Raw genomic sequence first — 56724 nt, forward strand, 5'->3', positions numbered from 1 at the left:
TGAGCGACACGCTGCCCAGCAGCAGCGGGACTTGGCAGAGATTGAGCTGGCGCGAATCAGCAGGCTTAAACAGCAATCCAGCGAGTTGTATCAGCGGGCCTGGGAGGCACACGACACCCCGGCCAGGGTCAATTACGGATAGGGAATCAGGGCGGAGTCTTCTCCGCCCTTTTTTTGTCTTTAATTCAGGTCTGAATCCTGCCAGTAGCGGCTACCGGTGACATTGGCATCGAGCAGGATGCCCTTGTCATTCAGCACGAAGATGGCCATGCCGCCGTTGTACTTGGCACTGACTTCGGCGGATTCATCCCAGGCCACCAGGCCGGCCTCACTGCTGGCTTCCCAGCCATCGTGAACAAATTTATCGAAGTGGGTCTGGTCTTCGAACAGCATCACCTGTTGATAGAATTTGCCCCCCAGCCCCAGAGCCAGGCCAGCCCCAAACATATTCATGTAGGTACGCTTATGGCTGTGGCGGTTGACCGCAACCCCGGAGCCACCGTTGGTGTGCAGCATCAGCGAAAACTTCCTCGAATCGAACACCGCATAGCCGTAGGCTTCATCAAACAGCGGTTTGACCTCGGGATGTTCACTGAACAGCCGAACCAGGGTGACTTCTGACATGGTGTTCAATGCATCCCTGGCTTGTTGCGGGCTGTCCGGTTCCAGCATCTGCTCCAGTTTCGCCTCTCCCTGCTTGGCCCAGACCTTGCCTTTTTCGAGGGCGTCGTCACTCCACTCGCCGGCGTGATCCAGGGCGCCATCGGCCCACTCTGAGGAGGCATCCCAGGTGTCGCTGCTCCACTCCGAGGTGGCATCCCAGGCCTCTTTGCTGGCATCGGCGGTGGTCTCCCAGGCTTCCTTGCTAACGTCGGCGGCTTGCTCGCCCAACTCTTTGGCTTTGGCTTTCAGTTCGTCCCAGCCTGCCTGGGCCGGTGCGCTGAGGGCCAATATGCCAGCCAGAGCCAGCATCTGCGGGTGTTTCATGGTGCTCTCCTCAATCATTGCTGGCGCCAGTATACCAGCGCCCGGTGAAAAAGAGGTGCAGGGTGCCGCTTGCGGTTGCAGTGCTCAGCTGCGGGCCGATTTTGGCAACGCCTTGGCGGCAGGCTGCAGCATCAGGTGCAGGCTGAAGACGGCGACCGCCACCATCGCCAACGGCGTCAACCACTGAACGACCAAGAACAACCAAGGATTGCCAAAGTACTCGTAGGCATAGCACAGCCCCTGCAGTGCGCTGAAGGCGACAAACAGCGGCAATGCCTTCAGCAGCCAGAACTTGGGTTGCCAGCCGAGATTGCGCAGCCGTTGCATCAACAGCACAAACGACAGCACATAGGCGATAACGGTCGCCCCTCGAGCGAGCATCTGGGCGGTGTCGGCCAACTCATAGTCAGCGGTCATTGCCACCGCCATCAGTAGGGCGATGATCAGGCTGCTGGCCAGTCCCAACTGCAGGCAGCGCCACAAGTAGTGGATGGGGGAGAGTTGTTCCTTGTGGCAATCCGGGTTGTGCTTGAGCAGCGGGTGTCCGGGGTTTTGGCGGCTGAGCGCGGGCTTGCGCCACAGGATGGGCAGTTGCAGCAGGGCCCAAACCGCCATCAATGCCCCCTGGCCGGTGATCAGGAAGCTGGGTGGCTGGCTGGGAAAGGAGAACATTCGCAGCATCAGGCTCAGGCCGATGGTGGCTTGGAAGGTCAGCAGCCCCATGGGCAGCGCCCACCATTTGCCGAAGGCACGATTGGCCAGCATGAGGCTGGCGATCATAAACAAGGGATCCAGCCAGATGCCGCCAAACAGGCCGGCCCAGGAGACCACCACCGCCTCAATGGCGCCGCCGCCAAGGCCGCTCCAAAGTTGCTGGCTATGCAGGGGGGCGTTCAGGGTCAGCAGCAGCGGCACGGTGACCAGCAGCATCACTCCCAACAGGTAGCGATCCCGATCCAGGGGCGCATCGTCGCGGGAGAACTGGTTTTTATAGAACAGGTCTTTTATCAGGGTAATCATGGGGTTCTCTGGTGTGGTTACGAGGGCGCCGCCACCGGCGCCCCGTTGTGCTAAGGGGACTCAGTCGTCCTCACCCCAGTCGTCATAGGGGTCGCGTTCGGGTTTGGTAAAGGTGTTGTCGTTGTAGGGCCAGGGTACCGCGGCCAGGAAGGTGGCCAGCTCCGGCGTGTCGGCATGGTGTTCGCGAATTGCCGCCAGGGTGTGATTGATGTGAAACGGGGACACCGCTTCACCTCCACCCATGGCACAAAAATAGGCGGCCAATTGCGGCAGGTACGCCTTGTTCAGGCACAGGCTGTAGGCGGCATGGGCAAGCAGCGGCTCACCGCCATGGCCTTCCAGGGTTGCGGCACAGGGCCAGCGGCTGACGCTGTCAATCAGCTGGGCGATCAGGGGCGCACAAGCCTGGTGGTGCACTGCCTCATGGAAAAACTGTTTTTCACTCTGGGTGCGGCCCAGGCCATCGCTGAAGGCCAGGTAAAGGGGGCGTACGGTGGCGTCGGGTTTGGGGTTTAGCCTGCCCACCAGTCGCCCCAGCCATCCTGACTGGCTCTCCTGGGGGCCACCTAGCTGCTGTTGCAACGCGGGCAGCAGCGCCAGCAATTGCTCCAGGGCCTGTTGGCGCCCTTCGGCGCAATGGAGATCGCCACTGGTAATATGAACGCAGCCACTGGGGCCCGGTTGGGCCTGCAGTGATGCTGGAATCCTCAGTGGTAAGCCGGCGCGGCGTTGGCAGGGCAGCCATTGTGGGTCTCGTTGGTCGAGAGGTGCGGCCTCCATGGTTTTTGGAAGGCGGGCTTCTAGGTGTTCATCGCACTCGAAACCGTAGCTCAGGGTTAACCGGTCTTGTTGGCGGCCGCTGGGGGCGAGTGGGTCATGATCGAACGGCATCGGCGAGTGGCAGTTGCCCTGCGAATCCTCAATTCCCACCCGGTAAAGGGGGGAGCGGCGTTCACCGTCGAGACCGATTTTCTGTACCGTCCCGTCCTGCCAGCCCAGCCAGATCTCCGGCTGAGTCGGGTCAAACCAGGCACCGGTCAGGCAACTGAGCAGTGTCTGCCAAGCGTCGTTGTCGGTATGGGCATATTGGCCAGAGGCGATGCGAGATAAGGACTGTCGCAACTCCGGATGGTAATGGTCACTCTCCACCTGATCCAGGTGCAGATGACGGACTTCCCGGGTCCACAGCACTTCGCCTTGGTTCAAATCCAGCAACTGCAGCTCAAACGCGAACCGGTCTTCATCCACTTGAATCAGTCGATCGGCCCCGGGCATCAGCGCCAGCCCTCGAGTCCGGTCCAGATAGAGCCAGGGGCGAACGGTGACGTCCACCGGGGTGGGTTTGCTGGCTAGTACGGCTCGTTGCTGATCGCCATTGCCGGGATTGAGGCAGTGGATCCAGTGCTGGCGGAATTTGTAACCCGGCTTGCTGTTGCGGCCATAAAAGGCAAACTGGCCGTCGTGGCGACGGGTCAAGGTGGTGAGATCATGCTCGCTGTCGTCGATGGGCCAGTTGGCCACCACAGTGCCCTGGTTCAAATCCAGCGCCAGCAGGCGGTAACCATTGAGCTGTTTATGACGAAAATCCGCCGCCAGCCACAGTCGCCCCGTGTCGGTGTCCAGCCAGGCGCCGGAGTCGTAGCGGCAGCTGAGATCCGCCAGTGGAGTGACAGTGCGCTGGCGATCATCCCCGAGAAACACCTTACCCCGATCGGTGACGGCCACGAATCGGTGCTGATCCAGCGGTTGCAACAGTTTCATGTCGGAGTCTTCGCTGCCCGGTAGCTCACCCTGCCAACGCACCTGCGGCGGTTCGGTCGACTCGATAACCTGTATCTGAATCGCGCCTACGTAGTCCAGGGAGAGGGATTTCAGGCGATAGGGGAAGGTCATGATCAGTATTCCTTACCATTGAATGGCCAGGGCAAAGCCCGAATGAAACGGCGATAGTGACGTCGCTTGAATAAGCCGCGGTTGTAGAGGCTGTCGATCACCGGCAGGGTGTGTTCCATATGGAATTGGGCACAATGCTCGCCGTCGATGACATTGAAGTACGCTGCCAACAGCGGCAGATGGTCGATGCTGTGCTCTGCCAAAGCCAATACGGTATCGGCCAGGGCGGGCTTGCTGTCGCCGCTGCGCAGCCTAGCGGCCTGAGGGCTGTGGCAGAGGAGTTCGATTGCCTGGGCCAGGCACTGGGCACCGCCGGGTGCCTGAATTGCCGCGCGGGCAAATTCAAGCTCGTTGGCCTGATTGCCGTCGGCGTCGCAAAAGCTGGGCTCCAGTCGGGTTCCCTTTGCACTGTCAGGCAGTTGGCCGACCAGGTGCGCCCACTCCCTGGCCCCTTGCAGCCGATCTTCGGCCAGGGCCAGGTAGCCGACTTCGATGATCAGTTTGCCCGCCTGAGTATGGGCCAACCTTTGCTCATCGCTCATCACCAGCTCTGGCTGGGGGCAGACGCGGCTGGGAACCGACACAGTGCCGCTAACAGGGTCGGTTATCGGGTTGCCGATATCCAGCTGTTGGTAGTCCATGTTCACCGTCATCAGGGTGCCGTCGTCCAGTGGCGTTAGGGCCTGGGACCAGGCCGGGTAACTGAGATGGGTCAATGGGTTGTTAAGGTCATGAAAATGGTCTGGCTGCGGTTTCGGACGGTAAAGCCGGCTGTCACCCAGGGCAAACTGTTGGCCGGTGTTCAGGCTGAGCTGTTGCACGGCTCCATCCAGCCACTGCAGCCACAGGGTGCGACCATCCTGGCTGAGCCTCAGGTCCCCCAGGGCTTCGGTGAAGCTCTCCAGCGCCTGCTCCAGGTCATCGGCATCCACGGACTCTCCCCTGGCGTGGGCTATCAGGGTGGCAAACTCCTCGGCATCGCAGTCGCACTGCGGCTGGCTCAGGTAACGCACCGGCTGGCGCCACAGGATGGTGAACTCCATCAGATCCACCAGTTGCATTCCGTAGCCGAGGCGATGGGCGTTGAGAGGCAGGGTATCCATGCAGGGCATCAGCGCCAGTTCCAGTCCCGGATGGATGGTCATCACCCGGTGGTGATACATCACCTCGGGAAAGGGGCGGGAATCCAGAGGGTGAAACTCGGTGTCGCCACTGTCGGGGTTGCAGCAGTAGAAACCGTGGCGGCGAGCCGGATCGCCGCCACGGCCGCGGTTGTAGAACAGAAAACGGCCGTCATTGCGCCGAGTCAGGCTTTGAGTATTGATGTAGTCCGGCAGTGGCAGATCGGCGATCAGCTGCCAGTCGGGCAGCGACCAGCCCATTAATCGCGGCGACTCAAACGCGTCCGGCTCCCGCTCCATATCGGCGGCATACCACAGCTGCCGTTGGTCGCGATCCAGCCAGCAGCCACCGCTCAGGCCCCGAACCGGCAGGGCCTGAACTGGTTTTAGTTGCTGAGTTCTCATATCGCCGAAAAACAGCCGTCCGGATTCGTCGGCCACCACGAGATGATCGGTGTCCAGCAGCTCGGCGATCAGGACCTTGTGCTCGGAACCAAGCAGCTCCGCCTGCCAAATGAGCCGCTGGCGGTTGTGATCGACCGGCGTCAGCACCCGCAGCTGGTTGCAGCCGCCATCTCGATAAATGGCAATCACAGGGGATGTCATTGATGGTCCTGTCATTCTTTGTCCAGCAGGCGTTGGGCCAGCGCCCGAACCCGCACCGAGGTGTCTTGAAGCAGCCCCTTGATTCCAGGGCGGGAGTGACCCAGCTGCCCGAGTCGCTCAGCCAGAGCCAGCCGATCTTTGCCGCACAGGTAGGGGCTCATTGGCGGCAGAGCCTGTTGGCTGGCGATCGTCTTCAGGTAGTCATCGACCTGGTACTGGAAGGCAAAGGCCACTCGCACCCCTTCGGGGATATCCAGCGTGGACAACCGTTGCAGTGCCCATTCGGCGGCCCGGTGGATCAACGCCTTGCGAGCCTGAGGGTCACGGATGGTGATGTGGCCCACCTGCGGATGCTGCCAGCGCTGCTCCAGGGGCAACTCGCCCTGACGGATCAACTGGGCCACGTACAGGTCGGTCAGCGGCTCTGGTGCCAGCAGCTTCAGGGCAGAGACATGGTGGTTGAGTAGCAGGGTCAATAGGCGGTCGCTGCGATCCTGGTCCAGCAGCCCCCATAAATAGAACTGCGGCCCCAGCCGGCTCTCGGCATCGGTCCTGGCGTTGAGTTCCCGGCTGAGGGTGGCGGCCAGTTTTGCCTGCACCTGTTGTCGCTCCCGGTCGCCATTGAGGTAGGCCAGCACCTCTACGGCAGTGTCGTTGGCGATCTGGCGACGACGGGCCGGTTGCTCCAGCCAGTCCAGATCCTCCTCCACCTCGGTGTTGCTGATCAGGTAGCCGTTGAGGGCCTGGGTGAACTCCTCCTCCAGCCATTGGGGCAGAACCGCCTCGGGGTGGCGGCTCATCAGGTCCTGGTAGAACTGCAGTCGCTCCCGATCCTCGCGCCTGCGCAGTACCTGTAGCATCTGTTGATACTGGTTCCAGGCACTGGCGCCCAGCATGGAACTGTCATCGGGGCGTGCCTCACCATAGTGGTCCAGCATCGCCACATAGCGTTGCCAGAAGCGCGCATCGGCCGGCCGGTAGCAGGCCAGCTGCTGGTCACTGCACAGACGGAACACCTCCAGCTCGCAGTCACTGACGCCACACTTGCTCAGCTGACGGTGCAGCGTGTGCTCCGCTTCGACATCGTTGATGCCCTGATAGAGGGGGTAGTCGGAGTGGGGTTTGCTGAGCAGGCCGATGACTTTTTGCGGCGCCAGGGTCAGCAGCAGTTGCAGCAGTCGTTGGCTCAGGCGTTCGAGCCGAAGCGGGACTCGGTCCAGCCAGCTGGCAATGTGCAGCCAGAATAGGCAATGGAGGCCAAACTGAAAGCCGTCATCGTGCATTAGCAGGGCGTAGGCGGGCTGCCGATCGGTGATTCGATCTCCGAGGGTGCCGCCGTCATGGTGCAGAATGGCGACCAGCCGTTCCGCCATCTGGGTGTGTCGAGCCGGGTCAAACGGCTGTGGTTCGTTGTCGGTGAGGTAGAGTTGCAGTTCCGCTGGCAGGGTGTCGTCTTTGCTGTATTCGGCTAACTGTTGGCACAGCAGCGGCATCAACTGCTGATCCAGCCAGGCGGTCATTCGGCCGGCGGCGCCGTCGGCGACGGCAATGTCCTGGGCACACCAGGCGGCATAGGTGGCGGCACCCAGGGTCTGTGGCCATTGTTCCGGCGCCAGCAGACTGGGGTGAGCTCGAGTGCGTTGGTCCAGCGCGGCAAACTCGCTCAGTTCCAGCTCGTCGCACCACAGGCACTCGAGGTCTTCGTGGAGTGCCTGGTGCTGCTGTTGTTCGCTATTGAGATCCTGCCGGTAACGGTCGCAATACTCGGTTTCGCTGAGGTGACCGAACTCCTGAATCAGGGTATCTGCCATTCGCCGGGGGAATTGCGGCCGCCCCAGCAGGCGCCAAAACAGATCCAACAAACGCAGTTCGTTGTCGACACCGCGTCGTTCACTCAGCAACCGTTCGAAGTAGTAGGGGAACGTCGGTACCACATCGTCCTGAGCGAAGGGGCGGCTCAGCCACAGGGCCAGGTTTTCCTGAAAGGCCTCGGCGCCGCCGTACTCATAGCGGCCGATGCGGCCAAAATCGAATTCAGGCACTTGTGCCAGCAAGCGCTCGCCGCTGTCCTGATCCAACTCGCCCTGAACATAGGCGCGCAGCATCGGTCCCTGGTCGAGGCCGCCGATAAAGTTGAGGGCATTGCCAAACTGGTCATCAAACAGTGGGCCTTGACTGCTGTCATCACCGTTGTCCTGGTGCGCCTCGGCCACCACCACCAACGGGCCGTTGGCGTTCTGCTCGATGTTCTGATGCAGGGCCAGCGCCGCCGTTTCAATGTTGCCGTTCAAAAAGGGTTGCAGGTTGACCTCATCCTGCCACTGGTCCTGGTCGTAGGGGTCGGCCGCCACCGGCCACTCGGCCCTCATGGTATGGAAGAAGCCCAATACCGGCTGGGTCTCATCCAGGCTGTGTTCGTCATGATAGGCCAGCAGTGGCCGGGTGATCAGGCGTTGACTCAACTGGTCGCAGAACCACTGGTACTCCTGCGGATGTTGTTGCAGGTAATCGGCCAGATCTCCATGGTTATCCGGCTGGTTGAAGGAGCGGCGCACCTGGGGGTTGTCACAGTAGATATAGGCGTTGAGCAGGTCGCGGCTCCAGCCGCAGGCCTGAACCAGCAGGGCCATCAGGGTGTCGTGGGAGTCCTCATGTTCGCTGTCCCAGTAGGGGATGAAGAAGCCGGCCAGCAGCCAGGCGCATTCGTCGTGCTCCACCGCCAGCATGTACAGGGCTTCCAGGCCGAACAGGTGGCAGTCGTCCAGCCACATGTCGCTGCTGTCGTTACGGCGGCGGGCAAAGGCCACCATCGCCTCGGCGGTGGCTATCAGGGTTGGTTTGAGCTCCGGGTGGCCCAGGGCGGCGGCAAACAGGATCGCCTCGCTGAAATAAACCTCGTCGTCGTCGCTCACCAGGGCGGGCATCCCGCCCCGCACACAGGTCATGGCGTAGGCCAGCAGCCGCTCCATCTTGCCGGCATCGTCCGGTTGTAAGCGTCGATGGCCCTGCGGTTGACTGGCCACAAATTCGACGTTGTGCATCAACCCCATCTCTTGCCGAAATGCCTGCTCGGACGCCAGTAGTTCCTGGTAGCGCTCAAGGGCGGCTTTGAGGCTGGCGGGCTGGGTGGGAGAGAGAGGTATAAGGATCTGTTTATCAAACTGCTTCATGGAGTCCCTGCTGGCTCAATGTCGATACGGCGAGGTGAATTTGCGCGATGAATGGTATCAACTATGACGCGGCTTACCAGCAATTTATTGGTGTTTTTTTGCTGTATTTCAACTGGTTAACATGTTTTTTCGATGCAGGAATAGTGTAAGGCGACCGCCAGCGGCCAATGATGAAGTCGATGACGGAAATACTTGGCTGCCGAGGGGAGGGAGACCGAGGAGCTGGAGTCGTCGCTGGGCAGCCAGGCAGCCGGCGGCCACCTGACTGGGGCGGGTCAGCCGGCGCTGTATTGTTCCAGTTGCGCCCGAATGGCGGCGGGCAGCGTGGCTTTGCACTGGTTTTTGAAGTCGAACACCACTACCTCGGCACTGCCGATGGTGGTGATGCATTGCTGCGATTCACTGAAGATGTGGTACTCCATGGTGAAACGGTCATCCTGAAGATCCTTGATCAGGGTGCCAACGTGCAGGGTGTCGGGGAAGGTCACCGGGCGCTTAAAGCGACACTGGGTCTGGGCCAGAATGGGACCGATGCCGGTCGCCTGCATCTCTTTCATCAGGCCGATTTGATGAAAAAAATCGATACGTGCAGTTTCGAAATAGCGGAAGTAGACCACGTTGTTGACGTGCTGAAGGGCGTCCATTTCACCCCAGGCAACGCGAATGGGGGTGTGAATGGGAAAGTCCCGTTTGAAAGCGTCCATACTTTTAAAACACCTGTTTAGAATGAGTGTTTCACTTTATCATCGCTCGCATAAAAAACAAACAGGCCACCGCAAGGGTGGCCTGAACAGAGTCTAACCGGTAGTTGGATTACCTCAGGTCGATGGCATCCTGTTGCTGACTCTGGGGGGCTTCACCGGCCATCTCATCGACAATGGCGGCACAGACCGCATCGCCGGTGATGTTGAGGGCGGTACGGATCATGTCAAAGATACGATCCAGGGCGAACAGCAGCGGCAGGCCTTCGATTGGAATGCCGGCAGCCAGCAGCACGGCCACCACCAGGAAGGAGGGGCCAGGTACACCGGCTTGACCGACCGCACCCAGGGTGGAGGTCAGGATGATGGCGACATACGCCCCCAAGCCCAGGTCGACATGGAATGCCTGAGCGAAGAATACCGCCACCAGACCGTAGTAGATGGCATTGCCGCTCATGTTGATGGTGGCGCCCAGAGGCAGCACGAAGCTGGAGGTCGAGTTGCGAATGCCCAGCTCTTTTTCACACACATCCATGGTGACCGGTAGCGTTGCCATGGAGGACGCGGTGGACAGAGCCACGGCCTGTGGCTTCTTCATGGCGGAGATGAACTTGTTGACCGGGATTCGGGTCAGGGTTTTGATCATTGCCGGGTAGAACAGGAAGCCGTAAATCAGGATGGTGGCCACGTACACCAGGAATAGGTTCATGACCGTGCTCAAGGCGGCAAAGCCGAACGTGCCTACCGCTTCTGCCATTAGACCAAAGACGCCGATGGGAGCGATCTTCATGACCACGTTGATCATCCATACGAAGGCATCGACAACGGTATTGATGCCGTCGATCAGTGGCTGGGAGCGGGCGGCTTCCACTTTAGACAGGCCAATGCCGAAGAACAGGCAGAACACCAGAATCTGCAGGATGTTGCCGTCATTGAGGGAGGAGAAGACGTTGGTGGGAATCATGCCCACCATGGTGGCCCAGAAGGTCGGCAGTTCACCCTTCGCAGCCAGGTTGCCTTCGTACATGGCACTGACGGAGGAGAAGTCGATGCCGATGCCCGGCTGAAAGATCTCACCCATGGCCAGGGCCAGGGCTACCGCCACGGCGGAGGTGAGGCCGAAGAAGCCCAGGGTGGTTAGGCCGACGCGACCGGCGGCGTGGCTGTTACCCAGTCCGGCGGCGCCACTGATGATGGCCACGGCCACCAGGGGGATCACCAGCATCTTGATCAGATGAATAAAGATACTACCCAGCGGGGCAAATACCGCTGCACTTTCTCCCATGGCGATACCCACCAGGGTACCGATGATCATGGCGATGACCACCTGAATGCCAATGTTGCCTAACAGGCCTTTCGTCTTTTGCACGGGTAACACCTTTGTTGCGAAAATGTTGGAATATTTGGGTTTTTATCTTGCTGAGTGACTCTGTGGTGGTCACTTCTGTTGTTTTCGGTTTTGGTTTTACTCTCTTTGTATCGGTTTTTCAAACGGGAGGATACGAAAATGCTACTCGGATAAGAAAAAAGCATGTCACCCGCGCTGGTTTTTATAATGCTCAATTAATCGGCATTTTTCCTCAAGGAGATAAACGCTTAATTAGCTTAATTTTCAGATTGTTACACTGAAGTTGAACGGTTTTCATTTCGTCGCTCTGACCCGCAGCAAAAAAAGCCGCGGCAGCGATGAAATGGCCGCGGTTCGAGTGCGGTCTGTTATCGCAACGAGCGGGCCGCTGGCGCGCTGAAATTGTGACCCATGGACTGATATTGATGAATGTGATTGCTGCGTTTTCCCGTCTCCGCCTGAGTGAGCAGGCCCTTCGGCGCTACCTGGTACTGGTGCTGTCTGTGTATTTAATCTGGCTGGGGGGGCTGAAGTTGACCCCCTCCGAGCTGAAAATGAGCGACTACTGGTTGTCCAACAGCAGCCTGTTTGCGCCGTTGTTGCAGTGGCTGCCGCTGAAGACTCTGGCGCTGTTGATGATGGTGGCGGAGGTGCTGGCAGGCGTGCTGGTGTTGACGGGATTGTGGGGCGGGCGTCAGGCCTTCCTTGGGGCAGCGATGGCGATGGTGATTTTTGGCTTGAATCTGCTGTATCTGTTTACCAATCCGATTTTTGTCGAGGGCTGGGGCTTTCCCTACCTTGGGGCCGGTCAGGGGCTGATCAAATACCTGGCGATGTTGGCGGTGGCTGGGTATCTGTTTGTGGATCTGGGGCATCAGTCCGGACGGTTCGCCTGGGTTGAAGCTGGCAAAGGGCTGATGACCCACCTGGCCATGATGGGCATTGTGCTGGTGATGGGGTGGATCGGCTTTCTTAAATTTCACAGCTACGAAGCGGAGGGCATCGTTCGACTGATGGAGTCGAATCTGTTGTTCAGTTGGACCTACGATCTGTGGGATGTCCAGGGGGCCTCCAATTTCATTGGCAGCGTGGAGTTACTGTTTATGGGGTTGATTGTTTGCTTCCCCGTCAGTCGGGTGCTGGGGTGTCTCGGCGTGGCTGGCATCGCCGCGACGGCCTTGGGGACGCTCAGTTTTCTGTTTTCCGTGCCAGGCTGGAACCCGGAGGATCAGTTTCCGCTGCTGAATGGAACCGGGGTGTTTATTCTGAAAGACCAGTTGTTGCTGGCAGCGGCGCTGATTCTCTGGCATCGATATCCTCCCGGTGAAGATTGTTAATTAGAAATTTCTTGATAAGATATATCTAAATTAATTAAACAGGCTCTGTGAGCCAATGACCAAGGAAAGGGACGATGACAGCGAAGGAATGTGTAAGGTGCGCCTGGGTAGTGTTGGCTGCAACCCTGCTGCCACTGCAGGGGCAGGCAGAGCCGCTGGAACAGCAGGCATTGCAGGAGAAAGGCCTGGCACTGATTGCCGAGTTTGCCGGCACCCTGAAACCGGCACTGATGCAAGCGATGCAGCAAGGAGGGCCGGTTGCCGCGGTGTCGGTGTGCGCGGAGCAGGCGCCGCAGATGGCCGCCGAACTGGAGGCGCGCAGCGGCTGGCAGATTAAACGCCTCAGCCTGAAGCCGAGAAACCCGCAGGCGGGCGCGGCCGATGGCTGGGAGCGTCAGAGTCTGCTCGCGTTTGAACGGCGCCATGCCGACGGTGAACCGGTATCTGAATTACTGGCCAGCCAGTACGATGAACAGCAGTATCGGCTGATGAAAGCCATCGGCATTCAGGGGCCTTGCCTGACGTGTCATGGCGCCAATGTGGCACCGCAGCTGGCAGAGGCCATCGACAGCCTCTATCCCGATGACCACGCTCGAGGCTATGAGCTGGGACAGGTTCGGGGTGCCTTCAGCGTGGTGAAGCGGTTTTGATCTTGCTAAAGGACAGCAACAACGGCGCCCGAGGCGCCGTTGTTGCGATGGCGGGTTAGCGGGTGGATAGATCGTCCACTTCCACTTTCAATTGGTAGACTTCCCGTTGTTCCACCGGAATTCGAATCACCAGCCCGGGTTTGCTGCTGCCAGGACGCAGGTAGGTATCGGCCATCCGTTTGATGGAGCGCCATACCGGAACCGTATCATCGGCCAGAATCTGGCCATGTTCATCCATGACTCGAATGCTGAGGTCAATCTCAACGATCGATTGCCGCCCTTGGTTGGTAATGGCAGTGAAGATCACCAGTTCACCGCCTTCGTAGCTGGCGTGGCCCAGAAGGATGTCTGCGCCTGAGTCCGACAGCTGCATCACGTCTTTGTCTTGCCCTGGTACCACCTTTACGCCACTGGACATGGGTTTAGCCGGTATGCTGGTGGCGACTTTAGGCGGCGCACTGCTCACCGGAATGGCCGCCACGGGGGCGCTGTTGCCGGCCTTCGGGGTGCTGTCGAGCTGAGGCTCTTTGGCCGGGGCCAGGTATTGCCAGGTAAAGTCGTCTCGCAGAATGACCTGGCGGCCATCCTCAAGAGTCAGAATTTGATCGGCGGCCTGAGCGCTGATGGCCATTAGCAGCGCCATGGCGGCGAGGGCAAGCTTGCTTCGCATAGGGGTGTCCTTGAAATGATTCTTGCCGCAGACTAGCAGATTTTAAAAAACACTGCTGCAACCTATTGCCGCCCGGGCTGACAAATTCAGCAACATTGGCACCAACGCGGACTTTTTTTCCTGATTTAGTGAATTTTCCCTGCAATTCCATCACTCTAGATTGCGTGCACCGTTTTCTGGTGGTGCACCCGCTGGGGCAGGAAGGCCCTTCGCTTTGTCGACAACAAGGAGTGAGTATGTCGAGCGCTGCATTGTTTCACACCCGTTATCCCATCATTCAGGCGCCGATGGCCGGTGTTCAGGATTACCAACTGGCGGCGGCGGTCAGCAACGCCGGTGGCTTGGGGTCTCTGCCATGTGCCATGTTAACGCCTGCCGCATTGAGTGAGCAGTTGGCACGCCTGGCCGAGGTCTGCGACGCGCCGGTCAATCTGAATTTTTTCTGCCACTCACCGTCGGCAGCGTCGGCTTCGGCCGAGCGGCGTTGGCGCCATCGATTGCAACCCTATTTTGAGCAGTTTGGCGGCAGCACCGACGGGCTTGCCGCGGGACCCGCCAGGCAGCCGTTCAGTGCCGAGATGGCGGCGGTGATAGCCGAGTACCGACCGGCGGTGGTCAGTTTTCATTTCGGGCTACCGAATGAGGCGCTGTTGTCGCGGGTGCAGAGCTGGGGCACCAAGGTCATCGCGTCAGCCACCACGGTGGAGGAGGCGCTGTGGCTGCAGGCTCACGGTGCCGATGGCATCATTGTTCAGGGACTGGAAGCCGGAGGTCACCGGGGCCACTTCCTTCGCTCAGATCTCAGCCTGCAATCCGGTTTGATGGCGTTGCTGCCTCAGGTGGCGGCGGCGGTGTCACTGCCGGTGATCGCCGCCGGTGGCATTGCCGATCGCCAGGGCGTGGCTGCTGCCCTGAAGCTGGGGGCCTCGGCGGTGCAGGTAGGCACCGCATTTTTGCTCTGTGATGAAGCGAAAACCAGTGAACTCCACCGTCAGGCCCTGCAGAGCCCAGCGGCCGGTCATACCACGTTGACTACGCTGTTTTCCGGTCGCCCGGCCCGCGGCATTGTCAACCGGGTGATTCGGGAGTTGGGGCCCCGACCGGAGGGAGTGCCGGCGTTTCCCCATGCCAGTGGGGCCATTACTGCCCTGAGGCAACTGGCTGAAGCTCAGCACAGCAGCGATTTTTCACCCTTGTGGTGTGGGCAGAATGCCAGTGGCTGTCGGGCGATTCCGGCGGCGGCCCTGCTGGAAGGGCTGTTGCCGAAGTCGTAGCGCTTGCTGTGCCGAGGTTATTCGGTGCTGGTGTCAACAGGGGGCTGTTTGCGTCGATAGTGGCTTTTTACCAGGGCATTGAGCAGCACTTCGGAGCCGACCAACTCAAACTGCTGTGGCGTTTCCAGTTCATTGAACAGGGGCACGCCGCCTCCAAGCAACACCGGCACCTGAGTCAGAATCAGCTCATCGATCAGCCCCGCCTGCAGGAAGCGCTGTATGGTGACGCCGCCATCGATATAGAGGTTGCTGTATCCCAGCGTTTTGAGTTCGTTACAGATCTGAACCGGCTCTCCCTGAATCAACTGCACCCTGTCGCTGAGGTGGTCAGGCACCGAGGTCAGGGTGCGGCTGACGACGAAGACCGGTTTGTTGTATGGCCAGGGGCAGTCAAATCCAAGCACCGTATCAAAGGTGTTTCGGCCCATCACCAGCGCGTCCACACGGGCCATGAAGTCGGCAAAGCCGAAGTCATCGTGATTTGGGTTAGGGATGCTGTGCAGCCACTCCAGGCCTCCCTGACGATCGGCGATGTAACCATCGAGGCTGACTCCGAGATAGACGGTATTCATAAATGCTCCTTACCCATTTGCAACGCAATGACACTAATTCTACAATGTAGAATTGTTGGGTGAAGCATAGAGAGGAGCATCAATGGTTGTCAAGGGCAAACGGCGCGGCCGGCCGCTGTCGAGTCAGTCGGGGTTGTCGGCAGAGCGGATCATCGAACAGGCACACCGGCTGTTGTTGAGCGAGGGCAAGGTCCCCAGTCTGCGCGCCTTGGCGGCGCAGCTTCAGGTGGATGTCATGGCGTTATACCATTACTTTCCCAACAAGGCAGCGCTGCTGGAGTCGTTGTGTTGCACCCTGGTGTCGAGTGTCTATCAACCCGAACAGGGCCAGAACTGGCGGCAGGAGTTGACCCGCCTGAGCCAAAGTTATCTGCAGCTGCTTGCCGATCACAGTGGCCTGCTGCAGACCCTGCTGTCCATGACCAGTACCGGCCCGGCACAGGTCTTTGGTGAGCGATTTGAGCAGGCGTTGGCCCCATTGGCACTGACGCCAGACCAGCAACAGCAGGCGCTGTGTCTGTTGGTGGATTACCTGCATGGTTTTGCCTTGGCGCTGCATGCCGGTCCTGAAGGTCTCAGCCTGGAGGACCTGAATGGCCCCCTCGACTTCTACCTGGACAGTTTGGCGCTGAGGCAAAACTGATCTTAGCCATGCAGCAGCGGCGCCAGCCATTTTTTAGCCTGCTCCAGACTCCAGCCTTTGCGGCGGGCGTAGTCTTCGAGCTGATCCTCGCCGATGTCGGTGACGCCAAAATAGCGGGATTCAGGATGGGCGAAGTACCAGCCTGACACCGCTGCCGTTGGGTACATGGCGTAGCTTTCGGTGATCGCTAAGCCGATGCGCTGCTCCGGTTGCAACAATTGCCACAACAGCCCTTTTTCGGTGTGATCCGGGCAGGCGGCGTAGCCGGGCGCCGGACGGATGCCCTTGTAACGCTCACGGATCAGATCGCCGTTGTCTAACTGCTCGTCGGCTGCATAGCCCCAGAACTCTTTGCGGACCCGCTCGTGCATTCGCTCGGCAAAGGCCTCGGCCAGCCGATCCGCCAGCGCCTTGAGCATGATGGCACTGTAGTCGTCGCCGGCGGCTTCAAAGCGGGCGATGTGAGGCTCGATGCCAATGCCGGCGGTGACAGCAAAGGCGCCCATGAAGTCCCGTTTGCCGCTGGTTTTGGGGGCCACAAAGTCGGACAGGGCAAAGTTGTTGTTGCCTGCCCGTTCGATCTGCTGGCGCAGCATATGCAGGGTGGTCAGGGTGGATTGCCGTGATTCATCCTCATAGATCTCGATGTCATCGTGATCGACGCTGTTGGCTGGGAACAGGCCGATGACCGCGGCGGCGCTCAGCCACTTCTCCTCCATCAGGCTCGTCAGCATGGTGCGGCCGTTGTCGTACAACTCCCGGGCTTCCTGACCCACCTTGGGGTGATCAAAGATCTCGGGGTAACGGCCATGCAGGCCCCAGCTGCGGAAAAACGGTGTCCAGTCGATGCGCTCAATCAGATCCTCCAGCGGGTAGTCCTTAAAGACGCGAATGCCGGTTTGCTGAGGGGCAAACGGGGTGTACTTATCCCAGTCAATCTGATTGCGGTTGTCCCTGGCCTGCTGCAGGCTGACCAGGGTTTTGCGTCGTCCCTGGGCCTCGCGTTTGGCCTTCAGCTCGGCGTAATCGGCATAGACCTCCTTCACGAAGGCCCGGCGCTGGCTCTGGTCGATCAGTTTGGCCACCACCGGCACCGTTCGAGAGGCGTCGGGGACGTACACCGCCCCGGCCGGGTAGTGCTGATGAATTTTTACCGCGGTATGGATCTTGGAGGTGGTGGCCCCGCCAATAAAGCAGGGAATATCCAGCCCGGCCTTCTGATAGGCTTTGACGTTGTGAATCATCTCGTCCAGGGACGGGGTGATCAGCCCGGACATGCCTATGGCGTCGGCGTTTTCGGCGATGGCGGTTTCGATGATCTTCTCCACCGGCACCATCACCCCTAAGTCCACCACCTCGTAGCCATTACATTGCAGCACCACCGCAACGATGTTCTTGCCAATGTCGTGCACGTCCCCTTTGACCGTGGCCATCACCACCTTGCCGGCGGAGCTGACCTCTTTCTTGGAGGCTTCAATGAAGGGCGTCAGGTGGGCCACTGCCTGCTTCATCACTCGGGCAGATTTAACCACCTGAGGCAGGAACATGCGGCCGTCGCCGAACAGATCCCCCACCACATTCATGCCGTCCATCAGCGGGCCCTCAATGACTTCGATGGGCTCTTTGGCCTGCAGCCGTGCCTGTTCGGTGTCCTCGATGATGAACTCGGTGATGCCCTTAACCAGGGCATGCTCCAGCCGCTTATTCACCGGCAGACTGCGCCACTGAGCATCCTTGGGGTCCTGCTGCTGCTTGCCGTCGCCGCGGTAGTCATCGGCCACCGCCAGCAGCCGCTCGGTACCATCGGGGCGCCGGTTGAGGACGATGTCTTCCACCCGCTGTCGCAGCGCTTCGGGAATGTCGTCGAAGATCGCCAACTGACCGGCGTTGACGATGCCCATGGTCAGCCCGGCGTGGATGGCGTGATAGAGGAACACCGCATGAATCGCTTCCCTGACCGGGTTGTTGCCCCTGAAAGAGAACGACACGTTGGAGACGCCGCCAGACAGCAGGGCATGAGGCAGGGTCTGCTTGATGGTACGACAGGCTTCGATGAAGTCGACGGCGTAGTTGTCGTGCTCCTCGATGCCGGTGGCGATGGCAAAGATGTTGGGATCGAAGATGATGTCCTGAGGGGGGAACCCCACCTGTTCGGTCAGCACTCGGTAGGCGCGGGTGCAGATCTCCACTTTTCGCTGGTAGGTGTCGGCCTGGCCCTGTTCATCAAAGGCCATCACGATGGCGGCGGCACCATAGCGGCGAATCAGCGTCGCCTGGCGAATAAACTCCGCTTCCCCCTCTTTCATGGAGATGGAGTTGACGACCCCCTTGCCCTGAATGCACTTGAGTCCCGCTTCCAGTACCTCCCACTTGGAAGAGTCGATCATGATCGGTACTCGGGCGATCTCCGGTTCCGATGCGATCAATTTCAGGAAACGCTCCATGGCGGCGACGCCATCCAGCATCCCTTCGTCCATATTGATGTCGATGATCTGGGCGCCGTTCTCTACCTGTTGGCGAGCGACCGACAGGGCGGTTTCGTAGTCCCCCTCCTTGATCAGCCGCAGGAACCGGGCCGAGCCGGTGACATTGGTGCGCTCGCCCACGTTGACGAACAGCGAGTCGGCGCCGATGGTGCAGGGCTCCAGCCCCGCCAGCCGGCAGGCTACCGGAATCTGCGGCAATGCCCGGGGCGGATGTGCCGACACCGCGTCGCGAATCGCTCGAATGTGCTCCGGCGTGGTACCACAGCAGCCACCGACGATGTTGAGCCAACCTTCCGCAGCCCATTGTCCAATGATGTCGGCCATCTGCTGCGGCGTTTCATCGTACTCGCCGAACTCGTTGGGCAAGCCGGCGTTAGGGTGGGCCGATACCGGGCAGTCGGCGATGCGGGACAGCTCTTCGACGTAGGGGGTCAGCTCCTTGGGGCCCAGGGCACAGTTGAGACCGATGGCGACGGGCTTTATGTGATTCAGGGAGTTATAGAACGCCTCGGTGGTTTGGCCGGTCAGGGTGCGGCCGGAGGCATCGGTAATGGTGCCGGAGATCATTACCGGCAGGGAGCGTCCCAGTGACTCAAACAGCGTATCGATGGCAAACAGGGCCGCCTTGGCATTGAGGGTGTCGAACACGGTCTCCACCAGCAGCAGATCGGCGCCGCCGTCGATCAGCGCTCGGGCGGACTCGCTGAAGGCGTCCACCAGTTGATCGAAGCTGACGTTGCGGTAGCCGGGGTCGTTGACGTCCGGGCTGATGGAGCAGGTTCGGTTGGTGGGGCCCAGTACCCCGGCCACGAAGCGAGGCTGGCCGGTCTCGGCGGCCACCTCATCGGCGGCTCGGCGCGCCAGCCTGGCAGATTCGTAGTTGATCTCCTTCGACAGCGATTCCATCTGGTAATCGGCCATGGCGATGGTGGTGCTGTTGAAGGTGTTGGTTTCGATGATGTCGGCGCCGGCCAGCAAGTACTGGCGATGAATGCCGTGAATAATCTCCGGTTGGGTCAGTGACAACAGATCGTTGTTGCCCTTCAGCTGACAGGGCCACTGGGCGAAGCGATCGCCCCGGAAGTCGTCCTCCTCGAGTTGATGGCCCTGAATCATGGTCCCCATGGCGCCATCGAGAATCAGAATGCGTTGCTCGAGGAGGTGTTGCAGTGTTGTCGCCATGATGCCGTCCCTATTTACTTCAAATAGACATTTATCCGTTTAGACGTCTATCTTAGCTAAGGCGGCGGCCACTGAATAGCCCCTGTTGCAACTTTTTTGGCCGCTGTTATCGATTCATAGCCGATAGCGATGACCGGGCAAGTAAATCGCTCACTGGGGACTTGGCTATCAATTTCGACGACTATAGAATTGTTCAAAACCACAGGAGAGCAAATATGATCAGTGATGAAGCGGTGGCTCAACGGTTGTCGGAGCTGGGGCACCCGACTCGGTTGGCGGTGTATCGGTTGTTGGTCAAAGGCAGTAAGACCGGTATGACCGTCGGTGATGTTCAACAGCAGCTGGGCATTCCCGGTTCAACACTGAGTCACCACCTGAGCCGGTTGATTCAGGCCGGGTTGGTGCAGCAGACCCGTGAAGGCCGAATCCTGCGTTGTCAGGTGGACATGGATGCCCTGGATGAAGTGATCGACTACCTGAAGGCGGAGTGCTGCACCCTGTAGCCCATCGGTCAATTCGCTGGAAATGACTGTGGGAACCTACCTTGAAACCCCGACAGGTTCGCGCCACACTGACGGGCCTGTTCCCCTAGATTATGCGAGAGAAAGGATGACCACCAAAGACGAACGTCACCAGCAGCGACAGCAGAAAGTGAAGCAGAAAGTCGATGCCAAGGTGGAGAGTGCTCAGGAGGAGCGAGGCATCGTACTGGTGCTGACCGGTAACGGTAAAGGCAAGTCGACCGCCGGATTTGGCACCGTCGCCCGCGCAGTGGGCCACGGCCAACGCTGCGTCGTTGGCCAGTTCATTAAGGGTACCTGGGACTGCGGTGAGCGGTCACTGCTGGAGCAGCATGGCGTGGATTTCCATGTGATGGCCACCGGCTTCACCTGGGAGACGCAGGATCGGGAAGCGGACACGAAGGCGGCCCAGGCGGTGTGGCAACAACTGAAACCGGCCCTGGCTGATGCCAGCGTCGATCTGGTGCTGCTGGATGAGCTGACCTACATGACCAATTACGATTACCTGGATCTGGACGAGGTGGTGGAGGCCATTGCCAACCGGCCGCCGGAGCAGAGCGTGGTCATTACCGGCCGGGCGGTGCACCGTCGTTTGGAGGAGTTGGCGGACACGGTGTCTGAAGTGCGACCGGTGAAACACGCGTTTGAGGCGGGAATTAAGGCACGTAAAGGCGTCGACTGGTAGACTGGTGCCACCCTAGCGCCACACCATTGAGTCCTTGATGACCCATGCATTAGGCCGCCAGTTCTGGCGGTTTGTTATTCCTACGGTCGCCGCCATGCTGGTGAGTGGCCTCTATCAACTGGTGGACGGCATCTTTGTCGGCCAGGTCATCGGTGCCGACGGCCTCGGTGCCATCAACATCGCCTGGCCGGTGATCGGCATTACCTATGGGGTGGCCATCATGGTGGGCATTGGCGCCGGTGCCCTGAGCTCCATTGCTCGTGGCGAAGGCGACTTGCCCGCCGCCAGCCAGTGGCTGGCCGCGGGGGTGTGGTTATTGCTGCTCATGGGCATCGCCTGCGGGGTGATGCTGGCCGGGTTGGGGGAGGCGCTGTTTCGGCTCCAGCAAGCTCAGGGGCCGGTGCTGGCCCTGGCCGAAGACTACCTGCAGGTGCTGATCTGGGCCAGCCCGGTGGCGCTGGGTGGCATTGCCTTACCGTTTTTGATTCGTAATGACGATGCTCCCAACCTGGCCACGGTGCTGATCGGTGTCGGTGCGCTGATCAACATCGGCCTGGATTATCTGTTTATCGTTCTGTGGGGCTGGCAGTTAACCGGCGCCGCGCTGGCAACCGCCCTGGCTCAGGCGGTGGTGTTGGTGCTGGGACTGGGCTATTTTCACTCGCCGCTGTGTCGAGTGCGGTTGTCGTTGACCCGGCTGAGCCTCAGCTGGCGGGAGACCAAACAGATTCTGGGCCTGGGGCTGGCAAGCTGGGCCATGTACCTCTATTTCAGTTTTATCACCGCCGTGCACAACAGCCAGTTTCTGAGCTATGGCGGAGCCACCGAACTGGGGGCGTTCGCCATTGTCGGTTACCTGTGCACCCTGTATTACCTGCTGGCGGAGGGGGTGGCCAACGGCGTTCAGCCTCTGCTCAGTTACCTGTTCGGGGCCGGTCGGCTGAAACAGATGCAACGGGCGCTGGTGTGGGCGCTGGCCCTGACGCTGTTCAGTGGCCTGGTGTTTTCCATCGGCTTTCTGTTGTTCCCGGCGCTGTTTACCCATGCCTTTAACCGCGATGACCAGGCGTTGCTGCAGGCCACGACCCAGGGGCTGAGGTGGCACACCTGGGCACTGTATCTCGATGGGGTGATCTTTGTGATTGCGGCGTACTTTCAGTCGGTGAACGACGGCCGTCGGGCCAGTTGGGTGACCTTCGCCAACATGGGGATTCAGCTGCCCTTCTTGCTGTTGCTGCCGCTGTGGCTGGGCGTACAGGGGGTGTGGTTGGCGGTGCCCTTGTCCAATGTGGTGTTGATTGGCTGGGTGCTGTGGTTACTGACTCGGGATCAGAAGCGGCGCCGAATTCCCTGGGGGCGCCACTCGGTACTGGATTAATCTGTCGGCGCTGCCATCAGCGCCGGGCCAGTTCGCCATTGAGCCGTTCGATCTCGGCCTTGAGTACCATCACCTGATGCTCCAGATCGTCAATGCGAGCCTTGTCGTCGGCAATCACCTCGGCGGTGGTGGTCATCGAGACGTCGCCAGAGAACAGGTGGGCATAGCGGGCTTCCCGTTTGCCGGCTTCTCTGGGCAGTTGCACCACCATCTGTTTTTCCGCCAGCCCTTTTAATACGGCGTCGGCGTCGTTGACGTCGTTGAAGCTCGCCAAGCGGTTGGTACGACTGCGCAGTTCACCCGGCGTTTGTGGCCCCCGCAGCAGCAGCACGCACACCAATGCCCGCTCCTTATCGGTCAGTGACAGGCCGCCAAAGGCGGTGTTGCAGAATCGGTGTTTGTATTTACTGGTGCGGCTGCCACCTTCTTCACTGACCAGGCGGCGATCCATCAGTTGATTCAGGGTCTGGCTGACTTCACTGTCGCTGAGGGACAGCACCGGATCGCGATTGCTTTTCTGGTTGCAGGCGCCTTTGAGGGCGTTTAATGACAGCGGGTAGAGGTCTGGGGTGGTGGTCTCTTTTTCCAATAAACAGCCAATGATGCGAGTCTCATTGAGGGTCAGGTTCATCTCCACGGGGGCCTCCTTTGAATGCCAATGTGATTGCGCACTGAGCCGTGGCCATTGCGGCAACAGTGGGCAGTCAATTTGGTATTGCACCGAACCAGTATTTATCGCCGTTGCCGAAACGGCAACCCCCCCGAAGCACTGTTTGGACAGAGTTTAAGCAGTGCCGGGGGCCATTTGTCGTGGTGGTGTCTGAATTTTGCCCAAGGGTGCTGTCACCAATGGAGAATATTCGTTAGTCTAGTGACTTATCTCCTGAATCGTTGAGAGCGCCTTTGAACCGCATCGCTGTTTTCGTGGATGTACAAAACATCTACTACACCTGTCGTCAGGCATTTGGTCGTCAGTTTAACTACCGTGGACTGTGGCAACACCTGAGCCAGTTGGGCAACATCGTATCGGCGACGGCGTACGCGACCCATAAGGGGGACGACGGTCAGCGCAAATTTCAGGATGCCCTCAAACACATCGGTTTTGATGTCAAACTCAAGCCCTTTATTCAGCGTGCCGACGGGTCGGCCAAGGGAGACTGGGACGTGGGCATTACCATCGATGTGATGGAAACCGCGCCCAAGGTCGATACCGTGGTGTTGCTGTCCGGTGATGGCGATTTTGACATGCTGCTGAACAAGATCCGCAAAGATTACGGGGTGCAGGCCATGGTGTTCGGGGTGCCGTCTCTGACCGCCCACTCTCTGATGGAGTCGGCGTCTGAGTTTGTGCCCATCGGTGACAGCATGCTGTTGTAGCCGTTAGGGTCAGTTTCCCGCCTTGGCCTCAAAATACTGCAGGTCAATGAACAGCGCCGCCGCCAGTACCAGTTGGCGCAGATGTAGCGGCAGGCTGGCCTCATACTCCACCAGAAAGTTGTCTCTGTCGGTCATCAGTTCCGAGAATGCGCCGGACCAGCGTTTGGCCACCTGGGCTTGTTGTCGCTGCTGGCCATCCATAAAGGGGAAGGTCCACAGCTTCCACAGCGGCGACGCCACCTGTAACACCACCTGACCCTGGGCATCCAGCAGATCAAACTTTTTATGCAGTAGCGAGAAGCGTTGCTGAATCGCCCCGAGGAAGACCCCCTGATGGTCGCTGATCTCCAGCCGCTGAAACAGCCAGCGAAAGGGGTGATGGGCACGCATGAAAGGCTGACGTCGGCTATCGAAAAAGACCAGGTCGAAGCGGCGCCAGTGGCCCAACGCCTGGCGGGCCAGGGTTCCCAGCAAACCGCTGCTCTGTTCGGCAGCGTAGGCCAACGGCTGTTGATCGCCGGTCAGAATCTGATACTTGTTGCGGCTTTCGAAGCCGATGAACTCTGCCAATTCGTGCACCTGCTGCACCAGCAGGCGAGGGTGGTCATTCAGGGCATTCATAATGGGGTCCCGATTCAGCGGATTTCAGTCGAAACTGATTGAACACTCTAGCATAGCCGAGCCGACGGGGTGCGTTCAGGCGTCGCGGGGCAAGCCTTTTTCCACCACTCGAATCAACCGTTGTTGCTGTTTGCTTAACTGCCCCAGTCGCTGCTGCTGACGATCGATGGCCCAGCGAATGTGCTCATCCACCAGGCTGTCTACCCGCCCCAAGCCTTGAGTCAGCGCCTCGATGATGGTCGTTGCTGCCGGGGCGTTGCCCAGTGCCACGGCCAGATTGCGCTGCCAGCGTCGATAACCGATGCGGCGGATGGGAGAGCCTTCGGTGGCGCTGAGAAACTCACTTTCGCTCCAGTGCCACAAGGTCAGCAACTTAGGGTGCGTCAGCGGGCCACGGGTGTGGAAGTCCGGTTCTTGGGTCAGCGGAGCGTCGCGGTTATAGGGACAGGCCAGCTGACAGTCGTCGCAGCCGTAGATGCGGTTGCCCAGCGCCGGGCGCAGGGATTCGGGAATCGCCGAGTCCGACTCGATGGTCAGGTAGGAGATGCAGCGTTTGGCATCCACCACGTAGGGCTCGACAATGGCGGCCGTGGGGCACAGGGTCATGCAGGCTTTGCAATTGCCACAGTCGCCCTGATGGGGGGCATCCTCCGGCAGTGGCAGGTTGGTCAGCAGTTCGCCGATGAAGAACCAACTGCCCGCGCCCTGACTCAATAGCAGTGAGTGCTTACCGACCCAGCCAAGCCCGGCCTGGTTGGCCAGCGGTCGTTCCAGGATCGGCGCCGAGTCCACGAAGGGGCGACCATCGTAGTCCTGAATCTGCTCGCGAATGCGGTTGCCCAACTGCTTGAGACGATTGCGCATCAGCTTGTGATAGTCGCGACCGCCGGCGTAGCGGCTGATGTAAGCTCGCTCCCCCTCCCTGAGTGCGTCGGCAAAACCGGCGTTGGGGGGCAGGTAGTCGAGGCGGACCACAATGGCGGTGATGCTGCCGGGATGCAATAACTCAGGCTGAGTGCGCATCGCCACGTTGCGGGCCATGTATTCCATGTCGCCGTGATAGTGGTTGTTGAGCCAGGAGGACAGGGCGGGCTGCTGATCGGCCAGGTTCAGGCGGGTGATGCCGACATCGGCAAAGCCCAGTTCCCGGGCCCAGGATTTAATCTGAGCAGCCAGCTTGGTCCAATCCGGCCGTGGAGCGGCGGTGTCAGGGGGGGATAGGTTCATGGCGGCAAGAATACCAGATTCTGCCGCCATCACCGATTTTTGTGGGTTATTTCAGGGACAGTGGCGACAGGCTCAGACTGCCATTGACGGTTTGCATCTCCACCTTGGCGTTGCCGCCGTTGTGGTCAAAGTGCAATTTCTCCGTGGCCACGTGCTTGCCGCGGTTTGGCTGGTCCTGGGTCAGGCTGTTGCTGATGTCGCCACCTGGGCCGGTTTCCAGGCGTACTCGTACCGAGGCATCGCCGGGCAAGGCCAGGGAGGTGTCACCATTGACGGTCTCAAACTCCAGTTCGGCACCGGTGTCGAGAGCGGCGACGGTGACCTGAATGTCACCGCTGACGCTGGTCACGTCCAACTCGCGAACCCGGTCCAGGCTCAGTTGAATGTCGCCGGAAACGTTTTCCACTTCCACTTCGTGGCCGCCGCGCGCCAGGGTGACGTTACCGCTGACCGATTCGTAACTGCCGCTGCCTTGATGGCCACTGGCATCGATGTCGCCGCTGACGGTTTCCAGTTCAATCTCGCCGGAGAGTTCGTGCGCCTTGATGTCACCGCTGACCACCTCGACGTCGATCTCGCCCTGGATGCGTTCCAGAGAGATATCACCGCTGACGTTGTTGATCTTGAGGCCGCGCTGCAGATTGGCGAGATTGAAGTCGGTGCTGACCCCTTCGCCTTTGAAGCGAATGGAACTGGGCAGTGTCACGGTCAGGCGACTGCCGTCGTTGTTGCCCCGCCAGTTGCGTGGCATTTTGACCTCAGCCACCAGGGTGTCGCCGTCTCGCTCAAACACCCAACGCTCGGCTTGGTCATCCAGTTCACCGCGAATGCTGATCTGGTTGTGGTCGCCTCCGGTCAGGGTAACGTCGCCGCGGGGAACGATCAGGTTCAGGGTGCGGATTCCGTCTGCATCCATGCGGCTATCAATGGCTTCCCCAGCCAGAGCGGAGACTGAGGTGGCGAACAGGGTGGCACCCAAAATAATGTGTTTCATGGCGTTCTCCTAAAGGTGGTGAAGTCGTTGTTGGCGCTGCTGCTGTTTTTGCATCAGTTCCAGTTCCCGCTGTTGTACCCAGAGCCACAGCTCCAGCAGGTCGGGGTTGTAGGGGTCTTGTTTGAGGGCACCGAACAGTTGTTCTGCGGCGTCTCTCAGGGTTTGAATGCCCGAACCTTCGGCATCGGACTGGCTGTCGTTGACGGTTTCGAACTGACTCAGCTCAAACCGGCTTTGCAGTCGTTGTCGCTGCTGCTGATGCTGATTGGCCATCAATTGCAGCATCATCTGAAACTGCTGATCCTGATTGCCGCCCTGCTGTTGGCCCAGCCAGAAGCTGCCGAGGCTGGTCACCAGCAAGCTGGCCGCCATGGCCCAGGGCAGCCATGGTCGGGCGGTCGGCTTCGGGGCCTTCGGTTCCACTGGTGCCCGGTCCAGCTGTCGCTCGATACCGGCCCACAAGTCGCGCTGCGGCGTGATCTCCGGTTGCAGATCGTCCAGCAAGTCATCCAGTTTGTGGCTCATGACAGCATCTCCTGTAACAGTTGGCGGGCCCGGTGGTATTGGGCTTTGCTGGTGCCCGGTTTGATCTCCAGCAGTTCGGCGACCTCATGGTGGTGGTAGCCTTCGATGGCGTGGAGCACAAACACTTGTCGGGCGCGGGCCGGCAGCCGGGGTAGCAGCCGGTCCACCAGGTTCAGTGATTCCATCCCCTGATGGTCTTCCTGTTCGGCTTCGGTCAGCTCGGTGAGCTGAGGCTGGGCCTTCAGGTAGTTGAGGGTGTGGTTCAGAGTCAGCCGGTGCAACCAGGTGGTAAAGCGGGCTTCGAACCGATATTGAGGCAATTTTTGCCACAGGCGGATAAACACCTCCTGGGTTGCCTCTTCGGCACAGGCTACCCGACCGCTGAGTCGTAAACACAGGGCATAGACCCTGGGGCTCAGTTGCTGGTACAGCCTGGCAAACGCGCGCTTGTCGCCTTGCTGGGCCAGACGAACATCCTGGTTCAGGCTGTCTGTGGCCGCATCAAGCGTGGGGGCTGTTTGGTTCACCGGCGCTCCTTGAATTGAGTGAGTAGTGATAAGTAAGACAGGCGTAAGTTGGCAAAGGGTTTGAACGGGAGCAAATTTTTTTTGCTCTCAGTAGAGCCAGGAAATAGGAAAACTTTTCTGAACCCAATTCACACAAAACGGTGATTTGTGATCTATTTCGACGATTTCTGCATCAATTACTGGCAGAATGCGCCGCTTATCAACAGAAAGTTGGTGCGTTACCGTTTACCCTTAGCGGGGAACCTAACTAAAGTGGTCAAGGATGAATTCAATTCGCAGTAACCTGATTGTCTGGTTGGCTATATTGCTGTTGGTCACCAACGGCCTGGGGTTTATCAATGCCCTGTGGACCGCCAAGGGCTACTACCAGAAAGTCTATGATGGCAACCTGGCGCAGCGAGCCAGGATCATGCTGCAGTTGATCAATGAAACCCCTTCCGGAGATGTTCAGGCCACTGTCCGTCAGGCCCGGGAGCGTTTCGTCCAGCTCGACTTGACCGCGCGCCAGGGCTGGTTGTTATCGGAACACAGTGACTACGCCGACACCCCGCTGGTTCAGTACCAGGTCTGGCAGCAGGGTCAGTGCGTCAGTGTCAACGGCCTACCCTGTGAGGACGGTGGGGCGTTTCACAACATCAATGCCGGATTTTCCGATCAGAGTTTTCAGCAGGAGCAGTGGCGCACCTTTACCATCTACAGCGTCAAACAGCAGCTGTACCTGACGGTGGGTTATCCCAACTCCCTCGGCCGGGATGTGTTGCAGAGTGCCATGTGGGCCAGTTGGGGCACCCAGATGATGCTGCTGACGCCGCTGACCATCCTGATGTGCAGCGTGGTGGTGGGGATCAACATGAGTCCGCTGCGGCGTTTCAGCCGACGCTTACAGAGCTGGCCTAACATTACCCTGCCAGCCACCTCCAGCATGCCTAAGGAGTTGCACTCCACCGTTACCGCGCTAACCAAGAGCCAGACGTCACTGGTTCAGGCGGAGCTGCAGCGTCATTCCACCATCGCCCAGTTGTCGCAGCGAATGATTCAATACCTGCATTCGGTCCAGGATCAGCTGGCCGATTCCGGTCCGGGTAATCAGAAAGCCCGGCTGCAGTTGAAGCGGGCCGAACGCTTGATGGCCAACGGCAGCGCCCTCAATGACCTCGATCGTCCGTTGGAAGCGGAGCTGGCCTACAGCAACCTGTATCGGGAGGCCGCCCTCAGTTGTGCCCGCCACTATCAGGCGGCGGTGGCCCGTGGCCAGAGCCTGACTCTCAGGGGCCTGTCCCGTGAAGGGCTGGTGGCCCTGCCTTCCACCATGGTGGAAGCCTTGCTGGACAATCTGATCGACAACGCCCTCAAGGCCAGCCCGGATGACGGTGAAATCATCGTTTCCGTTCGTGAATCCGGGCCGGGTAAGGTGTCTCTGACCGTTGCCGACTCCGGACCCGGGCTGGAGCGGGATAAGTTCAACGACGCCGCCACCGTCGCCAAAAGCAACCGTTTCGAAGTGGGCATGGGCTTATTGATCGTGCGCAGCATCGTCAGCAAGTACCAGGGAGAGTTGAGCGTTGGTCGCAGCCAGTTGTTGGGCGGCAGTCAGATTCGGTGTCGGTTTACCCTGCATGACGCCGATGAAGTGGGGGAGCACGCCGCCAGTGAGGCGGGAAAAGCTTGCGCCGGTGGGTAGCCGCCCCTAGCATGGGTGAGAATGGCCTTTTTTGTGAGGGAGAGTTACTGTGCAGCCGGTCTTTTTCGCGTTGATGTCACGCATGCAGAACGTTCACCGCTGGGGTAAGTCTAATCCGACCCGGGCGGAGAACGTGGCAGAACACAGCTTTCAGGTGGCGATGTTTGCTCACGCCCTGGGGGAGGTTCGTAACCAGGTGTTTACCGAGCAGCCTAAGGTGGATGCCAACCACCTGGCGGTGGTGGCGATGTTTCACGACTCGGCGGAGGTGCTGACCGAGGACGTCAACAGCGGCATCAAATACAGCGACAAACGGATGCTGGCACTGTGTCGGGAGATGGAAGCCATCGCCTCGCACATGCTGGTGACGACGGTGCCCAAGCCGCTTCAGTCCACCTACAAGGGGCTTATCGAGCACGAAGACGATGCCGAGACCGCCCGTTTCGTCAAGGCGGCGGACCTGCTGTCGGCGTACACCAAGGCGTTGGCGGAATTGCGGGCCGGCAATATGGAGTTTGAAGGGACCGAGCGCAAGGTGTTGGCCGCTTTAGCGCCCTTTATCGACACCATGCCCGAGGTGTCCTGGTTTATGGAGCAGTGTGTACCGGCGTTTCAGATGACCATCGACGACCTGGTGGATGCCGCCTTAGTGGGGGACGCCGATTAGTCATTGCGTGATGGTGAAGAAACGACAACGGGGCCCTCATTGAGGGCCCCGTTTCTGTCTTAGGTCGCGCTTAGAGGTGCGACTAAGGCATCAGCTTACAAGTCGTCGGCATTCTCGGACAGGAACGCGGCTACCCCTTTCGGTGATGCGTCCATGCCTTTCTTGCCTTCTTCCCATTGAGCCGGGCACACTTCGCCGTGGGTCTCGTGGAAGTTCAGGGCGTCGACCATGCGCAGCATCTCGTCGATGTTACGACCCAGAGGCAGGTCGTTGATGACTTGGTGACGAACCACACCCTGGGTATCAATCAGGAAAGAACCGCGGAAGGCCACACCGGCTTCTGGGTGCTCTACGTCGTAGGCCTGGCAGATTTCATGCTTAACGTCGGCGATCAGTGGGTACTTCACCTGGCCGATGCCGCCATCTTCGATGGCGGTGTTACGCCAGGCGTTGTGGCTGAACTGAGAGTCGATGGACACACCAATCACCTTCACGCCGCGCTTCTGGAACTCTTCAAAACGCTTGTCGAAGGCGATCAGTTCGGATGGGCACACAAAAGTGAAGTCCAGTGGGTAGAAGAACACCACGGCTGCAGAGCCTTCGATTTCGGTTTTCAGGTTGAAGTTCTCAACGATTTCACCGTTACCCAGAACAGCGGCGGCGGTAAAGTCAGGAGCAGGACGGCCAACTAATACAGACATGGTTTCTTTCCTTTTTAAAACGGTTAAATTGGACGGCAATCAGTGCTAAGTGTCTCGATGCCACCCAGTTTTAATGCGGTTGTCGTGTGAAACTGAGCACATTATAAGGGGTGTGTTCCATAATAGAATCGAATAAAATAGATTAAACCAATCGATTGTTCCGGAGCGAACGATGCGCAGACTGCCGAGTCTTAAAAACCTATATTATCTGGTTCACCTGCACAAGGCCCAGAACTTTAATCGTGCCGCCAAGGCGTGCCATGTCAGTCAATCCACCCTAAGTAGCGGAATCCAGAACCTGGAGGAGCAGATGGGGTGCCAGCTGATTGAGCGGGACCACAAGTCCTTCCTGTTCACCGCCACCGGTGAAGAGGTGGTGGGCCGTGCCCGTGAGTTGCTGGCTCAGGTTCAGGAACTGACGGATCTGGCTCAGAGTGCCGGTGAGGCGATGAGCGGGACCTTGAGGCTGGGCTGCATCCCCACCATTGCCCCGTTTCTGCTTAACCGGGTGGTCAAGGAATCGCAGCAGCGGTACCCGGATCTGACCCTGTTGTTGCGGGAAGACACCACCGAGAACCTGTTGTCGATGCTGGGTAATGGCGAACTGGATTTGCTGCTATTGGCATTGCCGGTGGACACCTCGGGCTTCCATACCATGGCGGTGGGCATCGATCCCTTCCAGGTGGTGATTCACAAAGACGCTGCCGATCAGGTTAAGCTGGAATACGAAGACTGGCCCGATGAAAGCATCTTCCTGCTGCAGCGGGAACATTGCATTACTGGTCATGCTATCAGCGCCTGCAACCTGCAGAACCGGGAAAAGATCAATCCGTTTGCTGCGACCAGTCTGCATACTCTGGTGCAGATGGTGGACTCCGGTCTGGGCAGTACCTTCCTGCCACAGATGGCCATCGACTCCGGCATTCTTAAGGGAACGGAACTGGCGACCTATGCCCTGGAGGATCAGCAGGCGTTTCGGGAAATTGGCCTGGTGTGGCGACAGACCACCAGCCGTCTGAAAACGTTCCGCACCCTGGGAGAGATGATCGGGGATCTGCTGCCCAGCAAGGGCGAGTAACCATTAGGCAAGGGCGCCCCTTGGGTGCCTGAACCGGGACTCAGAACTGCTCGGATGGGCAGTCTGAGTCGTCGGTGGCGTACGTTCGAGTCACCGAGAACACCTCCACTTCGTGCTGTTTGCCTTTGAGGCGAATCGGCCCCAGCGACAGCAGTTCATAGCTGTGTTCGTCATCGAGAGACTCTTTGACCTGATCCGAGATCAGCATCTGGCAGCCGAGGGGACCGCACTGATCCTGCAGCCGTGCCAGGGTGTTGATTACGTCGGAGAAGAAACTGATCTCCTGCTTGTACACCCCAACCAGCGCTGCCACCACTTGCCCACCGTGGGCCGCGGCTTTGAACCTGGGCATAAAGCCGTACTCTTTTTGGAAATAGTGCCGGTTCCAGTACAGGGTCTGGACGAAGTCAAAATACACATTCAGACACAGGCGGGCGCGAGAGCGATGACGCTGCGGCCAGCTGATCAGCACGGCGTCGCCGACGTAGCGGTAGATCTCGCCCTGGTTTTTAGTCACCACATCGGACAGCAGATCGAAGCAGTCCTGAATCAGGCGGCTGAAACGGTAGTCGCCCAGTGCTTCGGCGTGGGCGGTGGAACCCACCATGTCGAGAAACAGAAAGGTGCGGTCTTCGTAACGCGGCTTGTGGTATTTGCCCATGCCGATGTTCAGCAGTACCCGGGGACCCACCAACAGTCCCATCTGCTCGATGAAGGCCAGCCCGGTGCGCACCAGCACCAGGTAGGCGATCAGCGTTTGCGCGGACGGGGCGTTAAGCACATGGGCGGTCAGAATCTGGCTGGTGGCGGCGAACTGTTCCGAGTTGTCCCAGGAGTTCAACCAGTTGGTGATGTAGGCCAGGGTCAGGGCGCCAAGTAGCAGAAACAGGCCTTTGAAGGCGACAATAAAGGCGTAGGGCAGGCGGCGGATGCCACTGACGTCGGTGATCAGGTTCGACAGCCAGTGCAGGCAGCCGAAAATCAATCCCATGTAGATGGAAAGTGTGGTCAGATCGGCCGCAGTGATGGCCCAATAGGGGCGTTCATCGCCCTGGGCATAGCGGAAAGTGACGTAAGCCATCATCGCCAGTGACCAGGCGATGATTGCAAAGATCAGTTTTTGAAGTTGTTGCCGCGACTGCACTCTAGCTCAATTTACTCTGTGTAAAAACGAGATGGCCTTGCCGAAAGGTTCCCAGCAAAACTGTTTATATTTGTAATAACGAGACATTATACAAGTTTTACCCCTTTAACCCAAACCTGTGTCAACTTTCCCGCTGCTTTTTCATTCGGGTTCAGAAAAGTGCCGTTGCAGCAGTGCGTGGGTAAAGGGAATCTTAAGGTAGAAGCCCCGTGGCAGGGTCTCTATGCGGCTGCCGCCCGGACCGATGGCCTGGGTCAGTACCTTGCTGTTGGCGGCCTTGGGGCGCAGCTGCAGCACTTCGCCGTGGCGGGCGGTGATCGATTCCACTTCGCCGAGTGCGACCCGCTCGATGATCTCCTCCCAGTCCTGCTGCAGCAGTTGCCATTCAGACGGCGAGGGGCGCCACAGTACCGGCATGCCGATCAAGCGGTTGGCCACCGGAATCTGCCGCTCCCCCAGGATGGGTATCCACAGAATGGCCTGCAGCTTGTGGAAAACTGGACTCTGTTGCCAACGCAAGCCCTGCAGGCGGGTCAGTGGACAGACGCTGATGAAGGTGGTTTCCAGCGGTTTGCCACTGCTGTTGACCGGAATGGTTTTTAGCTCAATGGCCAGGTGGGAGAAATCCGGCTCTGGCTTTGAGCCCGCATCGGCCCCCAGGTAGCGCTCCAGCAGCTGCCCGCCCCAGCCTTTGTGGTGCAGCAAGTTGGCGGGAACCGCCACACCGAGGGCGTCGGCAAGTTCACCCAGGGACCAGCCGGCAATGGCTTCGGCGCGCTCCAGCAGTTGGGATTCGGTTTCGGGAACAAAGGGAACGGTAATCATGGCCGGATTGTACCCTTAATGGCAGAGGCTCTCAATTGAGGTTCATGGTGTGGATAATTGTGGCTGGTGACTTTTTGTACAGATTTTTTGGGGTTACCAATACCGGGGCCACAAACTCGCGGCAAATGAGGCTAAGTTCATGAAAATAAAAAATAATAGCAAGGAGGTTCGAGGGCTTATGAATCAAGTTATTCAGGTTATCCCTGAGTTACTCGTTTTTTCTTAACAGAGTTATACACAGATTGGTGGGATAACTTTCCAAGATTGATCCACAGGCAGTGGAATGAACTGGCGAGGCAGGGCCGCTTTGAGGATCGAAAGCCGACCCATAATCGGGTAACTGCCGTCAATAGTGCGGCGGTGCAAATTTTAAGCGATCGTTCGCCAATTGCCGTGGGATCGTTTTTGTTAGTGTGTAAGTATTTGTTTTAGATTGGAATAAATTTGATTCAACCCAAATCGCTGGTGCAAGATTTGTGCGTCTTTCGAGGATATCTCCACCGCATACCGATTTACAAACAGCTTTATCCACAGATGCGGTTGATAACTTTTGTCTGTCGGCTTGCTCACTGGTTTGGGTTGTTTATAACTGTGAATAATTTTACAAGTTACCCACTGTCAGTGCTGGCGGCTTCCGGTTTGCTCCCATGGGGTAATCTGTGGAACAATCACATCAAGTTAAAATTCAATCGGATGACAACGTGATCGACAATGAAGGCTACAGGGCCAATGTCGGGATCATCATCTGCAACCGACGTGGTCAGGTTTTGTGGGCTCGTCGTTTTGGCCAACATTCGTGGCAATTTCCTCAGGGAGGAGTCGACCAGGGAGAGTCTCCGGAACAAGCAATGTACCGGGAACTTTTTGAAGAGGTCGGGTTGCAGAAAGAGGATGTAAAGGTGCTGGCAAGCAGCCGTTCCTGGTTAAGGTATCGGCTACCCAAGCGCCTGGTGCGGCAGGACTCCAAGCCTGTGTGCATTGGCCAGAAACAGAAATGGTTCCTTTTGCAGTTGGTTGCCGATGAAAAGCGCATTGACTTGCGCCGCAGCGGCCACCCGGAATTTGATGACTGGCGCTGGGTAAGCTATTGGTATCCAGTACGGCAGGTTGTCTCTTTCAAGCGAGACGTGTACAGAAAGGTGATGAAGGAATTTTCACCTGTCGCCATGCCATTTCAGGAGCGCAGCGACCATACTAAGCGCAACCGGGATGGAAATTTTAGGGCAAGACGGCGAAGAAGAAACCGATGATAACCACTCTGCGTACTATCGTGCAGCGGGTAGCGGATGCCGACTCCATCGAGCAATCGATGGCGGAACTGGTTCGGCAGACCCGTGGTGCCATGAACACCGATTGTTGCTCCCTGTATCTGGTGGACGGCGAAGGATTGATCCTGCAAGCCAGCGATGGACTGGCGGCCCAGGCCATTGGTCGTGCCCGCCTCAATGCCGGTGAAGGCATCGTCGGCATGGTGATGCGCAGAGAGGAACCCATCAACCTGGCGGATGCGCCCTCCCACCCTGCTTTTAAGCGCCTGCCCGAGGTCGAAGAGGACGAGTTTCGTGCTTTTCTGGCCACGCCCATTACCCATCGCAGCAAGGTGCTGGGGGTGTTGGTGGTGCAGCAGAAGGTGGCCCGCCAGTTCAATGAAGAGGAAGAGGCGTTTCTGGTGACCCTGGCTTCGCAGTTGGTGCCTGAGTTGCGCCAAAGCCGCGAAGCCACGGAGTTGGCCAGTTCCACCCCCAAACGCTGGGGGGCGACCGTGGCCAGTCCCGGTATCGCCGATGCCGAGATTTTGCTGGCCAGGCCGCGGCTGTCACTGAACGTCAAACCCATGCAGGGCCAGGGCAGTGACAAAGAGTGGTTGCGTCTGGAGCGGGCGCTGTTGGCCACTCAGGATGACATGACCGCGCTGAGTGGGCGCCTCAGCGGCGAAATGGAGTCTCAGATCAGCGCCATCTTCGATATCTACCAGTATTTGATCGCCGATCCGGTGCTGCAGCAGGATCTGATGGCCGGCTGTGACGAGGGCTGGTCGGCAGAAACCGTGGTGGCCAATACCTTTGTCAGCTACGTGGCTCGATTCGAGGCCATGACCGATCACTACTTGAAAGAGCGGGCCTCGGATCTCAAGGATCTCGGTCAGCGCATTCTTGGCCAGTTGGCCCGCCCCGGCCAGAGCGGCAAGCCGCCGGTGAAGCCGGTGATTCTGATGGCCAATGAGATCACCGCTACCATGCTGGCAGAGGTTCCGCGCAGTAAGCTTGCCGGCATCATCAGCGTCGAGGGGGGGGCCAGTTCTCACGCTGCCATTTTGGCGCGGGCGATGTCGATTCCAGCCCTGTTTGGTCTCGAGGGCCTGCCGATGCAGGCATTGGCGGGCAAACGGGCCATCCTCGATGCGGTCCGGGGTCAACTGTTGGTGGAGCCGGCGGAGACCGTGGTGCAGGAGTTTCACCGTTTTCAGTCGTCTCTGGCTAAGAAAGACGCTCGCTATGAGCGTGGCCTCAGCCAGCCCTGTCAGACTCAGGACGGCATCGCGGTCTGCCTGCAGGTCAATGCCGGCCTGGTGGCGGAAGGAGAGCAGCTGGACCCCGCCTACGTCGGTGGAATCGGCCTGTATCGCTCCGAAACTCTGTTTATGGTGCAAAACCATTTCCCCACCGAGCAGACTCAGGAGCGGGCGTATCAGCGGGTGCTACGGGCGCTGGGCAATAAGCCGGTGACCATTCGCACCCTGGACATCGGTGGTGACAAGCCGTTGCCCTATTTCCCCATTCGTGAGGACAACCCGTTTCTGGGCTGGCGCGGCATTCGACTGACCCTGGATCATCCCGAATTGTTCCTGGTGCAGGTCAAGGCGATGCAACGGGCCAACGTCGGCACCAACAATCTGCGCATTTTGCTGCCGATGGTGTCGAACCTGGATGAGGTCATCCAGAGTCGCAAGCTGATTGAGCAGGCGCGACAGGAGCTGGAGGAGGAGCTGGATCGATCCCTGGCACCGGTGCAGGTGGGGGTGATGATTGAGGTTCCGGCCAGCATCTATTTGCTGCCACAACTGCGGCCGCTGGTGGACTTTTTCTCCGTTGGCAGCAACGATTTGACCCAATACCTGCTGGCGGTGGATAGAAACAACGCCCAGGTGGCAGATCGGTTCAGCCACTACCATCCGGCGGTGATTCAGGCATTGGCGCAGGTGGCGATCAATGTGGGCGACAGTGAGCTCAGTGTCTGTGGCGAGATGGCCGGTGAGCCCGAGGGAGCCTTGATTCTGATGGCTCTGGGGCTGCGTCAGTTAAGCATGAACCGCCGCAGCCTGGGGCGCATTCACCACCTGGTTCGGCATCTGCACGCGCCGCAGTTGGAGTCGCTGAAAGTGGCCCTGTTGCAGGCCAGAGAGTGCACCGAAGTGAGACTGCTGGCCCGTCAATGGATGGACGACCACGGTCTGGCGGAGCTGTATCAGGACCTCTGACGAGCGCCGGCCTCTGGGCGCTGTTTTTCAGGCCGGGCATGGCAAAGTCCGGCACATCCCTTTATTCTAACGACCACTTTTCCGGTTTAACCGGGCGACGAACGAACAGAAGAACCCATCATGACTGAGTCTTACTTCATTTTCCCCCACATCGATCCGGTGATCGTTGAGATCGGCCCGCTGGCGTTGCGCTGGTACGGTCTGATGTACCTGGTGGGTTTTTTAGGGGCCATGGCGATGTTGAACCGCCATGCCGACAAACCCGGTTCCACCTGGAGCCGCGATCAGGTCTCCGACCTGCTGTTTTACGCGTTTCTGGGGGTGGTGCTCGGGGGCCGGCTGGGTTACGTGTTCTTCTATGGCTGGCAATGGCTGCTGGAAGACCCGTTGTACCTGTTCCGCATTACCGAAGGGGGCATGTCGTTCCACGGTGGCCTGTTGGGGGTCATTGCGGCGATGATCTTCATCGCCAAGCGCCAGAAGCGTACCTTCTGGCAGGTGGCGGATTTGGTGGCGCCCACCATTCCCATCGGCTTGGGAGCGGGTCGGATCGGCAACTTCATCAACGGCGAGCTGTGGGGCCGGGTGACCGATGTGCCCTGGGCGATGATCTTCCCCGGGGCCGGACCGCTGCCGCGGCACCCGTCGCAGCTGTATGAAGCGATTCTGGAAGGACTGGTGCTGTTCCTGCTGCTGGCCTGGTATAAGCGTCGTACCGACAAGCCGGGCGCGGTCGCCGGGATGTTCCTCATCGGTTATGGTTGTGCTCGCTTCCTGATCGAGTACGTTCGCCAGCCCGATGCCCATATGAGCCTGTATTGGGGCTTCTCCATGGGGCAACTGCTGACGCTGCCGATGTTGGCCTATGGCCTGTACCTGATTCTTCGGCCAGTAAAGCAAAGCCAGTGATCTCCATCTTTTTTGACCCATACAACCACGAGGGGCGAGTCGATTCATGAAGCAGTATCTGCAATTGTGTCAGCGAATAGTCGATGAGGGCATCTGGGTGGAAAACGCCCGTACCGGCAAACGGTGTCTGACGCTGATTAATGCCGATCTGGAGTACGACGTCGGTGGCAATGCCTTTCCACTGATCACCACCAGGAAGAGCTACTGGAAGGCGGCCATCGCCGAACTTCTGGGTTATCTGAGAGGCTACAGCAGCGCCGCCGAGTTTCGGGCCATCGGCTGCAATACCTGGAACGCCAACGCCAATGACAATGCGGACTGGCTGGCCAATCCGCATCGCCAAGGCGAGGACGACATGGGCCGGGTCTATGGCGTTCAAGGCCGGGCCTGGCAGGGGCCGGACGGTCGCAGCATCGATCAGCTGCGCAAGATCATCGATGATCTGCGTCGAGGTGTGGACGATCGCGGTGAGATTCTGACGTTTTATAACCCGGGCGAGTTTCACCTCGGCTGCCTTCGTCCCTGCATGCATACCCACACCTTTTCACTGGTGGGAGATCGACTGTTCCTGACGTCCTATCAGCGCTCCTGCGATGTGCCGCTGGGGTTGAATTTCAACCAGGTGCAGGTGTTTACCCTGTTGGCGCTGGTGGCGCAAATCACCGGCCATAAGCCGGGTAAGGCCTACCACAAGATCGTCAATGCCCACATCTATGAGGATCAGTTGGGACCGATGACCGACGTGCAGTTGAAACGTCAGCCCTACGATTCGCCCCGGCTGATCATCAACCCGGCGATTCAGTCGCTGGAGGATCTGGAAACCTGGGTCACCCTGGATGACTTTCAGGTTGAGGGCTATCAGCACCACGACCCCATCGCCTATCCGTTCTCGGTATAGTCCCAGTTACAGCGCGACGCCCGGCTTGGCCTAGCCGGGCGTTTTTTTATCTGCCCGGCTTTTGGGACGCTGAATCTGTGCCAGACTCTGGTGTATTCGAGTATCGATTGATAACCGGAACTTACAAATTTAGCTCTTTGTTGCTTCAGGCTTTGTGTTAGGCTGACGTACGCATTAATGAGTCCTTAACTCCCGGTTAAGGCTGCCTGATTTACCATGGTACCCGACGGTACCTGGCCTGGATATAGAGTCGTTTCCTCGACATGTTTTTCTATTTAAGGAGTGATTCTCCCTGTTGGGGCAGAATCGATTGTTATGGCGCATCTTAATTACAACCACTTGTACTACTTCTGGATGGTCCGCAAGAAGGGCTCGGTCACTAAAGCCGCCGAGGCGCTGTTTTTGACGCCGCAGACCGTTACCGGCCAGATCCGTCACCTGGAGCACCGCCTGGGGGGCAAGCTGTTTCGCCGTCAGGGGCGGCAACTGGTGGCATCAGACCTCGGTGAGTTGGTGTTTCGTTATGCGGACAAGATGTTCAGCCTCAGCTACGAGATGCTGGACCTGCTGAATTACAATCAGGACAGCTCCATTTTGTTTGAGGTGGGCAACTCCGATGCCCTGTCCAAGGCGTTGGCCAGCCGACTGTTGTTGTCGGTGATCCCCGATGACGGTTCCATCCATCTGTGCTGTTACGAGTCCACCGATGAGAACCTGATGGAGCGCTTGTCGCAGCACAAGCTCGATATGGTGGTGTCCGGCAGTGACTCTGAGTCGCTGAAGTACCCGGAAATCCTCAGTAAGAAGTTAGGGGAAACCGGCATTAGCTTTTTCTCCGTCGACGAAGTCGAGGGCCGCTTCCCGGCCAACCTGGATGGATCCCGCATTCTGATGCCCCATCGTAAAACCGCTCTGGGTCAGCAGTTGCTGCGCTGGTTCGACGAGGTAGGGGTGTCACCGGTGATTCTGGGTGAGTTCGACGATGCTGCCATGATGAAGGCCTTTGGCATGTACCGTCAGGGGATTTTCGTTGCACCGACGCTGTACCGGGAAGAGATCCTGGCCCAGGGAGTTAAGTTGATCGGCGAGACGGTCGATGTCACCGAACAATACCACGTGATGTTTGCCGAACGGATGATTCAGCATCCGGCGGTGAAGCGGATCCTGGAAACCGACTTTACCGCGCTGTTCTCCGGCAAAGAGCCTGCCTTCAGCCGTTTTAAATGATGGCCGGGCCCTCCCCGGGCCCGGCCCTAAGACTGTATCGATGACCCAAACTTCTAAAACCACCGGCCTGGCCTTGATTGTACTGCTGGGCGCCTTGGCCGGCATGACTCCGCTGGCCATCGACATGTACCTGCCGGCCATCCCGGCCATTGCCGATGAACTCCATGCCACCGTGTCCCTGACCCAGATGAGTGTCAGCTTCTTTCTGGTGGGCTTTGCCGTCGGTCAGCTGTTCTATGGTCCGGTCACCGATGCGCTGGGGCGCATTCCGGTGCTAATGGGGGGCCTAGGGGTGTTTGCCCTGGCCAGCATACTGGCCACCTTTACCAGTTCGGTGGAGGGGCTGATCGCCGCTCGGGTGCTGCAGGCCTTGGGTGGCGCCGGCGGGTCGGTGGTGGTGATGGCCATCCTGAGGGACCTGTTTCAGCGGGAACAGTTCGCTCGGGCCATGTCTTTCGTCATGCTGGTGATGAACCTGGCGCCGCTGGCGGCGCCCATCGTTGGCGGTTACCTGCTGGCCCACAGTGGCTGGCGGGCGATTTTCTATTTGCTGGCGCTGTTGTCACTGTTGCTGGTGGTGTTGATCGCCACCCGCATCGGCGAAACCCTGCCGGCATCGAAGCGCCACCGCCTCAATCTGAGTTCGGCACTGGGGCTGTATCGGCGCATCATCCTGACCCGACAAACCATGATGTACCTGGGGATCGGCGCCCTGGTGTCCGGTTCGTTGTTCGTATTTATCACCGGCTCTTCCTACGTCTACATTCGTTATTTTGACGTGGCACCGGAGCACTTTGGCTACCTGTTCGGACTCAATATCATCCTGATGATGCTGCTGACTTCTTTCAATGCCCGTTACGTGGCCCGGTTTGGCACCCTGAAGATGCTGGCCACCGGTTTGTCCATCAGTGGTGTTGGCGCGGTGCTGGCGCTGCTGGCGGCGTCGCTCAGCGCTCCGCCACTGTGGTTGGTGGTGCTGCCGGTGATGTTGATGGTCGGTCCTCTGGGGATGGTGTCGGCCAACGCCACCTCGTTGTCACTGGACTCCTTTGATGGTGCGGCCGGATCGGTGTCGGCCCTGGGAGGCGCCATTCGCTTTATTTCAGGGGCCCTGTCCGGTGTGTTGCTTAGTCTGAGTCATCCGCAATCGCCGATGCCGATGTTGATCGGCATGGCGGTATGTTCACTGGCGGCCTTGGGGTATTATTGGTACACATTAAATGTGGTACCCAAAGCCGTTAAGGATAAAAAATGACCGAGAACAGGGAATACGTGGCGCGCCTGAAGTGGGCCTGTCGCCGGGGCATGTTGGAGCTGGATGTGTTGCTGGAACCCTTTGTTGAGCAGCATTTTAGTGACTTGGCGCCGCAGCAGCAGGCGGATTTCGAGCGGCTGCTGACCTGTGATGATCCCGAGCTGTTTGCCTGGTTCATGGGCCACGAACGCTGTGACGATCCGGCGTTGGCCGCCATGGTGGCGCTGATCCTTGAGCGTAACCGCGAACTGCTACGCTGATCCCTGGCCCCGGCCTGTGTGCAGTCCGGGTTCTCAGCGACGAGCCGGTCATGGACGACCTTCCCCGCTATCTGTTTCCCGCCCCCGGTTACCAATGGGCGCCGCTGCCGTGGTGCCTGAGTTTGCTGGTGCTGCTCAGCCTGTTCTGGTGGCCGGACAACCGCCTGCCGGCCCAGATCCTGTGGCAGGGGCTGGTGGCCATGCTGGCGCTGGCGTTGCCGCTGTTCAAACCCAAAGAGCGACCGCCGGGCTTTGCGTTGAATGAACTGGGGCAGGGCGTCCGGCTGGATAACGGTGAGGCCATCGTCGTCAGCAGCTGGAGCCTGGTGTTACCCGGAGCGGTGATGCTGGTGATTGGCCCGGACCGCCGGCTGTGGTGGCTGCGGCGGTCGCAGTTGGACACAACCGACTGGCGCCGGTTGTGTCGCATTGTGTTGGCGTCCCGGCTCAGGCGTCCGGAGTCAGAATAGAGGGCGTCGGTTGCGATTGTTGCTCGGGGTAATCCAGGGTGTAATGCAGACCGCGACTCTCTTTGCGGCTCATGGCACAGCGGATGATCAACTCGGCAATCTGCACCAGGTTGCGCAGCTCCAACAGATCGTTACTGATCTTAAAGTCCGAGTAGTAATCGTGAATCTCGGTTTTGAGCATCTCCACCCGGCGCAGCGCCCGCTGCAGTCGTTTGTCGGTTCGAACGATGCCGACGTAATCCCACATAAACAGTCGCAGCTCATGCCAGTTGTGGGCGATGACCACGTGCTCATCGGAGTCGGTGACCTGGCTTTCATCCCAGTGGGGAATGTTGTCCAGCAGGTCGGTGCTGTCCAGTTTCGCAAAGATTGACCGGGCGGCGGCACGGGCAAACACCAGGCATTCCAACAGGGAGTTGCTGGCCATGCGGTTGGCGCCGTGCAGGCCGGTGTAAGCCACTTCACCAACGGCATACAGGCCGTCGATATCGGTTTTGCCATCCAGGTCGGTCATCACGCCGCCGCACGTGTAGTGCGCCGCCGGAACCACGGGGATCGGCTGGCGGGTGATGTCGATGCCCAGGTCCAGGCAGCGTTGGTAAATGGTCGGAAAATGCTTGGTGACGAAGGCTGGGTCTTTGTGGCTGATGTCCAGGAACATGCAGTCGGCGCCCAGTCGCTTCATCTCGAAGTCGATGGCCCTGGCCACCACATCCCGCGGGGCCAACTCTTCTCGGGGATCAAAGTCGGGCATAAAGCGGCTGCCATCGGGGCGCTTCAATAGCGCGCCTTCTCCGCGCAGCGCTTCGGTCAGCAGAAAATTGCGCGCTTCGGTGTGGTACAGGCAGGTGGGGTGAAACTGGTTAAACTCCATGTTGGCCACTCGGCAGCCGGCGCGCCAGGCCATGGCGATGCCGTCCCCGGAGGCGACGTCCGGATTGGAGGTGTACTGATAAACCTTGGAGGCACCACCGGTGGCCAGCACCACGAAACGGGCACGAATGGTTTCGACGTGTTCCTGCTGGCGATTCCAGACATAGGCGCCCACCACTCGCGTGTCGCCGGCCAGCCCTAACTTGGTGGTGGTGATCAGGTCGACGGCGTTGTAGCGTTCCAGCAGCGAAATGTTGGGATGGCGATGGGCCTGCTCCTCCAGCGTCAACTGCACCTCTTTGCCGGTGGCATCGGCGGCATGCAGAATTCGGCGGTGGCTGTGGCCCCCTTCGCGGGTCAGGTGGTAGCGGGATTCACCGTCGTGTTCCTCTTCGTCGAAGTCGACGCCTTTGCGAATCAACCACTCCAGGGCCGCCCGCGCTTCTTGGGCGGTAAACTGCACCGCCTGCCGGTCACATAACCCCGCACCGGCAATAAGGGTATCTTCTACATGGGATTCAACGGTATCATCTTCGTCAAATACGGCAGCGATTCCACCCTGGGCGTAATAAGTGGAGCCCTCGGCGAGGTTGCCTTTGGCAACGACCGTTACCTGGCATTGCTTGGCCAGTTTCAGGGCCAGCGTCAGTCCGGCGGCGCCGCTGCCAATTACCAAAACGTCTGTGCTGTGTTCAATCCCGGCTTTCATTAGGTATCATGGGGTTTGGAAATTTGGCCACTATGTTACTCGTTTCGGGGGCCAGGGCCAAAGAATCGGTCCCAGAGAGTGTAAATTTAAAATGGATCACAATTTTTTACGAACTTTTACCAAAAGACGCAGTCTATTAAAGTGCGCGGAGACGAGTAAAAGCAAAATCAGCAGTTTAGTTATGGGAGAGAGCTCTTAAGTGAGTGAGCCAAACAGCGACCAGCAGCTAGTCGAACGCGTTCAACAAGGTGATAAGCAAGCTTTTAACCTGCTGGTAATGAAGTATCAGCATAAGGTGGCCAACTTAATAAGCCGCTACGTGAAGAATCAGGGCGATGTCGCCGACGTAGCACAAGAAGCGTTTATTAAGGCGTATCGGGCTTTGCCCAATTTTCGTGGCGAGAGTGCGTTTTACACCTGGCTGTACCGGATTGCGGTCAACACCGCTAAAAATTATCTGGTATCCCAGGGGCGGCGTCCACCAGCGAGTGATGTGGATGCCGAGGAAGCGGAGTTCTATGACGGTGCCGATGCACTGCGAGAAGACGCGTCGCCAGAACGCCAGCTGCTGTCAGAAGAGATTAAGAAGGTAGTGTTCAATACCATCGAAACACTGCCTGAAGAGTTAAGAGTGGCGATTACCCTTCGGGAGCTCGAAGGGATGAGTTACGAAGAGATTGCCACTGTAATGGAGTGTCCCGTGGGGACGGTGCGAAGCCGAATCTTCAGGGCGCGGGAAGCAATTGATAAGCGTATTCAACCGTTATTAGAACGGTAGCATCAATCAGGGTGAACCATGGGTACAGAACGTAAAGAAGCAGTATCGGCTTGGGTGGACGGTCAGGGAAGCGATCGGGAACTTGAGCAATGGCTGAACGATGAACCGATGCAACAGAGCTGGGATCGTTACCATCTCATCGGGGATGCGATGCGAAACGAACTGCCTCAGCAAATGGATCTGAACATCGCCGCCAATGTGGCCGCGGCTCTGGAGCAGGAGCCAACGGTATTGGCTCCGAAATCCAAGACTAAGCGGACTCAGGCCCTGCAGGGCAAGGTGGTGGAGCTGTCCCGTCGTTTCGGTCAGTACGCCATTGCCGCCACCGTGGCAGCCATTGCCGTCGTTGGGGTGCAGCAGTACGGTGCAGAGCAGCAAAACAACCCGCTGCCGGTACTGAATACTCTGCCGGTAATGGGAGCGCCGACTCCGGCCAGCTACCAGGCGAATACCCCATCCGCCCGTCAGGCTCAAAGCACGGAGCAGCAGGCACAGGAACAGCGTCGCCGGGTCAATGCCTATCTGCGTGACCACCTGTTGCAGCAGCGCCTGAAAGGGCATAATGTGGCGGATAATGACCAAGGCCAACAGTAACGAGGCAAGGCTTGCGTAAAATATGGTTCCTGATGGCATGGTTGCTGGTACTGCCAGCCCATGCCGCGACTGGCGACTCCGCCATTAGCTGGCTGCAGCGGATGCAGCAAGCACTCTCTCAATCCCATTTTCAATACTCTCTCATTCACCTGCAGATGGATCACATCCGGCCCCTGCGTTACTTGCATGGGGTGGTGGATGATCATCAGGTGGCTTACCTGGAGCACCTCAACGGCCCGCTGAAAAACGTGGTGCGGGTGGACGACCAGGTGACTTACCTCGAGCATGAAGTCAAACCCTATTCGGTGCGCAGCGCCCGCATCAGTGGTTTTATTCCACCGGCCTTTGGTACCGGCGTGGAAGCGTTTACGCCGTTCTATCAACTGGCCATGGGCGGTCGTGATCGCATTGCCGGTCGCACCTCTCAGGTGATTCGGATTGTTTCTACCGACCGTTTTCGTTACAGCTATCAATTGTGGCTGGATGTGAAATCCGGTCTGCCACTGCGTATCGACACCATCAATGCCGACGGCCAGTTGCTGGAGCAGTATCTGGTGATCGAACTGGTGACCTTCAGTGAGCCACCGCCGATTTTGTCGGAGCTGGCGGGACAGGTGTGGCCACCAGTATTGGCATCGGCATCGGCGACAGACGCACCCCAGTGGCGTTTCGGTTGGTTGCCTCAAGGTTTCGAAGTCACCCACGTGGATCAGCACCGGCTGTTTGGCGTCAATGATCCGGTTCAATACTTGTCCCTCAGCGATGGCCTGACTGAAATGTCGGTGTACATCGGCCTGGCCGGCCAGATTGAGATGCCGGAAAACCTGTCGACCGGCAGCGGCTTATCCCTGGCGTCGGCCCGTCATGGAGAGGTTGAAGTGGTGGCGGTGGGCAAGCTACCGGTGGAAAGCCTCAGTAACGTGGCCAACTCCATCTACCCCGCCAAGGGGGAGCAATGATCGAGGCTCTGGCCCGGGTGGAAGCCTGTGCCGATGGCCGGGTAACCGTCAGTTGGCAGAGTCAGAGTGCCTGTGGCCACTGCCACGAAGCGGACACCTGTGGCTCCGGTGTGGTGGCCAAGGCGGTGGCCGCGAAAGCCCAACGCCTGACTCTGACGTACGGCAAACCGCTGTCGGTGGGCACTCAGGTCAGCCTCGGTATTCCTGAGCAGCAACTGATTACGGCCGCCGCCTTGGTGTATCTGCTGCCCCTGCTAGGCTTATTGTTAGGGGCCGGGTTGGGGGCCGTGTGGGGCGGGCCTGAGTGGCTGTCGCTGTTGGCCGGGATCGGACTGGCCATCGGAGGCTTTTTGCTGGCCCGGGGATTGTCGCATCGTTTCACGCCGACCCCGCGGATTCTCAGGGTGCTGGGGGTGTCGACAACGCCCGGTTAGTCTGCGACCCCGTGCTCGGTGACGGTTTTTCCGCTGCGCTGTGCCTGCAATGCCCGGATGCATAGCCGCCGGGCACAAAATCCGTTAAAATCCCCCCCCTATAGCTATCGTAGATAATTTATTCCTGTAGTTTTTGCAAGAAGCGGACTAGATGAAGCATATTCGAAATTTCAGTATCATCGCCCACATCGACCACGGTAAATCGACCCTTTCCGATCGATTGATCCAGGTTTGCGGTGGTTTGTCAGAGCGTGAGATGGCAGCCCAGGTGCTCGATTCCATGGACATTGAGCGTGAGCGCGGCATTACCATTAAAGCACAGAGTGTGACTCTGGATTACACGGCGAAGGACGGTGAAACCTATCAGCTGAACTTCATCGACACTCCCGGGCACGTGGACTTCAGCTATGAAGTATCGCGGTCGCTGGCGGCTTGTGAAGGCGCCCTGCTGGTGGTGGACGCCGGTCAGGGGGTAGAAGCACAGACTCTGGCGAACTGCTACACCGCCATCGAAATGGATCTTGAGGTGCAGCCGATCCTCAACAAGATCGATCTGCCGCAGGCGGATCCGGAGCGGGTCGCGGAAGAGATTGAAGACATCGTCGGCATCGACGCCATCGAAGCGGTGCGCTGTTCGGCCAAGACCGGCATCGGTGTCGATGAGGTGCTCGAGTGCATCGTCGACAAGATTCCACCACCGGAAGGGGATCCGGAGGCGCCGCTGCAGGCGCTGATCATCGACTCCTGGTTCGACAACTACCTGGGGGTGGTGTCGCTGGTGCGGATTAAAAATGGCGTTCTGAAGAAGAACGACAAGATCAAGGTGATGAGTACCGGCCAGGTGTGGGGCGTCGATCGTCTCGGCATCTTTACCCCGAAGCAGAAAGACACCACCGTCCTCAATACCGGCGAGGTAGGCTGGGTGGTGTGTGGCATCAAAGAGATTCACGGTGCGCCGGTGGGCGATACCTTGACCACCGCCAAGCACGGCACCGAAGAGGTGTTGCCGGGCTTCCAGAAAGTGAAACCGCAGGTGTACGCCGGTCTGTTTCCGATCTCCAGTGAGGATTATGAGTCTTTCCGTGACGCCCTGAACAAGCTGTCACTGAATGACGCATCGCTGTTCTTCGAGCCAGAAACTTCATCGGCACTGGGCTTCGGCTTCCGGGTCGGCTTCCTGGGTATGCTGCACATGGAGATCATTCAGGAGCGGCTGGAGCGGGAGTACAACCTGGATCTGATCACCACCGCGCCGACGGTGGTGTACAAGGTGACTACCACCAAGGGGGAAACCCTGTTGGTGGATAACCCCTCTGAGTTGCCACCACTGAACAACATTGAAACCATTGCCGAGCCGATTGTCGAAGCCAACATTCTGGTTCCACAGGAATATCTCGGTAATGTGATAACCCTGTGTATCGAAAAGCGCGGGGTTCAGACTAAGATGGCCTACCACGGTAACCAGGTGGCAGTGACCTATGAACTGCCGATGGCGGAAGTGGTATTGGACTTCTTCGATCGACTCAAGTCCACCAGCCGTGGCTTTGCCTCGCTGGATTACAACTTCACCCGCTTCCAGGAAGAGGAGATGGTGCGTCTGGATGTGATGATCAACGGCGAGCGTATCGATGCGTTGGCGATGATCACCCACAAAGAGAACGCCCAGTTCCGCGGCCGCCAGCTGGTGGAAAAGATGCGGGAACTGATTCCGCGGCAGATGTTCGACATTGCCATTCAGGCTTCCATCGGCAGCATGATTGTGGCTCGCAGCAACGTGAAAGCGCTGCGCAAAGACGTGACCGCCAAGTGTTATGGCGGTGACGTGAGCCGTAAGAAGAAGCTGCTGCAGAAGCAGAAAGAGGGCAAGAAGCGGATGAAGCAACTGGGTAACGTAGAGGTTCCCCAGGAGGCCTTCCTGGCCGTACTGAAAGTAGGAGAATAAGCGCAGATGGCGGCAATGTTTTCACTGATCCTGGTGTTGATCACCCTCGGGTCTGGTCTGGTTTGGCTACTCGATCATTTTTACCTGGCGCCAAAGCGCCAGGAAAAACTGGCTTTTGCCAGCCAGCAAACCTCTGGCGAACTGCCGGAGGACGCCCAGGAAAAGCTGGTCCAGGAACCTTGGTTGGTGGAAACTTCCAAGTCCATTTTCCCGGTTATCGCCTTCGTGCTGATTTTGCGTTCGTTCCTGTGGGAACCCTTCCAGATTCCGTCCGGCTCGATGATGCCGACGCTGCTGGTGGGGGACTTCATTCTGGTGAACAAGCACGAATACGGTCTGCGCGATCCGGTTTTCCGCTACAAGTTCTGGGACAACAATGAGCCGCAACGCGGCGACATTGTGGTGTTCAAATACCCGAAAGACACTCGCATTGATTACATCAAGCGGGTGATCGGCTTGCCGGGCGACAAGGTGGTGTATCGCAACAAGCAGTTGTTCGTCCAGCCTAAATGTGAGGCTGGGGTGTCTCCTTGTCCCGAGTTGACCGCCATCAATAGTGCCAAGGTCAACAGTGGTGAGTTTTCGCAAAACGGCACGCCGTTGCTGCGTCTGAAAGAAGATCTGATGGGCATTACCCACGATACTCTGATCAATCCCCGCCGGCCGGAACCGCTGCGCTACTATTATCAGCAGCAGGGTCGCCGCACCGGCGAGTGGGTAGTGCCTGAAGGCCACTACTTTGTGATGGGTGATAACCGAGACAACAGTACCGATGGCCGTTTCTGGGGCTTTGTGCCCGAGGAAAACCTGGTTGGCCAGGCCACCGGAATCTGGATCTCCTTTGAGTTTGACCGCGATAGCAGCAGTGTCCTGCCCGGATGGGTGCCTACCGGCGTGCGCTTTAATCGCATTGGCGGATTACAATAAAGGTTAGCTGTGGCTGATTTAAATCGTTTACAGAGACTGCTTGGCTATGAGTTCAAGCAGCCTCAATTGTTGCAACAGGCGCTGACGCATCGTAGCGCCGGCAGTCGTCATAATGAACGACTGGAGTACCTGGGTGATGCCGTGCTGTCCATGGTGATTGCCGAGGAGTTGTACCATCGTTTTCCGCAAGCGGCGGAAGGCGACATGACCCGCATGCGGGCCACGCTGGTGCGGGGGGTAACCCTGGCCGAAATCGCCCGTGAGCTGAACCTGGGCGATTACATTCGCCTCGGTGCCGGTGAACTGAAATCCGGCGGATTCCGTCGGGATTCTATCCTGGCCGACGCAGTGGAGGCCATTCTCGGGGCGGTGTTCCTCGACGACGGCATTGAGGTGTGCAAGCCGCTGCTGCTGAGCCTGTGGAAGCAGCGACTGGATACCATTGTGCCCGGCGCCGGGCAGAAAGATCCTAAGACCCGATTGCAGGAGTGGCTGCAGGCGCGTAAGAAGCCGCTGCCTAACTACGAAGTGGTCACCGTAACCGGTGATGCCCACAACCAACAGTTTACCGTGCATTGCCTGGTAAGCGAGGTGACCGACCCGGTACTGGGCAAAGGCAGCTCGCGACGCAAGGCGGAGCAGGACGCAGCCGGTAAGGTCCTGGAGTTATTGAAAGTATGACCGATACCACCTACTGCGGTTTCGTTGCCATCGTCGGCCGCCCCAATGTGGGCAAGTCGACCCTGCTGAATCGTCTGCTGAAGCAGAAGATCAGCATTACCTCCCGTAAGCCGCAGACCACCCGGCACCGAATCATGGGCATTCACACCGAAGGCCCTCGCCAGGTGATCTTTGTGGACACCCCCGGGCTGCACATCGAAGAGAAGCGCACCATCAACCGGTTGATGAACCGGGCGGCGGCCACCTCGTTGGCCGACGTCGAGTTGGTGCTGTTTGTGGTCGAGGGCACCAAGTGGACCCCGGACGACGAGATGGTGCTGAAGAAGCTTGGCCGGGAAGGCAACGAGGGGCGCAAAGTGGCCCTGGTGATCAACAAGGTTGATCAGATCAAAGACAAAGAGGAGCTGTTGCCGCACCTGCAGGAGTTGCAGAGCAAGTTTGACTTTGATGCGGTGTTCCCGGTGGCCGCCGGCAAGGGCGGCAACGTGGATCCGATCATGGCGCTGTCTCTGGACAGCATCCAGGAGTCGATTCATTACTTCCCTGAAGATTACGTCACCGATCGCAGCCAGCGCTTTATGGCCTCGGAGATTCTGCGTGAAAAGCTGATGCGATTCCTTGGCGATGAACTGCCCTATGCCGCCACGGTGGAGATCGAGCAGTTCAAGGTCGACGAAAAGGGCACCTTCCACATTCACGCGTTGATTCTGGTGGAGCGTGAAGGCCAGAAACGGATGGTGATCGGCAACAAGGGCGACAAGCTGCGTACCATCGGCCGCGAAGCGCGGATCGAGATGGAAAACATGTTCGAGACCAAGGTGTACCTGGAGACCTGGGTCAAGGTGAAATCCGGTTGGGCGGACGACGAACGGGCGCTGCGCAGCCTGGGGTACGGGGACGACTGATTGGACGCGGGTTGGCAGTCTGCCTATCTGCTGCACGCCCGCCCTTATCGTGAGCGCAGCCAGCTGATCACCTTGCTGACCGAGCAGGATGGCAAGGTGGCGGCGGTGGCTCGCAGCAGCGGAAAACAGGGCGGCCTGACCAAAGCCGCCCTGCAACCGTTTCAACCTCTCAAAATTCTTCTTTCCGGCACCGGGTCACTGAAAACTCTCAAAAGTGTCGAAACCCTGAGCCTGCCCGTACCACTGCAGGGGCAGAAGTTGTTTTGCGGCTTGTATTGTAACGAGCTGACAGTCCGGTTACTGTCTGAGTTACAAGCGTGCCCGTCGTTGTACCAAGGTTACCATCAGAGCCTGTTAACACTGGCCACCACCGACAGCAACGAAGCGGTGCTGCGGTATTTTGAATGGATGCTACTGGACTACCTCGGGGTGGCTCCCTTGCTGAGCCAGGATGCCTGTGGCGAGCCGCTGCAGGCCGAAGGTCGCTACAGCCTGGTGGCTGAGCACGGCTTTATGCCGGTGGCGGGCGACCGCGGCTATTTGGGGGCGATGTTGCTGGCACTGCAGCAGCAGCAACTGAGTGATTCCCAGCACCTGCACCAAGCCAAGCATCTGGCGCGTACCCTGCTGAAGCCACTGCTGGGCAACAAACCACTGCGCAGCCGGGAATTGTTTCAAAGAAAAACCAGACCAAGGACAAGCACATCATGAGCATTTTACTGGGTGTCAATATCGACCACATCGCGACTCTGCGTCAGGCTCGGGGCACCGACTACCCCGATCCTGTGCATGCGGCGGCGGTGGCGGAGCACGCCGGTGCCGACGGCATCACCATCCATCTTCGAGAAGACCGCCGTCACATTGTCGATCGCGATGTGCAGGTGTTGGCTCAGACCCTGAAGACCCGCATGAATTTGGAGATGGCGGTGACCGAGGAGATGCTGGACATCGCCATCGGTGTACAGCCGGTCTACGTGTGCCTGGTGCCAGAGAAACGGGAAGAGCTGACCACCGAAGGTGGCCTGGATGTGGCCGGTCAGCTGGATAAGATGCTGGACGCGGTATCGCGTCTTAAAGCCGCGGGCATCAAGGTGTCGCTGTTCATCGATGCTGACAAAGCGCAGATCGATGCGGCGGTTAAGGTGGGGGCGCCTTACATTGAGATTCATACCGGCGCCTATGCCGATGCAGAAAGTGAAGAGGCCCAGCAGCAGGAACTGGCCCGCATTGCCGAAGGCGCCCGCTATGCCGCCGCCCAGGGGCTGGTGGTGAACGCCGGTCATGGCCTGAACTACCACAATGTGAAGCCGATCGCCGCCATTGCCGAGATCTATGAGCTGAATATCGGCCATGCCATCATCGCCCGGGCGGCCATCGACGGCCTGGAGACCGCGGTGCGAGACATGCGCCGGTTGATGCTTGAAGGCCGTCAGGGGATCTGATGACCATTAAGGGGCTGGGCACCGACATTGTTGAAATCGAGCGGGTCGAGGCGCAATTTCAGCGCCTCGGTCAGCGTTTTGCCGATCGCATTCTTACCGCCAACGAGCGGGGCGAACTGGCGGCCAGCAAGGCGCCGGCTCGGTTGTTGGCCAAACGCTTTGCGGTCAAGGAAGCGGTGGGTAAGGCGCTGGGTACCGGCATTGGACGAGGCGTATCGTTTCAGCACATCGAGCTGGGACACAACGACGATGGTGCGCCAAAGCTGCACCTGAGCGGCGGTGCCCTGGCCCGGATGCAGGCGTTGGGGGCGACCGATGCCCACATCAGCCTGGCGGATGAGCGCCGCTATGCGGTGGCAACGGTGGTGCTCAGTTAGCCGGGGGCGTGGGTTAGAAATTCACTTCGGTTCGAAACCCCAATACGGTCAGGCTTTGCTGCCGTTGTTGCTGGTACTGAAGGTCGAGAGAGATGTTGACGGGTCCCAGTTTGAGGCCGCCGCCGATGCGAGCGCCGAGGCCGTTTTCGGTGGGCTGATTCAGTTGGGGCAGGTGGGATTCGGTCAGGCTGACCGAGGTTTGGGTATACCAGGGCCCGCCGCCCCAGCGCTGCTCAAGAGTCAGGGGAATTTGAGTGAAATTGGGATCCTGGTAGGCCAGGGTCGGCGCCGTGACCCATTGGCTGTCGGCGTGCAGCGGTGCTGTCATCAGTGCCAGCCCGAGCAGGCCACAGCGGCCCAACCATAAACACCCTTGCATCGCCTATCCTCCCTGACAGTCAAAAGGCCAGCGTCTTTCGGGACGCCGGCCTTTTAGTATAGTTCAGATTTTTGAGGGCCTTGCCCTAATGGCTATTTAGGTTCTATTCGGACTGTGGTGACCATACTCTCGTTGGCCTCCAGTACCTCGATTTGGTAGGGGCCGATGGACAGGCTGGTGTGCTCTTTAGGGATATCTTCCAGTGCTTCCAGCACCAGGCCATTGAGGGTCTTAGGGCCATCGGTAGGGAAGTGCCAGTTCATTTCCCGGTTCATGTCACGAATGTTGATGCTGGCGTCCACCTGATAGCTGCCGTCGTCCTGTTTGCTGATCTCATCGCTGATGGCGGGCTGCAGTCCGGTGGTGAAGTCACCGACGATCTCCTCGAGAATGTCCTCCAGCGATACCAGCCCCTGAATGTCACCGTACTCATCCACCACCAGCCCCAGTCGCTCCTTGGCACGCTGAAACTTCAGCAGTTGTACATTCAGCGGCGTGCCTTCGGGGACGTAATAGATCTCTCGTACTTCTCGCAGCAGGGTGGCCTTGTCCGTTACCCCCTGCTCCCTGGCCATCAGTCGCAGCAGATCGGACAGATGCAGGAACCCGACCACATCGTCGATGTTATCCCGATACAGCAACACCTTGCTGTGGGGGCTGTGGGTCAGTTGCTTCATCATGGTCTTAAAGTCATCGTTGATGTCGATGGCATACAGCTCATTGCGCGGCACCATCACATCCTCGACGGTGACTTTTTCCAGATCCAGAATCGACACCAGCATCTCCCGGTGGCGGCGTGGGATCATGGCGCTGGCCTCATTGAGGACCGAGCGCAACTCGTCGGCAGACAGGTCGTCGCCATCGCCACGCAGGGTGCGGACCCCGGCGACGGAGAGCAGGGCATTGCTGATGCTGTTCACCAACCACACCAGAGGGTAGAACAGGGTCATCAATGGCCGCAGTATCACACTGTTGGGGTAGGCCAGTTTTTCCGGGTACAGGGCTGCCAGGGTCTTGGGGGTGACTTCGGCGAAGATCAGTACGATGAAGGTCAGGGCCCCGGTGGCGACCGCTGGGCCCCAGGCACCGAACCAGCGCTGACAGACGATGGTGGCCAGCGAGGCCGCGGCCAGGTTGACGATGTTGTTGCCGATCAGGATCAGGCCGATGAGTCGATCCGGCCTTTCCAGCAGACGTTCTGCCCGTCGGGCTCCCTTGTGCCCCTGTTGGCTCAGGTGTCGCAGCCGGTACCGATTCAGCGACATCATCGCCGTTTCGGTGCCCGAGAAGAAGGCGGAGAGGAAGAGTAGGACAGCCAGCACTATCAGCAGGCTGTCGGTGGATATGTCGTCCAAGAGGTGGCAATCCTTTATGTCGGTTAAGGTCCTAGAATTAGGAAATGGCCGCCCCGTGTCAAGGGCGGCCGCGGGCATTAACCGATGAGCAGTTCTCGCACCAGGCGGTTGCCGAAGTAGGCCAGGGTCAGCAGAACCACGCCGGTCATGCTGTAGATGATGGCGCTACGGATGCGCATGCCGCGGGTACGGTGGCGATACAGCATGGTGCCGTACACCAGCCAGGCCGCCGAGGCGAACACCGCTTTGTGGGCCTGACCGCTGCCGAAGAACCCCTCCAGGAAGATAAACCCGGTGGCCAGGGCGAAGGTCAGCAAGGCAAAGCCGATCATGATCAGGTGATACAGTTGTTTCTCTACCGTCATTAGCGGCGGCAGTGGTGACTCCAGCATCAGCTTACGATCCTTGAGGCGGCGGTTGATGCTGGCCAGTTGAATGGCGTACAGGGCGGCGATGAAGAACACCGCGTAGGACAACAACGAGGTGCCCACGTGAGTGAACAGCGCCGGATCGTTAAACAGATAGCCTTCATTTTGCGGCAGCAGCACCATGCCGGCGGCCCCGAAAATGCCACAGATGTATACTGCAGGCACCACCACAATCACCTTGATGCGTGGCAGCATCAGGGTAATGGCGGTTGTGATCATCAGCATCACCAGAGAGGCGGTGTTCACCAAGCTGTAGTGTTGGCCGCCGCTCTCGAGAATCATGGGCGTCAGGGCGGCGCCATGACTGAGGACCCCGACGGCGCCGGCAATGGTTGCCAGCTTACGGTTGGGGCCGTCTGAGTGCAGCAGCTTGCTGGCAACCAGATAAAAGGCCACGCCGTAACCCAAAATCGCGCTGATGGCAAAAAACTCCATAATGCCTTGTTCCTCACCTATTGCATCGTTAATTCAGTGGGTAATTACCCTATTTTCTCAAGCTTATCATGCACTATTAAGTTTGGGCAGCGGTTGAAATCGCATTTTCGGTGCTGAATTGCATTTTGTTTGGCCCGGATCAAACTCGGCCCTGACCTCGGTGAGTGCTAGACCCGTGCGCCGGGGTGGGTTTGTGTTTGTAATCGGCACGCCGTTATAATGCGGTGACTCCCCATTAACCGATGCAGCAGGCGATGTTCCAGAATCTATCCGAACGCTTAGGCCAGACGCTGAAAAATATCAGCGGCCGTGGTCGTCTTACCGAAGACAACATTAAAGACACCCTGCGCGAAGTGCGCATGGCGTTGCTGGAGGCCGACGTGGCCCTGCCCGTGGTCCGCGATTTCGTTGCCAAGGTGCGCGAACGGGCCGTGGGCACCGAGGTGTCCAAGAGCCTGAGCCCAGGCCAGGCTTTCATTAAAATTGTTCAGGGTGAACTGGAAGCGGCCATGGGCCAGTCCAACGAAGCCCTCAACCTGGCCAGCCAGCCACCGGCGGTGGTAATGATGGCGGGCCTGCAGGGTGCCGGTAAAACCACCAGCGTGGGTAAACTGGCCAAGCTGTTGAAAGAGCGAGAAAAGAAATCGGTACTGGTGGTCAGTGCCGACGTCTATCGTCCGGCGGCGATCAAACAGTTGGAGACTCTGGCTACCGACATCGGGGTGGAGTTCTTCCCGTCCGACGTCAGCCAGAAGCCGGTCGCCATCGCCAATGCCGCGGTGGAGCACGCCCGTAAGAAATTCATCGATGTGGTGATCGTCGATACCGCCGGTCGTCTGCACGTCGATGCCGACATGATGGACGAGATCAAGGCGCTGCATGCCGCCATCAATCCGGTGGAGACCCTGTTTACGGTTGATTCCATGACCGGTCAGGATGCGGCCAATACTGCCAAGGCGTTTGATGAAGCGCTGCCGTTGACCGGGGTGATCCTCACCAAGGTGGATGGTGACGCCCGTGGCGGTGCCGCCTTGTCCATTCGCCACATTACCGGCAAGCCGATTAAATTCCTCGGGGTGGGTGAAAAGACCGATGCCCTGGAACCCTTCCATCCAGATCGGGTGGCGTCGCGCATCTTGGGGATGGGGGATGTGCTGTCCCTGATCGAAGAGGTGGAGCGTAAGGTCGATAAGTCCCAGGCAGAAAAACTGGCCAAGAAGATCAAGAAAGGGGAGGGTTTTGACCTGACTGATTTTCGTGATCAACTGCGCCAGATGCACAACATGGGTGGCATGATGGGCATGCTCGAGAAGATGCCCGGTGTCGGCCAGCTGCCTACCGAAGCCCTGTCTCAGGTGCAGGACGACAAGATGACCAAGCGGATGGAAGCGATCATCA

The 56724-nt window shown here is 58.8% G+C and carries 55 protein-coding genes (2 of these 55 cut by a window edge); 32 read left to right on the top strand and 23 right to left on the bottom strand.

The window, feature by feature from the left end; all coding sequences use genetic code 11:
• A protein-coding gene (locus J8Z22_RS04085; RefSeq protein ID WP_252008951.1) for a hypothetical protein crosses the window boundary here: on the top strand, positions 1-142 show its 3' portion. Its footprint begins 629 nt before the window's first position; the window shows 142 of its 771 coding nt (coding positions 630-771); the start codon falls outside the window, past its left edge; the stop codon is at positions 140-142.
• Between the two features lie 38 nt (positions 143-180).
• On the opposite strand, the gene J8Z22_RS04090 is transcribed toward J8Z22_RS04085, so the two are convergent.
• The 7 genes from J8Z22_RS04090 to J8Z22_RS04120 all read right to left on the bottom strand — a co-directional run bounded on the left by J8Z22_RS04090 (position 181) and on the right by J8Z22_RS04120 (position 10813).
• A complete protein-coding gene (locus J8Z22_RS04090) occupies positions 181-987 on the bottom strand; it encodes a hypothetical protein (RefSeq protein WP_028114037.1) in 807 nt (268 codons plus the stop codon).
• 84 nt (positions 988-1071) lie between these two features.
• On the bottom strand, positions 1072-2007 hold the full coding sequence (locus J8Z22_RS04095; protein WP_252008955.1) for a hypothetical protein: 936 nt from the start codon (positions 2005-2007) through the stop codon (positions 1072-1074).
• Positions 2008-2067: 60 nt separating this feature from the next.
• On the bottom strand, positions 2068-3900 hold the full coding sequence (locus tag J8Z22_RS04100) for a hypothetical protein (protein ID WP_252008958.1): 1833 nt from the start codon (positions 3898-3900) through the stop codon (positions 2068-2070).
• A 2-nt stretch (positions 3901-3902) separates the two neighbouring features.
• Positions 3903-5627: a hypothetical protein gene (locus J8Z22_RS04105; RefSeq protein WP_252008961.1), complete on the bottom strand. Its 1725-nt coding sequence runs from the start codon at positions 5625-5627 to the stop codon at positions 3903-3905.
• Positions 5628-5638: 11 nt separating this feature from the next.
• Positions 5639-8797, bottom strand: coding sequence for a hypothetical protein (locus J8Z22_RS04110; protein WP_252008964.1), 3159 nt, complete (start codon positions 8795-8797; stop codon positions 5639-5641).
• A gap of 275 nt (positions 8798-9072) precedes the next feature.
• Entirely contained in the window at positions 9073-9501 is a 429-nt protein-coding gene (locus J8Z22_RS04115; protein ID WP_028114032.1) for a thioesterase family protein, read from the bottom strand.
• Positions 9502-9610: 109 nt separating this feature from the next.
• Entirely contained in the window at positions 9611-10813 is a 1203-nt protein-coding gene (locus J8Z22_RS04120; RefSeq protein WP_371878126.1) for a dicarboxylate/amino acid:cation symporter, read from the bottom strand.
• A 458-nt stretch (positions 10814-11271) separates the two neighbouring features.
• On the opposite strand from J8Z22_RS04120, the gene J8Z22_RS04125 reads away from it, so the two are divergent.
• Positions 11272-12183: a DUF417 family protein gene (locus J8Z22_RS04125; RefSeq protein WP_252008969.1), complete on the top strand. Its 912-nt coding sequence runs from the start codon at positions 11272-11274 to the stop codon at positions 12181-12183.
• Between the two features lie 74 nt (positions 12184-12257).
• Positions 12258-12833, top strand: coding sequence for a DUF3365 domain-containing protein (locus tag J8Z22_RS04130; protein WP_252008972.1), 576 nt, complete (start codon positions 12258-12260; stop codon positions 12831-12833).
• A gap of 55 nt (positions 12834-12888) precedes the next feature.
• On the opposite strand, the gene J8Z22_RS04135 is transcribed toward J8Z22_RS04130, so the two are convergent.
• Complete coding sequence (locus J8Z22_RS04135; protein ID WP_252008975.1) at positions 12889-13503, bottom strand: DUF3157 family protein; 615 nt, start codon at positions 13501-13503, stop codon at positions 12889-12891.
• Between the two features lie 236 nt (positions 13504-13739).
• On the opposite strand from J8Z22_RS04135, the gene J8Z22_RS04140 reads away from it, so the two are divergent.
• Positions 13740-14777 (top strand): nitronate monooxygenase family protein, encoded by a 1038-nt coding sequence (locus tag J8Z22_RS04140; protein ID WP_252008977.1) that lies wholly within the window; start codon positions 13740-13742, stop codon positions 14775-14777.
• Positions 14778-14794: 17 nt separating this feature from the next.
• Here the strand turns inward: J8Z22_RS04140 and J8Z22_RS04145 are convergent, their stop codons facing one another.
• On the bottom strand, positions 14795-15349 hold the full coding sequence (locus J8Z22_RS04145) for a dihydrofolate reductase family protein (protein WP_252008979.1): 555 nt from the start codon (positions 15347-15349) through the stop codon (positions 14795-14797).
• 82 nt (positions 15350-15431) lie between these two features.
• On the opposite strand from J8Z22_RS04145, the gene J8Z22_RS04150 reads away from it, so the two are divergent.
• Positions 15432-15992, top strand: a complete 561-nt coding sequence (locus J8Z22_RS04150) for a TetR/AcrR family transcriptional regulator (RefSeq protein WP_252008982.1) — start codon at positions 15432-15434, stop codon at positions 15990-15992.
• Between the two features lie 2 nt (positions 15993-15994).
• Here J8Z22_RS04150 and metH read toward each other — a convergent pair whose 3' ends face one another.
• The gene (metH, locus tag J8Z22_RS04155; RefSeq protein ID WP_252008985.1) at positions 15995-19660 is read right to left on the bottom strand and encodes a methionine synthase; all 3666 of its coding nucleotides are present in this window, start codon (positions 19658-19660) and stop codon (positions 15995-15997) included.
• Positions 19661-19875: 215 nt separating this feature from the next.
• Here metH and J8Z22_RS04160 point away from each other — a divergent pair, with 215 nt between their 5' ends.
• The 3 genes from J8Z22_RS04160 to J8Z22_RS04170 all read left to right on the top strand — a co-directional run bounded on the left by J8Z22_RS04160 (position 19876) and on the right by J8Z22_RS04170 (position 22244).
• Positions 19876-20163: a helix-turn-helix transcriptional regulator gene (locus tag J8Z22_RS04160; RefSeq protein WP_028114023.1), complete on the top strand. Its 288-nt coding sequence runs from the start codon at positions 19876-19878 to the stop codon at positions 20161-20163.
• 106 nt (positions 20164-20269) lie between these two features.
• Positions 20270-20866: a cob(I)yrinic acid a,c-diamide adenosyltransferase gene (cobO, locus tag J8Z22_RS04165; RefSeq protein WP_028114022.1), complete on the top strand. Its 597-nt coding sequence runs from the start codon at positions 20270-20272 to the stop codon at positions 20864-20866.
• A gap of 37 nt (positions 20867-20903) precedes the next feature.
• The gene (locus tag J8Z22_RS04170; RefSeq protein WP_252008988.1) at positions 20904-22244 is read left to right on the top strand and encodes an MATE family efflux transporter; all 1341 of its coding nucleotides are present in this window, start codon (positions 20904-20906) and stop codon (positions 22242-22244) included.
• A gap of 16 nt (positions 22245-22260) precedes the next feature.
• Here the strand turns inward: J8Z22_RS04170 and J8Z22_RS04175 are convergent, their stop codons facing one another.
• Entirely contained in the window at positions 22261-22875 is a 615-nt protein-coding gene (locus J8Z22_RS04175) for a YceH family protein (RefSeq protein ID WP_035416122.1), read from the bottom strand.
• A 272-nt stretch (positions 22876-23147) separates the two neighbouring features.
• Here J8Z22_RS04175 and J8Z22_RS04180 point away from each other — a divergent pair, with 272 nt between their 5' ends.
• A complete protein-coding gene (locus J8Z22_RS04180; RefSeq protein ID WP_028114019.1) occupies positions 23148-23621 on the top strand; it encodes an NYN domain-containing protein in 474 nt (157 codons plus the stop codon).
• A 9-nt stretch (positions 23622-23630) separates the two neighbouring features.
• Here J8Z22_RS04180 and J8Z22_RS04185 read toward each other — a convergent pair whose 3' ends face one another.
• From J8Z22_RS04185 to J8Z22_RS04205, 5 genes are all read right to left on the bottom strand, one after another.
• Positions 23631-24242, bottom strand: a complete 612-nt coding sequence (locus J8Z22_RS04185) for a phospholipid scramblase-related protein (RefSeq protein ID WP_028114018.1) — start codon at positions 24240-24242, stop codon at positions 23631-23633.
• 75 nt (positions 24243-24317) lie between these two features.
• Positions 24318-25469, bottom strand: coding sequence for a tRNA epoxyqueuosine(34) reductase QueG (gene queG / locus J8Z22_RS04190; protein ID WP_252010448.1), 1152 nt, complete (start codon positions 25467-25469; stop codon positions 24318-24320).
• A gap of 46 nt (positions 25470-25515) precedes the next feature.
• Positions 25516-26463: a DUF4097 family beta strand repeat-containing protein gene (locus J8Z22_RS04195; protein ID WP_252008990.1), complete on the bottom strand. Its 948-nt coding sequence runs from the start codon at positions 26461-26463 to the stop codon at positions 25516-25518.
• A gap of 9 nt (positions 26464-26472) precedes the next feature.
• Positions 26473-26988: a hypothetical protein gene (locus J8Z22_RS04200; protein WP_252008993.1), complete on the bottom strand. Its 516-nt coding sequence runs from the start codon at positions 26986-26988 to the stop codon at positions 26473-26475.
• Complete coding sequence (locus J8Z22_RS04205) at positions 26985-27515, bottom strand: RNA polymerase sigma factor (RefSeq protein WP_028114014.1); 531 nt, start codon at positions 27513-27515, stop codon at positions 26985-26987. Before J8Z22_RS04205 ends, J8Z22_RS04200 begins: the two co-directional genes overlap by 4 nt.
• A 262-nt stretch (positions 27516-27777) precedes the next feature.
• Between J8Z22_RS04205 and J8Z22_RS04210 the strand changes: the two genes are divergently transcribed.
• A complete protein-coding gene (locus J8Z22_RS04210) occupies positions 27778-29196 on the top strand; it encodes a sensor histidine kinase KdpD (protein ID WP_252008995.1) in 1419 nt (472 codons plus the stop codon).
• 49 nt (positions 29197-29245) lie between these two features.
• Entirely contained in the window at positions 29246-29863 is a 618-nt protein-coding gene (gene yfbR, locus J8Z22_RS04215) for a 5'-deoxynucleotidase (protein WP_028114012.1), read from the top strand.
• Between the two features lie 95 nt (positions 29864-29958).
• Here the strand turns inward: yfbR and J8Z22_RS04220 are convergent, their stop codons facing one another.
• On the bottom strand, positions 29959-30564 hold the full coding sequence (locus tag J8Z22_RS04220; protein ID WP_028114011.1) for a peroxiredoxin C: 606 nt from the start codon (positions 30562-30564) through the stop codon (positions 29959-29961).
• 172 nt (positions 30565-30736) lie between these two features.
• Between J8Z22_RS04220 and J8Z22_RS04225 the strand changes: the two genes are divergently transcribed.
• Complete coding sequence (locus tag J8Z22_RS04225) at positions 30737-31642, top strand: hydrogen peroxide-inducible genes activator (RefSeq protein WP_028114010.1); 906 nt, start codon at positions 30737-30739, stop codon at positions 31640-31642.
• A gap of 40 nt (positions 31643-31682) precedes the next feature.
• Here the strand turns inward: J8Z22_RS04225 and J8Z22_RS04230 are convergent, their stop codons facing one another.
• On the bottom strand, positions 31683-32786 hold the full coding sequence (locus J8Z22_RS04230) for an adenylate/guanylate cyclase domain-containing protein (protein ID WP_051252804.1): 1104 nt from the start codon (positions 32784-32786) through the stop codon (positions 31683-31685).
• 141 nt (positions 32787-32927) lie between these two features.
• A complete protein-coding gene (gene mutH, locus J8Z22_RS04235) occupies positions 32928-33611 on the bottom strand; it encodes a DNA mismatch repair endonuclease MutH (protein ID WP_035416061.1) in 684 nt (227 codons plus the stop codon).
• A 701-nt stretch (positions 33612-34312) separates the two neighbouring features.
• Between mutH and rppH the strand changes: the two genes are divergently transcribed.
• The 8 genes from rppH to J8Z22_RS04275 all read left to right on the top strand — a co-directional run bounded on the left by rppH (position 34313) and on the right by J8Z22_RS04275 (position 42108).
• Positions 34313-34861 carry an RNA pyrophosphohydrolase gene (gene rppH / locus J8Z22_RS04240; RefSeq protein ID WP_028114008.1) on the top strand — a complete coding sequence of 183 codons (549 nt, stop codon included), beginning with the start codon at positions 34313-34315 and terminating at the stop codon, positions 34859-34861.
• Positions 34858-37089 (top strand): phosphoenolpyruvate--protein phosphotransferase, encoded by a 2232-nt coding sequence (gene ptsP / locus J8Z22_RS04245; RefSeq protein ID WP_252008996.1) that lies wholly within the window; start codon positions 34858-34860, stop codon positions 37087-37089. Before rppH ends, ptsP begins: the two co-directional genes overlap by 4 nt.
• Positions 37090-37209: 120 nt before the next feature.
• Positions 37210-37998 carry a prolipoprotein diacylglyceryl transferase gene (gene lgt / locus J8Z22_RS04250; protein ID WP_028114006.1) on the top strand — a complete coding sequence of 263 codons (789 nt, stop codon included), beginning with the start codon at positions 37210-37212 and terminating at the stop codon, positions 37996-37998.
• A 46-nt stretch (positions 37999-38044) separates the two neighbouring features.
• On the top strand, positions 38045-38896 hold the full coding sequence (locus J8Z22_RS04255) for a thymidylate synthase (protein WP_252008999.1): 852 nt from the start codon (positions 38045-38047) through the stop codon (positions 38894-38896).
• 315 nt (positions 38897-39211) lie between these two features.
• Positions 39212-40123: a transcriptional activator NhaR gene (gene nhaR, locus J8Z22_RS04260; RefSeq protein WP_028114004.1), complete on the top strand. Its 912-nt coding sequence runs from the start codon at positions 39212-39214 to the stop codon at positions 40121-40123.
• Between the two features lie 40 nt (positions 40124-40163).
• Positions 40164-41378 (top strand): Bcr/CflA family multidrug efflux MFS transporter, encoded by a 1215-nt coding sequence (locus J8Z22_RS04265; protein ID WP_252009001.1) that lies wholly within the window; start codon positions 40164-40166, stop codon positions 41376-41378.
• Positions 41375-41638 carry a succinate dehydrogenase assembly factor 2 gene (locus tag J8Z22_RS04270; RefSeq protein ID WP_028114003.1) on the top strand — a complete coding sequence of 88 codons (264 nt, stop codon included), beginning with the start codon at positions 41375-41377 and terminating at the stop codon, positions 41636-41638. The genes J8Z22_RS04265 and J8Z22_RS04270 overlap by 4 nt, the downstream gene beginning before the upstream one ends.
• Positions 41639-41688: 50 nt before the next feature.
• The gene (locus J8Z22_RS04275) at positions 41689-42108 is read left to right on the top strand and encodes a hypothetical protein (RefSeq protein ID WP_252009003.1); all 420 of its coding nucleotides are present in this window, start codon (positions 41689-41691) and stop codon (positions 42106-42108) included.
• Here J8Z22_RS04275 and nadB read toward each other — a convergent pair.
• Positions 42086-43690 (bottom strand): L-aspartate oxidase, encoded by a 1605-nt coding sequence (nadB, locus tag J8Z22_RS04280; RefSeq protein WP_028114001.1) that lies wholly within the window; start codon positions 43688-43690, stop codon positions 42086-42088. The two genes, J8Z22_RS04275 and nadB, sit on opposite strands and share 23 nt — an antisense overlap.
• A gap of 199 nt (positions 43691-43889) precedes the next feature.
• Here nadB and rpoE point away from each other — a divergent pair, with 199 nt between their 5' ends.
• The 11 genes from rpoE to acpS all read left to right on the top strand — a co-directional run bounded on the left by rpoE (position 43890) and on the right by acpS (position 52729).
• Complete coding sequence (gene rpoE / locus J8Z22_RS04285) at positions 43890-44468, top strand: RNA polymerase sigma factor RpoE (protein WP_028114000.1); 579 nt, start codon at positions 43890-43892, stop codon at positions 44466-44468.
• A gap of 18 nt (positions 44469-44486) precedes the next feature.
• A complete protein-coding gene (locus J8Z22_RS04290) occupies positions 44487-45062 on the top strand; it encodes a sigma-E factor negative regulatory protein (protein WP_028113999.1) in 576 nt (191 codons plus the stop codon).
• 11 nt (positions 45063-45073) lie between these two features.
• Positions 45074-46021: a MucB/RseB C-terminal domain-containing protein gene (locus J8Z22_RS04295; protein WP_245595614.1), complete on the top strand. Its 948-nt coding sequence runs from the start codon at positions 45074-45076 to the stop codon at positions 46019-46021.
• On the top strand, positions 46018-46455 hold the full coding sequence (locus J8Z22_RS04300) for a SoxR reducing system RseC family protein (protein ID WP_035416058.1): 438 nt from the start codon (positions 46018-46020) through the stop codon (positions 46453-46455). The genes J8Z22_RS04295 and J8Z22_RS04300 overlap by 4 nt, the downstream gene beginning before the upstream one ends.
• A 151-nt stretch (positions 46456-46606) precedes the next feature.
• A complete protein-coding gene (lepA, locus tag J8Z22_RS04305; protein ID WP_028113997.1) occupies positions 46607-48397 on the top strand; it encodes a translation elongation factor 4 in 1791 nt (596 codons plus the stop codon).
• Between the two features lie 6 nt (positions 48398-48403).
• A complete protein-coding gene (lepB, locus tag J8Z22_RS04310) occupies positions 48404-49324 on the top strand; it encodes a signal peptidase I (protein ID WP_028113996.1) in 921 nt (306 codons plus the stop codon).
• Between the two features lie 9 nt (positions 49325-49333).
• Positions 49334-50005, top strand: a complete 672-nt coding sequence (rnc, locus tag J8Z22_RS04315; protein ID WP_028113995.1) for a ribonuclease III — start codon at positions 49334-49336, stop codon at positions 50003-50005.
• Positions 50002-50910, top strand: a complete 909-nt coding sequence (era, locus tag J8Z22_RS04320) for a GTPase Era (RefSeq protein WP_035416056.1) — start codon at positions 50002-50004, stop codon at positions 50908-50910. The genes rnc and era overlap by 4 nt, the downstream gene beginning before the upstream one ends.
• Entirely contained in the window at positions 50911-51621 is a 711-nt protein-coding gene (gene recO, locus J8Z22_RS04325) for a DNA repair protein RecO (RefSeq protein WP_028113993.1), read from the top strand.
• Positions 51615-52352: a pyridoxine 5'-phosphate synthase gene (gene pdxJ / locus J8Z22_RS04330; RefSeq protein ID WP_252010449.1), complete on the top strand. Its 738-nt coding sequence runs from the start codon at positions 51615-51617 to the stop codon at positions 52350-52352. Before recO ends, pdxJ begins: the two co-directional genes overlap by 7 nt.
• A complete protein-coding gene (acpS, locus tag J8Z22_RS04335) occupies positions 52352-52729 on the top strand; it encodes a holo-ACP synthase (RefSeq protein ID WP_028113991.1) in 378 nt (125 codons plus the stop codon). Before pdxJ ends, acpS begins: the two co-directional genes overlap by 1 nt.
• A 13-nt stretch (positions 52730-52742) precedes the next feature.
• On the opposite strand, the gene J8Z22_RS04340 is transcribed toward acpS, so the two are convergent.
• The 3 genes from J8Z22_RS04340 to J8Z22_RS04350 form a co-directional block, all read right to left on the bottom strand.
• Positions 52743-53108 (bottom strand): hypothetical protein, encoded by a 366-nt coding sequence (locus tag J8Z22_RS04340; protein ID WP_252009006.1) that lies wholly within the window; start codon positions 53106-53108, stop codon positions 52743-52745.
• 92 nt (positions 53109-53200) lie between these two features.
• Complete coding sequence (locus tag J8Z22_RS04345; RefSeq protein ID WP_028113989.1) at positions 53201-54463, bottom strand: HlyC/CorC family transporter; 1263 nt, start codon at positions 54461-54463, stop codon at positions 53201-53203.
• 77 nt (positions 54464-54540) lie between these two features.
• On the bottom strand, positions 54541-55326 hold the full coding sequence (locus J8Z22_RS04350; RefSeq protein ID WP_028113988.1) for an inner membrane protein YpjD: 786 nt from the start codon (positions 55324-55326) through the stop codon (positions 54541-54543).
• A gap of 254 nt (positions 55327-55580) precedes the next feature.
• Between J8Z22_RS04350 and ffh the strand changes: the two genes are divergently transcribed.
• On the top strand, positions 55581-56724 hold the 5' portion of the coding sequence (ffh, locus tag J8Z22_RS04355; protein ID WP_252009009.1) for a signal recognition particle protein. The gene runs 224 nt beyond the window's last position; 1144 of the gene's 1368 nt are visible here — the first part of the coding sequence; it begins with the start codon at positions 55581-55583; the stop codon falls past the right edge of the window.

This window comes from Ferrimonas sp. SCSIO 43195 (assembly GCF_023716685.1).
In the GTDB taxonomy this organism is placed as follows: Bacteria; Pseudomonadota; Gammaproteobacteria; order Enterobacterales; family Shewanellaceae; genus Ferrimonas; species Ferrimonas kyonanensis.

Bases quoted from the DNA above. Each gene is read 5' to 3' on its own strand.
- J8Z22_RS04090 (WP_028114037.1), bottom strand. From the start codon at position 987: ATGAAACACCCGCAGATGCTGGCTCTGGCTGGCATATTGGCCCTCAGC.
- J8Z22_RS04095 (WP_252008955.1), bottom strand. From the start codon at position 2,007: ATGATTACCCTGATAAAAGACCTGTTCTATAAAAACCAGTTCTCCCGC.
- J8Z22_RS04100 (WP_252008958.1), bottom strand. From the start codon at position 3,900: ATGACCTTCCCCTATCGCCTGAAATCCCTCTCCCTGGACTACGTAGGC.
- J8Z22_RS04105 (WP_252008961.1), bottom strand. From the start codon at position 5,627: ATGACATCCCCTGTGATTGCCATTTATCGAGATGGCGGCTGCAACCAG.
- J8Z22_RS04110 (WP_252008964.1), bottom strand. From the start codon at position 8,797: ATGAAGCAGTTTGATAAACAGATCCTTATACCTCTCTCTCCCACCCAG.
- J8Z22_RS04115 (WP_028114032.1), bottom strand. From the start codon at position 9,501: ATGGACGCTTTCAAACGGGACTTTCCCATTCACACCCCCATTCGCGTT.
- J8Z22_RS04120 (WP_371878126.1), bottom strand. From the start codon at position 10,813: ATGATCATCGGTACCCTGGTGGGTATCGCCATGGGAGAAAGTGCAGCG.
- J8Z22_RS04125 (WP_252008969.1), top strand. From the start codon at position 11,272: ATGAATGTGATTGCTGCGTTTTCCCGTCTCCGCCTGAGTGAGCAGGCC.
- J8Z22_RS04130 (WP_252008972.1), top strand. From the start codon at position 12,258: ATGACAGCGAAGGAATGTGTAAGGTGCGCCTGGGTAGTGTTGGCTGCA.
- J8Z22_RS04135 (WP_252008975.1), bottom strand. From the start codon at position 13,503: ATGCGAAGCAAGCTTGCCCTCGCCGCCATGGCGCTGCTAATGGCCATC.
- J8Z22_RS04140 (WP_252008977.1), top strand. From the start codon at position 13,740: ATGTCGAGCGCTGCATTGTTTCACACCCGTTATCCCATCATTCAGGCG.
- J8Z22_RS04145 (WP_252008979.1), bottom strand. From the start codon at position 15,349: ATGAATACCGTCTATCTCGGAGTCAGCCTCGATGGTTACATCGCCGAT.
- J8Z22_RS04150 (WP_252008982.1), top strand. From the start codon at position 15,432: ATGGTTGTCAAGGGCAAACGGCGCGGCCGGCCGCTGTCGAGTCAGTCG.
- metH (WP_252008985.1), bottom strand. From the start codon at position 19,660: ATGGCGACAACACTGCAACACCTCCTCGAGCAACGCATTCTGATTCTC.
- J8Z22_RS04160 (WP_028114023.1), top strand. From the start codon at position 19,876: ATGATCAGTGATGAAGCGGTGGCTCAACGGTTGTCGGAGCTGGGGCAC.
- cobO (WP_028114022.1), top strand. From the start codon at position 20,270: ATGACCACCAAAGACGAACGTCACCAGCAGCGACAGCAGAAAGTGAAG.
- J8Z22_RS04170 (WP_252008988.1), top strand. From the start codon at position 20,904: ATGACCCATGCATTAGGCCGCCAGTTCTGGCGGTTTGTTATTCCTACG.
- J8Z22_RS04175 (WP_035416122.1), bottom strand. From the start codon at position 22,875: ATGAACCTGACCCTCAATGAGACTCGCATCATTGGCTGTTTATTGGAA.
- J8Z22_RS04185 (WP_028114018.1), bottom strand. From the start codon at position 24,242: ATGAATGCCCTGAATGACCACCCTCGCCTGCTGGTGCAGCAGGTGCAC.
- queG (WP_252010448.1), bottom strand. From the start codon at position 25,469: ATGAACCTATCCCCCCCTGACACCGCCGCTCCACGGCCGGATTGGACC.
- J8Z22_RS04195 (WP_252008990.1), bottom strand. From the start codon at position 26,463: ATGAAACACATTATTTTGGGTGCCACCCTGTTCGCCACCTCAGTCTCC.
- J8Z22_RS04200 (WP_252008993.1), bottom strand. From the start codon at position 26,988: ATGAGCCACAAACTGGATGACTTGCTGGACGATCTGCAACCGGAGATC.
- J8Z22_RS04210 (WP_252008995.1), top strand. From the start codon at position 27,778: ATGAATTCAATTCGCAGTAACCTGATTGTCTGGTTGGCTATATTGCTG.
- J8Z22_RS04220 (WP_028114011.1), bottom strand. From the start codon at position 30,564: ATGTCTGTATTAGTTGGCCGTCCTGCTCCTGACTTTACCGCCGCCGCT.
- J8Z22_RS04225 (WP_028114010.1), top strand. From the start codon at position 30,737: ATGCGCAGACTGCCGAGTCTTAAAAACCTATATTATCTGGTTCACCTG.
- mutH (WP_035416061.1), bottom strand. From the start codon at position 33,611: ATGATTACCGTTCCCTTTGTTCCCGAAACCGAATCCCAACTGCTGGAG.
- ptsP (WP_252008996.1), top strand. From the start codon at position 34,858: ATGATAACCACTCTGCGTACTATCGTGCAGCGGGTAGCGGATGCCGAC.
- lgt (WP_028114006.1), top strand. From the start codon at position 37,210: ATGACTGAGTCTTACTTCATTTTCCCCCACATCGATCCGGTGATCGTT.
- J8Z22_RS04255 (WP_252008999.1), top strand. From the start codon at position 38,045: ATGAAGCAGTATCTGCAATTGTGTCAGCGAATAGTCGATGAGGGCATC.
- nhaR (WP_028114004.1), top strand. From the start codon at position 39,212: ATGGCGCATCTTAATTACAACCACTTGTACTACTTCTGGATGGTCCGC.
- J8Z22_RS04265 (WP_252009001.1), top strand. From the start codon at position 40,164: ATGACCCAAACTTCTAAAACCACCGGCCTGGCCTTGATTGTACTGCTG.
- J8Z22_RS04270 (WP_028114003.1), top strand. From the start codon at position 41,375: ATGACCGAGAACAGGGAATACGTGGCGCGCCTGAAGTGGGCCTGTCGC.
- J8Z22_RS04275 (WP_252009003.1), top strand. From the start codon at position 41,689: ATGGACGACCTTCCCCGCTATCTGTTTCCCGCCCCCGGTTACCAATGG.
- nadB (WP_028114001.1), bottom strand. From the start codon at position 43,690: ATGAAAGCCGGGATTGAACACAGCACAGACGTTTTGGTAATTGGCAGC.
- J8Z22_RS04290 (WP_028113999.1), top strand. From the start codon at position 44,487: ATGGGTACAGAACGTAAAGAAGCAGTATCGGCTTGGGTGGACGGTCAG.
- J8Z22_RS04300 (WP_035416058.1), top strand. From the start codon at position 46,018: ATGATCGAGGCTCTGGCCCGGGTGGAAGCCTGTGCCGATGGCCGGGTA.
- lepA (WP_028113997.1), top strand. From the start codon at position 46,607: ATGAAGCATATTCGAAATTTCAGTATCATCGCCCACATCGACCACGGT.
- lepB (WP_028113996.1), top strand. From the start codon at position 48,404: ATGGCGGCAATGTTTTCACTGATCCTGGTGTTGATCACCCTCGGGTCT.
- era (WP_035416056.1), top strand. From the start codon at position 50,002: ATGACCGATACCACCTACTGCGGTTTCGTTGCCATCGTCGGCCGCCCC.
- acpS (WP_028113991.1), top strand. From the start codon at position 52,352: ATGACCATTAAGGGGCTGGGCACCGACATTGTTGAAATCGAGCGGGTC.
- J8Z22_RS04340 (WP_252009006.1), bottom strand. From the start codon at position 53,108: ATGCAAGGGTGTTTATGGTTGGGCCGCTGTGGCCTGCTCGGGCTGGCA.
- J8Z22_RS04350 (WP_028113988.1), bottom strand. From the start codon at position 55,326: ATGGAGTTTTTTGCCATCAGCGCGATTTTGGGTTACGGCGTGGCCTTT.